Source organism: Bacillus sp. SORGH_AS_0510, assembly GCF_030818775.1.
Taxonomy (GTDB): domain Bacteria; phylum Bacillota; class Bacilli; order Bacillales; family Cytobacillaceae; genus Neobacillus.
In genome coordinates this window covers 2,733,435-2,791,105 of sequence record NZ_JAUTAU010000001.1, presented here as the reverse complement: position 1 = coordinate 2,791,105, position 57,671 = coordinate 2,733,435, and the positions used below count along the sequence as shown (strand labels likewise).

The 57,671-nt window shown below is 37.6% G+C and carries 57 protein-coding genes, 2 pseudogenes and 1 other annotated feature (2 of these 60 cut by a window edge); of the genes and pseudogenes, 37 read left to right on the top strand and 22 right to left on the bottom strand.

The annotated features are described in order from the left end of the window. Positions 1-169, top strand: partial view of an MFS transporter gene (locus QE429_RS14330; RefSeq protein WP_307290821.1) — the end only. 1,034 nt of this gene lie to the left of the window's left edge; 169 of the gene's 1,203 nt are visible here — the last part of the coding sequence; its start codon lies off the left edge, out of view; it ends in the stop codon at positions 167-169. Positions 170-205: 36 nt separating this feature from the next. On the opposite strand, the gene QE429_RS14325 is transcribed toward QE429_RS14330, so the two are convergent. Continuing rightward, positions 206-1,255 (bottom strand): ATP-binding protein, encoded by a 1,050-nt coding sequence (locus QE429_RS14325; protein ID WP_307287836.1) that lies wholly within the window; start codon positions 1,253-1,255, stop codon positions 206-208. 211 nt (positions 1,256-1,466) lie between these two features. Between QE429_RS14325 and QE429_RS14320 the strand changes: the two genes are divergently transcribed. Continuing rightward, on the top strand, positions 1,467-2,198 hold the full coding sequence (locus tag QE429_RS14320; protein ID WP_307287834.1) for a TerC family protein: 732 nt from the start codon (positions 1,467-1,469) through the stop codon (positions 2,196-2,198). Between the two features lie 57 nt (positions 2,199-2,255). Here the strand turns inward: QE429_RS14320 and QE429_RS14315 are convergent, their stop codons facing one another. Continuing rightward, positions 2,256-4,214, bottom strand: a complete 1,959-nt coding sequence (locus QE429_RS14315) for a GTP-binding protein (protein WP_307287832.1) — start codon at positions 4,212-4,214, stop codon at positions 2,256-2,258. A 138-nt stretch (positions 4,215-4,352) separates the two neighbouring features. On the opposite strand from QE429_RS14315, the gene QE429_RS14310 reads away from it, so the two are divergent. The 15 genes and pseudogenes from QE429_RS14310 (at position 4,353) to QE429_RS14245 (ending at position 18,969) form a co-directional block, all read left to right on the top strand. Continuing rightward, positions 4,353-5,348 carry a transglutaminase domain-containing protein gene (locus QE429_RS14310; RefSeq protein ID WP_307287831.1) on the top strand — a complete coding sequence of 332 codons (996 nt, stop codon included), beginning with the start codon at positions 4,353-4,355 and terminating at the stop codon, positions 5,346-5,348. A 106-nt stretch (positions 5,349-5,454) separates the two neighbouring features. Next, positions 5,455-6,291: a hypothetical protein gene (locus QE429_RS14305; RefSeq protein WP_307287830.1), complete on the top strand. Its 837-nt coding sequence runs from the start codon at positions 5,455-5,457 to the stop codon at positions 6,289-6,291. A gap of 185 nt (positions 6,292-6,476) precedes the next feature. After that, positions 6,477-7,601, top strand: a complete 1,125-nt coding sequence (locus tag QE429_RS14300; protein WP_307290819.1) for an NADH-dependent flavin oxidoreductase — start codon at positions 6,477-6,479, stop codon at positions 7,599-7,601. Positions 7,602-7,754: 153 nt separating this feature from the next. Next, positions 7,755-8,864 carry a sugar diacid recognition domain-containing protein gene (locus QE429_RS14295; RefSeq protein ID WP_307287829.1) on the top strand — a complete coding sequence of 370 codons (1,110 nt, stop codon included), beginning with the start codon at positions 7,755-7,757 and terminating at the stop codon, positions 8,862-8,864. 119 nt (positions 8,865-8,983) lie between these two features. After that, positions 8,984-10,258, top strand: a complete 1,275-nt coding sequence (locus tag QE429_RS14290; protein WP_307287828.1) for a GntP family permease — start codon at positions 8,984-8,986, stop codon at positions 10,256-10,258. 47 nt (positions 10,259-10,305) lie between these two features. After that, complete coding sequence (locus QE429_RS14285) at positions 10,306-11,439, top strand: glycerate kinase (RefSeq protein WP_307287826.1); 1,134 nt, start codon at positions 10,306-10,308, stop codon at positions 11,437-11,439. A gap of 137 nt (positions 11,440-11,576) precedes the next feature. Then, on the top strand, positions 11,577-11,912 hold the full coding sequence (locus QE429_RS14280; RefSeq protein WP_307287824.1) for a TetR/AcrR family transcriptional regulator: 336 nt from the start codon (positions 11,577-11,579) through the stop codon (positions 11,910-11,912). A 15-nt stretch (positions 11,913-11,927) separates the two neighbouring features. Next, entirely contained in the window at positions 11,928-12,200 is a 273-nt protein-coding gene (locus QE429_RS24465) for a hypothetical protein (RefSeq protein ID WP_373463256.1), read from the top strand. A gap of 10 nt (positions 12,201-12,210) precedes the next feature. Further along, entirely contained in the window at positions 12,211-12,915 is a 705-nt protein-coding gene (locus QE429_RS14275; protein WP_307287822.1) for a hypothetical protein, read from the top strand. Positions 12,916-12,926: 11 nt separating this feature from the next. Next, positions 12,927-13,806, top strand: a pseudogene (locus QE429_RS14270) (proline iminopeptidase-family hydrolase). A 246-nt stretch (positions 13,807-14,052) separates the two neighbouring features. Next, on the top strand, positions 14,053-15,621 hold the full coding sequence (locus QE429_RS14265) for a SpoIID/LytB domain-containing protein (protein ID WP_307287820.1): 1,569 nt from the start codon (positions 14,053-14,055) through the stop codon (positions 15,619-15,621). A 154-nt stretch (positions 15,622-15,775) separates the two neighbouring features. Next, positions 15,776-16,561, top strand: a complete 786-nt coding sequence (locus QE429_RS14260; protein WP_307287818.1) for an ABC transporter ATP-binding protein — start codon at positions 15,776-15,778, stop codon at positions 16,559-16,561. Continuing rightward, complete coding sequence (locus tag QE429_RS14255; RefSeq protein ID WP_307287816.1) at positions 16,545-17,306, top strand: ABC transporter permease; 762 nt, start codon at positions 16,545-16,547, stop codon at positions 17,304-17,306. Before QE429_RS14260 ends, QE429_RS14255 begins: the two co-directional genes overlap by 17 nt. Positions 17,307-17,321: 15 nt before the next feature. After that, positions 17,322-18,326, top strand: a complete 1,005-nt coding sequence (locus tag QE429_RS14250; protein WP_307287815.1) for an aliphatic sulfonate ABC transporter substrate-binding protein — start codon at positions 17,322-17,324, stop codon at positions 18,324-18,326. Positions 18,327-18,390: 64 nt separating this feature from the next. After that, positions 18,391-18,969, top strand: coding sequence for an SCO family protein (locus tag QE429_RS14245; RefSeq protein ID WP_307287814.1), 579 nt, complete (start codon positions 18,391-18,393; stop codon positions 18,967-18,969). 304 nt (positions 18,970-19,273) lie between these two features. Here QE429_RS14245 and QE429_RS14240 read toward each other — a convergent pair whose 3' ends face one another. Beyond that, the gene (locus QE429_RS14240) at positions 19,274-19,786 is read right to left on the bottom strand and encodes a gamma carbonic anhydrase family protein (RefSeq protein ID WP_307287812.1); all 513 of its coding nucleotides are present in this window, start codon (positions 19,784-19,786) and stop codon (positions 19,274-19,276) included. Positions 19,787-19,970: 184 nt separating this feature from the next. Then, positions 19,971-20,220 (top strand) — a binding site (T-box leader). Between the two features lie 73 nt (positions 20,221-20,293). Between QE429_RS14240 and ilvA the strand changes: the two genes are divergently transcribed. Both ilvA and QE429_RS14230 read left to right on the top strand, forming a co-directional pair. Next, positions 20,294-21,559 (top strand): threonine ammonia-lyase IlvA, encoded by a 1,266-nt coding sequence (gene ilvA / locus QE429_RS14235; RefSeq protein ID WP_307287810.1) that lies wholly within the window; start codon positions 20,294-20,296, stop codon positions 21,557-21,559. Between the two features lie 220 nt (positions 21,560-21,779). Beyond that, complete coding sequence (locus QE429_RS14230) at positions 21,780-22,499, top strand: YebC/PmpR family DNA-binding transcriptional regulator (RefSeq protein ID WP_307287808.1); 720 nt, start codon at positions 21,780-21,782, stop codon at positions 22,497-22,499. A gap of 290 nt (positions 22,500-22,789) precedes the next feature. Here QE429_RS14230 and QE429_RS14225 read toward each other — a convergent pair whose 3' ends face one another. Next, positions 22,790-23,710: a DMT family transporter gene (locus QE429_RS14225; RefSeq protein ID WP_307287806.1), complete on the bottom strand. Its 921-nt coding sequence runs from the start codon at positions 23,708-23,710 to the stop codon at positions 22,790-22,792. A 227-nt stretch (positions 23,711-23,937) separates the two neighbouring features. Between QE429_RS14225 and QE429_RS14220 the strand changes: the two genes are divergently transcribed. The 3 genes from QE429_RS14220 to QE429_RS14210 all read left to right on the top strand — a co-directional run bounded on the left by QE429_RS14220 (position 23,938) and on the right by QE429_RS14210 (position 26,917). Next, positions 23,938-24,918, top strand: a complete 981-nt coding sequence (locus QE429_RS14220; protein WP_307287804.1) for a quinone oxidoreductase family protein — start codon at positions 23,938-23,940, stop codon at positions 24,916-24,918. A 182-nt stretch (positions 24,919-25,100) separates the two neighbouring features. Then, positions 25,101-25,619, top strand: a complete 519-nt coding sequence (locus tag QE429_RS14215; RefSeq protein ID WP_307287803.1) for a YbaK/EbsC family protein — start codon at positions 25,101-25,103, stop codon at positions 25,617-25,619. A gap of 161 nt (positions 25,620-25,780) precedes the next feature. Further along, positions 25,781-26,917: an acyltransferase family protein gene (locus tag QE429_RS14210; protein ID WP_307287801.1), complete on the top strand. Its 1,137-nt coding sequence runs from the start codon at positions 25,781-25,783 to the stop codon at positions 26,915-26,917. A gap of 52 nt (positions 26,918-26,969) precedes the next feature. Here the strand turns inward: QE429_RS14210 and QE429_RS14205 are convergent, their stop codons facing one another. Both QE429_RS14205 and QE429_RS14200 read right to left on the bottom strand, forming a co-directional pair. Beyond that, positions 26,970-27,860 carry an alpha/beta hydrolase gene (locus tag QE429_RS14205; RefSeq protein WP_307287800.1) on the bottom strand — a complete coding sequence of 297 codons (891 nt, stop codon included), beginning with the start codon at positions 27,858-27,860 and terminating at the stop codon, positions 26,970-26,972. A gap of 298 nt (positions 27,861-28,158) precedes the next feature. Next, on the bottom strand, positions 28,159-28,563 hold the full coding sequence (locus QE429_RS14200; RefSeq protein ID WP_307287798.1) for a hypothetical protein: 405 nt from the start codon (positions 28,561-28,563) through the stop codon (positions 28,159-28,161). A gap of 188 nt (positions 28,564-28,751) precedes the next feature. On the opposite strand from QE429_RS14200, the gene QE429_RS14195 reads away from it, so the two are divergent. The 3 genes from QE429_RS14195 to QE429_RS14185 all read left to right on the top strand — a co-directional run bounded on the left by QE429_RS14195 (position 28,752) and on the right by QE429_RS14185 (position 30,066). Beyond that, a complete protein-coding gene (locus tag QE429_RS14195; RefSeq protein ID WP_307287797.1) occupies positions 28,752-29,141 on the top strand; it encodes an SET domain-containing protein in 390 nt (129 codons plus the stop codon). A gap of 126 nt (positions 29,142-29,267) precedes the next feature. After that, positions 29,268-29,546: a hypothetical protein gene (locus tag QE429_RS14190; protein ID WP_307287795.1), complete on the top strand. Its 279-nt coding sequence runs from the start codon at positions 29,268-29,270 to the stop codon at positions 29,544-29,546. A 127-nt stretch (positions 29,547-29,673) separates the two neighbouring features. Next, positions 29,674-30,066 carry a hypothetical protein gene (locus tag QE429_RS14185; protein WP_307287793.1) on the top strand — a complete coding sequence of 131 codons (393 nt, stop codon included), beginning with the start codon at positions 29,674-29,676 and terminating at the stop codon, positions 30,064-30,066. A gap of 185 nt (positions 30,067-30,251) precedes the next feature. Here the strand turns inward: QE429_RS14185 and yyaC are convergent, their stop codons facing one another. After that, a complete protein-coding gene (gene yyaC, locus QE429_RS14180; RefSeq protein ID WP_307287791.1) occupies positions 30,252-30,854 on the bottom strand; it encodes a spore protease YyaC in 603 nt (200 codons plus the stop codon). Between the two features lie 183 nt (positions 30,855-31,037). Between yyaC and QE429_RS14175 the strand changes: the two genes are divergently transcribed. The 3 genes from QE429_RS14175 (at position 31,038) to QE429_RS14165 (ending at position 32,503) form a co-directional block, all read left to right on the top strand. Continuing rightward, complete coding sequence (locus QE429_RS14175) at positions 31,038-31,475, top strand: GNAT family N-acetyltransferase (RefSeq protein WP_307287789.1); 438 nt, start codon at positions 31,038-31,040, stop codon at positions 31,473-31,475. Between the two features lie 86 nt (positions 31,476-31,561). Further along, complete coding sequence (locus QE429_RS14170; RefSeq protein ID WP_307287787.1) at positions 31,562-31,807, top strand: hypothetical protein; 246 nt, start codon at positions 31,562-31,564, stop codon at positions 31,805-31,807. Positions 31,808-32,104: 297 nt separating this feature from the next. Then, positions 32,105-32,503 carry a hypothetical protein gene (locus QE429_RS14165; RefSeq protein ID WP_307287786.1) on the top strand — a complete coding sequence of 133 codons (399 nt, stop codon included), beginning with the start codon at positions 32,105-32,107 and terminating at the stop codon, positions 32,501-32,503. 43 nt (positions 32,504-32,546) lie between these two features. Here the strand turns inward: QE429_RS14165 and QE429_RS14160 are convergent, their stop codons facing one another. The 5 genes from QE429_RS14160 to QE429_RS14140 all read right to left on the bottom strand — a co-directional run bounded on the left by QE429_RS14160 (position 32,547) and on the right by QE429_RS14140 (position 34,948). Beyond that, entirely contained in the window at positions 32,547-33,173 is a 627-nt protein-coding gene (locus QE429_RS14160; RefSeq protein ID WP_307290818.1) for an RraA family protein, read from the bottom strand. Between the two features lie 74 nt (positions 33,174-33,247). Continuing rightward, positions 33,248-33,466 carry a hypothetical protein gene (locus QE429_RS14155; protein WP_373463255.1) on the bottom strand — a complete coding sequence of 73 codons (219 nt, stop codon included), beginning with the start codon at positions 33,464-33,466 and terminating at the stop codon, positions 33,248-33,250. Between the two features lie 41 nt (positions 33,467-33,507). Then, positions 33,508-33,726, bottom strand: a complete 219-nt coding sequence (locus QE429_RS14150; RefSeq protein ID WP_373463254.1) for a hypothetical protein — start codon at positions 33,724-33,726, stop codon at positions 33,508-33,510. Between the two features lie 69 nt (positions 33,727-33,795). Beyond that, a complete protein-coding gene (locus QE429_RS14145; protein WP_307287781.1) occupies positions 33,796-34,026 on the bottom strand; it encodes a hypothetical protein in 231 nt (76 codons plus the stop codon). 244 nt (positions 34,027-34,270) lie between these two features. Then, complete coding sequence (locus tag QE429_RS14140) at positions 34,271-34,948, bottom strand: SOS response-associated peptidase (protein ID WP_307287779.1); 678 nt, start codon at positions 34,946-34,948, stop codon at positions 34,271-34,273. 173 nt (positions 34,949-35,121) lie between these two features. Here QE429_RS14140 and QE429_RS14135 point away from each other — a divergent pair, with 173 nt between their 5' ends. Beyond that, on the top strand, positions 35,122-36,663 hold the full coding sequence (locus QE429_RS14135) for an ATP-binding protein (RefSeq protein WP_307287777.1): 1,542 nt from the start codon (positions 35,122-35,124) through the stop codon (positions 36,661-36,663). A gap of 83 nt (positions 36,664-36,746) precedes the next feature. Here QE429_RS14135 and treR read toward each other — a convergent pair whose 3' ends face one another. The 5 genes and pseudogenes from treR to QE429_RS14110 all read right to left on the bottom strand — a co-directional run bounded on the left by treR (position 36,747) and on the right by QE429_RS14110 (position 43,122). After that, a complete protein-coding gene (gene treR, locus QE429_RS14130; protein WP_307287776.1) occupies positions 36,747-37,460 on the bottom strand; it encodes a trehalose operon repressor in 714 nt (237 codons plus the stop codon). A gap of 14 nt (positions 37,461-37,474) precedes the next feature. Next, positions 37,475-39,142 (bottom strand): alpha,alpha-phosphotrehalase, encoded by a 1,668-nt coding sequence (treC, locus tag QE429_RS14125; protein ID WP_307287774.1) that lies wholly within the window; start codon positions 39,140-39,142, stop codon positions 37,475-37,477. 77 nt (positions 39,143-39,219) lie between these two features. After that, the gene (gene treP / locus QE429_RS14120) at positions 39,220-40,644 is read right to left on the bottom strand and encodes a PTS system trehalose-specific EIIBC component (protein WP_307287773.1); all 1,425 of its coding nucleotides are present in this window, start codon (positions 40,642-40,644) and stop codon (positions 39,220-39,222) included. A gap of 916 nt (positions 40,645-41,560) precedes the next feature. Beyond that, a pseudogene (locus QE429_RS14115) lies at positions 41,561-42,588 on the bottom strand (M14 family metallopeptidase). A 141-nt stretch (positions 42,589-42,729) separates the two neighbouring features. Next, complete coding sequence (locus QE429_RS14110; RefSeq protein ID WP_307287772.1) at positions 42,730-43,122, bottom strand: thiol-disulfide oxidoreductase DCC family protein; 393 nt, start codon at positions 43,120-43,122, stop codon at positions 42,730-42,732. Positions 43,123-43,268: 146 nt separating this feature from the next. Here QE429_RS14110 and QE429_RS14105 point away from each other — a divergent pair, with 146 nt between their 5' ends. The 3 genes from QE429_RS14105 to QE429_RS14095 are packed head-to-tail and all read left to right on the top strand — an operon-like array spanning position 43,269 to position 45,374. Next, positions 43,269-43,637 carry a DUF2500 domain-containing protein gene (locus QE429_RS14105; protein WP_307287770.1) on the top strand — a complete coding sequence of 123 codons (369 nt, stop codon included), beginning with the start codon at positions 43,269-43,271 and terminating at the stop codon, positions 43,635-43,637. Positions 43,638-43,643: 6 nt separating this feature from the next. Beyond that, complete coding sequence (locus QE429_RS14100) at positions 43,644-44,711, top strand: NAD(P)H-dependent flavin oxidoreductase (RefSeq protein WP_307287768.1); 1,068 nt, start codon at positions 43,644-43,646, stop codon at positions 44,709-44,711. Between the two features lie 15 nt (positions 44,712-44,726). After that, complete coding sequence (locus QE429_RS14095; protein ID WP_307287767.1) at positions 44,727-45,374, top strand: phosphatase PAP2 family protein; 648 nt, start codon at positions 44,727-44,729, stop codon at positions 45,372-45,374. 86 nt (positions 45,375-45,460) lie between these two features. Here QE429_RS14095 and QE429_RS14090 read toward each other — a convergent pair whose 3' ends face one another. The 4 genes from QE429_RS14090 to QE429_RS14075 form a co-directional block, all read right to left on the bottom strand. Next, entirely contained in the window at positions 45,461-46,129 is a 669-nt protein-coding gene (locus tag QE429_RS14090) for a DUF2642 domain-containing protein (RefSeq protein ID WP_307287765.1), read from the bottom strand. A gap of 189 nt (positions 46,130-46,318) precedes the next feature. After that, complete coding sequence (locus tag QE429_RS14085; protein WP_307287764.1) at positions 46,319-47,572, bottom strand: hypothetical protein; 1,254 nt, start codon at positions 47,570-47,572, stop codon at positions 46,319-46,321. A gap of 66 nt (positions 47,573-47,638) precedes the next feature. Beyond that, positions 47,639-48,136 (bottom strand): LOTUS domain-containing protein, encoded by a 498-nt coding sequence (locus QE429_RS14080; RefSeq protein WP_307287761.1) that lies wholly within the window; start codon positions 48,134-48,136, stop codon positions 47,639-47,641. Positions 48,137-48,289: 153 nt separating this feature from the next. Further along, the gene (locus tag QE429_RS14075) at positions 48,290-49,360 is read right to left on the bottom strand and encodes a CotH kinase family protein (protein WP_307287759.1); all 1,071 of its coding nucleotides are present in this window, start codon (positions 49,358-49,360) and stop codon (positions 48,290-48,292) included. A 309-nt stretch (positions 49,361-49,669) separates the two neighbouring features. Between QE429_RS14075 and QE429_RS14070 the strand changes: the two genes are divergently transcribed. Together QE429_RS14070 and QE429_RS14065 are read left to right on the top strand one after the other, a co-directional pair. After that, complete coding sequence (locus QE429_RS14070) at positions 49,670-50,770, top strand: hypothetical protein (RefSeq protein ID WP_307287757.1); 1,101 nt, start codon at positions 49,670-49,672, stop codon at positions 50,768-50,770. Between the two features lie 178 nt (positions 50,771-50,948). Further along, entirely contained in the window at positions 50,949-52,307 is a 1,359-nt protein-coding gene (locus tag QE429_RS14065; protein WP_307287756.1) for an arsenic transporter, read from the top strand. A 20-nt stretch (positions 52,308-52,327) separates the two neighbouring features. Here the strand turns inward: QE429_RS14065 and QE429_RS14060 are convergent, their stop codons facing one another. Beyond that, positions 52,328-52,960: a VanZ family protein gene (locus QE429_RS14060; RefSeq protein ID WP_307287755.1), complete on the bottom strand. Its 633-nt coding sequence runs from the start codon at positions 52,958-52,960 to the stop codon at positions 52,328-52,330. 119 nt (positions 52,961-53,079) lie between these two features. Here QE429_RS14060 and QE429_RS14055 point away from each other — a divergent pair, with 119 nt between their 5' ends. The 3 genes from QE429_RS14055 to QE429_RS14045 all read left to right on the top strand — a co-directional run. Then, positions 53,080-54,534 carry a pyruvate kinase gene (locus tag QE429_RS14055; protein WP_307287754.1) on the top strand — a complete coding sequence of 485 codons (1,455 nt, stop codon included), beginning with the start codon at positions 53,080-53,082 and terminating at the stop codon, positions 54,532-54,534. 271 nt (positions 54,535-54,805) lie between these two features. Next, complete coding sequence (locus tag QE429_RS14050; protein WP_307287753.1) at positions 54,806-56,599, top strand: ABC transporter substrate-binding protein; 1,794 nt, start codon at positions 54,806-54,808, stop codon at positions 56,597-56,599. A gap of 312 nt (positions 56,600-56,911) precedes the next feature. Further along, positions 56,912-57,671, top strand: partial view of an MFS transporter gene (locus QE429_RS14045; RefSeq protein ID WP_307287752.1) — the 5' portion only. It continues 461 nt past the right edge of the window; the window shows 760 of its 1,221 coding nt (coding positions 1-760); it begins with the start codon at positions 56,912-56,914; its stop codon lies beyond the right edge, outside the window.

Below are 57,671 nucleotides of genomic sequence, written 5' to 3'. Positions count from 1 at the left end.
CCAGATTGGCGGAATGGTTGGTCCTATTCTCGGGGGCTTCATTGGCGGTATGTTCCCCGTCACGATTGTTTTTATTGTCACGGGTATCTTACTTTTAGGCGCAACAACTATGGCATATTGGAATACAACTTTACAGAAACATCCAGTAAAGAGAAAGGCTGTTTCTTAAATACAAAAAGGACCCATTTCATTAACGGGTCCTTGCTTATTTTTCTTCTGGCAGAGGCATAAAAATGGTCACAACGGTTCCTTCTCCTTGAGACGACTTGATGTCAATCGTGCCCTGGTGGTTTTCGACGATTCGCTTACACACCATTAACCCTAATCCTGTTCCTTTTTCCTTCGTCGTATAAAACGGTTCGAATAACCGTTTTTGTCGCTCTTCAGACATTCCAATCCCATAATCTTGTATTTTAATAGAAAAATATTTGTCATTTTCATTTTTTAGTGATATTTCAATGTTTTTATTCGTTGTCGTTGCCTCAATGGCATTTTGGAAAAGATTGATTAAAACCTGCTTGATTTGGTTTGGATCACAAAAAGCGTTTATGGAAGAGTCCAGGTTTAATGTAATATTAACGCTATTTAAATTAAATTGTGGATTCATGAAAAAAATAACACTCGAGATTAAGGAGCCGATATTGATTTCTTTACACTCCAAACCTTCTGTAGGTTTAGCAATAAACATAAATTCACTTACAATGGTATTGATACGGTCTAATTCATCTAACATGATTTCGAGATATCCTTTGAAGGAAGGATCTTGAATACTCTCATTTAGAATTTGAGTAAAACCCGTAATGGAGGTGAGAGGGTTACGGATTTCGTGAGCAATACCTGCAGCTAATTCACCAACGAGCGAAAGCTTCTCCATTTGCCGCAACTTCAACTCATTTTTCTTTTCAGTGGTTATATCAATGGCTGTCCCATTTACTTCAACGGTTTCTCCATTAATGACCATGGGATTTAACGAAGCAATATAAAAAGAACCGTTAATTTCTCCTTCATAATTGACAGGACCATTGTTCCAAGCCATTTCATAAAATTTTTCCTTCTGTTTTGCTATTTTTGGAGGTAAAAATTCAAAAAGTGTTTTACCAACTACACAGGAAGAGGAAATTCCTAATTTTTCTAGGAAGTCACCCTCACTAAATGTATGGATATATTGATTATCTTTTTTAATAAACTTAAAGACAAATCCATTCTGACGTGGTATCAGATTTCGGTAATCAATGTGGTTTTTGATTGTTTCCATAGACACACCCTTTTATGTTCTATTTTTCTACTTAATAGTTCTTGTTTCATAGTGGAAATTCCTTTATTTTTATCATTTCACCTTCATTGAATTTGTTCATATCTTCTCTTCGTCAACATACATATAAATTAGAGAAAGAAGCTATGTGAACATCAAGGACAAGCATCAATTTAGAAGCATGGAAAAATTTTTGATTGAAAAAGGAGACAAAATGGAATTCCTACAAGAACTGTTGCATAGCTACAGTACATTTTTTTCTTTTGAAGAATTACGAGAGGTCTTTTCTAATCCTGCCAGTTGGGGTGTAATCGGAACTCTGATTATTCTAGAAGGATTATTGTCCGCCGATAATGCCCTTGTACTAGCAGTTTTGGTGAAGCATTTGCCAAAAAAACAGCGTAAGAAAGCTCTGTTCTACGGGATTTTTGGTGCCTATTTGTTTAGAATCCTAGCCATTGGTCTAGGAGTCACATTAATTAATGTAGGATGGATCAAAATTGTTGGCGGCCACTACTTACTATGGATTGTTTTCCAAAACTTCTTAAAAAAGGATGACGAGGATGATGATGTTCAAAATAAGAAAATGAGTTTTTGGAAAACCGTGTTAACAGTTGAGTTACTGGACATCGCATTTAGTTTGGATAGTATCATTGCCGCGTTTGGGGTTTCTAACCAGGAATGGGTCTTGTTTTTAGGAGGGGTGTTAGGAATCTTATTGATGAGGGGTGTGGCAAATTTATTCCTAGCATTGATTGAGAAAGTTCCTGAGTTTGAGACTACAGCCTTTATTTTAATAGCTATAATTGCTGTTAAAATGATAGCATCGGCCTTCGGCTATCATTTAGATGAAATGCTTTTCTTTAGTATCTTAATCATTGTGTTTATGGGGACCTTTATCGTTCATATGCTAAGAGGGAATTCTGGTAAAGAAAGGACTATGTAAATATTTATAAAAGCGGTCGCGTAGCAGGTTATCTACGCGACCGCTTTTTTTTTAAAATCATCTCTTTAAACAATGCATTTCTTCTTCCGCTTGATCCCAAGGAACAGAATAGCCTTGGCCTTTTGAACAAAAGATGGAGGAAGAGGTATATTCCGGATCTGCATCTTTGTTGTAGTGTATTCTCTCCATTACTTCATTTGGATTATGGCAAGGGTAGTAACCGCCGAACACTAGGTTCAACGTCCCTTTTCCCTGGGTAATTGAAGCAAATTCTGAGCTATAGTTCATAAATGTGGCTACAGGAACTTTGCCAGTGATGACCGCTTTGTTGCCTTCCGTCATCGGTGCATCAAAACTGCCGTGGGCATTTTGTATATCAGTTAAAACCCTTCCCAGGTCATCTAAATCCATTTTCATTTTAAAATGATAGAATGGTTCAAGGAGAACATTATCTGCTTTTTCAAGACTTTGTCGTAATGCTCGGTAGGATGCCTCTCTAAAGTCACCACCAGATGTGTGTTTATTATGAGCTCTCCCTGTTAATAGCGTGATTTTTACATCTGTCAGTGGGGAACCAGTTAATAACCCGTGATGATTACGTTCAAAAAGGTGATGTCGAATCAAATTCTGTGTACTGACAGGTAAATCTTCTGTATGACACACGTTGTCGAAGGAAATACCACTATTTCTTGTAGCTGGCTCCATTTTAAGATGAACTTCTGCATAATGTCCTAACGGTTCAAAATGACCGTAGCCGATCACTTCCGTATTGATAGTTTCCTTATATAATATTTCTGGTTCGCCAAAAAGTACGTCCATGTGGAACCGTTCTTTAACAATCTGCTTTAATACTTCAAGCTGAATCGTTCCCATGACCCGAATATGAACTTCTTGAGAGCGTTCCTCCCAAGTTACATTCAACGCAGGATCTTCCGCGTCAAGGATAGTGAAAATTCGTAACACCTCTTTAACGTGAATGGAGGGGTCAAAGATTACCTTTGATTTTAGGGCAGAACTGATTTCATAGATTGCTTTTTCTTTTATTACCCCTAAACCATCTCCAGCAGAAGTAGCGGAAAGACCTGTTACAGCAAATAATTCACCTGCAGATACCTGGTCGGCAGTGCTAAACTTATTTCCATTATATATACGTATTTGAGTGATTTTTTCATTGAGCTGACTGTCAGAATCGCCATAGTTGATTTCATCTCGTACTTTAAGGGTCCCGCTTAGCGCTTTAATAAAAGTTAGTCTTGTCCCTTTTTCATCATAGCGAATCTTATAGACTCTGCCTGCAAATGGGAGATTACCATTATAACTAGTCGAAGTTAACAGGTCGATTTTTCTAAGAAAACTGTCTATACCGATGTCTTGGAGAGCTGAGCCTGAGGCACACGGGAACAATTGGTTATGATTAATAAGGCTTTGCATCGTTTTAAGCCAAACATTAGGCTCATAGCCTGAATCCATATACTGCTCCAAAAGTTCTTCATTTCGTTCGGCGATAAACTCAATTAATTCCTCATTCATGTCACCCTCGGTCAGTGTCTCGGTTATATCACAGACATCACGGGTGAGATTATTCCGTATTTCTTCCATAACTCTAGATACATCTGCACCCACGCGATCTATTTTATTAATAAAGAAAATAGTAGGTACTTGATGTTTTTGTAGAAGACTCCAAACTGTTTCAGTATGACCCTCGATACCCTCGACGGCACTAATAATAATTACGGCATAGTCCATTACCTGTATGGATCGCTCCATTTCAGGGGAAAAATCCACATGTCCCGGAGTGTCGATGAGAAAATACTCTGATTGATTAAATGTAAACGTGGCTTGATCTGCAAATACGGTAATCCCTCGTTGCTTTTCTATTTCATGCGTATCGAGAAAGGTATCCTGATGGTCAACACGCCCTCGTTGTCTAATCGCTTTCGTGTGGAAGAGCAGTTGTTCGGCTAAAGTGGTTTTTCCTGCATCCACATGCGCAAACATGCCAATCGTTTTTTTCATGATGCACCTCAATTTTTCCTAGTTCGTTTGTAAAGTATTATAACAAAATGAGGGATGCCTCTCCTAAAAAGTTGCTATTATCTTAAATATATAGAAAAATAGACTTATAGCTAGTAGAAAGTTGAGGTGTGTTATTTTTTGAGAAAACTCATCGTACTATTTCTAGGTGCCTATGCATTTTTTTATCTTGGACAAAGAGACCTTCTTCCTTCTATAGATCAAATTAAAAATTTCCTGGAGTATTTGGATTCTCCATTACAAGAACAGGCAGAGCCCGAGAATCAGGAGACACCTCCTCAGGTATCAAGTCAGGAGACAGTGGATGAACCAAATACGGAGACATCCATCCCAACCACTTCGGATGGGAAGTATAAACCGACTGAGATCCAAACCTACTTAGTAACCGTAAATCACGGAAAATTAGTTGTTACAGGCAAACCAACACCATATGGCAAATTTAATAAGGCAGATGGTGTTATTTTATTTATCCAAGAACAGCGTGCAGATAAGAAGACGACGATTAAGGTCCCTTTTACTAAAGGGAAGGTTCATTATGAATATCCGCTTACGTATTCAGTAGGGGATGTGATCATTAATGTGGATGAGTATTATAATGGAAAAGAAGATGATCCTAACCGGGTTCTTGGTTATGCAGAATATCATTTAACCGATGGAGATCCATATTTATTGCCAAGCTTTATGGTACAGAGTAATGACCCTGGTTTGGTGGCACTTGCACAAAACATCACAAATGGAAAAAAAACAGATGAAGAAAAATCTAAAGCCATTTTCTCTTGGGTGGCAAAAAATGTTTCCTATAATGCGCCATTGGTTAATTCGACCAATCCACCTATGTACACCGCGCTTCAAGCGTATCAAACTCGAAATGTTCTTTGTTCAGGATATGCTCATTTAAGTGCAGCTCTGCACCGTGCGGTAGGAATAAAAACGAAAGTATCTTATGGAGAAAACCATGCTTGGAATGAAGTGCTGCTGAATGGGGTTTGGCGCTCAGAAGACCCTACCTATGGTTCCGGATTTATCAACGCGAACACACAGCAATTCGTCCATCATTATCAACCCGCTTATTTTTCAAAAACGGATAAACACAAGGAAGGCGAATATCCGTGGTAGAAAAAGCTGAATCCAGAATTTAGGTGGATTCGGCTTTTTACATAATGAATGTTTTTATTAATTATAGTGTAACATGGATGAAAAAGAATCATTGAGAGGATGTAGGATGGATATGAATATCCTATTATCGTTTTTACAAATACTTTTCGTTAGTTTTTTGGAGTTGTTGTATCTCTTTGGTGTGATTATAGCGGTGGGTTTGGTATTAGGAGTTCTAGAAAGGTACTCAAATACCTATCTCATCAAAGCGTTCGGCTCAAGGGGAGTTATGTTAACAGCGTGGATCGGAACTCCCATCCATGAAATTGGTCACCTAATTCAGTGTTTTATCTGGGGACATCGAGTCACTAGAATGAAATTATTACAACTCAACAGTCCATCGGGTGTACTGGGATTTGTTGAACACCAATATAACCGGAATAGCTGGTATCAGCAGGCAGGGAATTTCTTCATTGGGCTTGGACCCATTTTTAGCGGGATTGGTTCCATAATCTTAAGTATGTACTTTCTGATGCCGGAAACATATCATGCTTTTGTTACCGAAATTCATCGGCATGTAACCATAGGAAATTTAGAATTTACATTTGTAAAGATCATTACAGGAGCAGTACTTATAATATATAAAACCCTATTTACAGTTGATAATTTGTTTAATCGGCTGTTTTGGATTTTTCTCATCATCGCAATTTGTATTTCTTCGCATATAGCATTAAGTAGAGCGGATATAGAGGGTGCGGCAAAAGGACTTATCACCATTTATTTTCTACTCCTATTATTTAATCTTATAGCTGCAGTTTTTCAAATGAACAGCTACGGATTGATTGTTAAAATTTCTCAAATGAATGCGTTTGTTTTAGCATTTTCTAGTGTCGCTTTATTTTTTTCTTTACTCACCCTCCTGATAAGTATCCTCGTTTATAGCATAATAAAGAAAATTCGATAGAAAGTGTAAGAGTAACAAGGCAAGCGGCCTTGTTAATTTTTTGTTTATGTAAATACAAGAATGAGTACAAATTAAAAACGACAAACTATAACGTGGTTTCTTAATCCAATAGAAGGATTTGATTATTAAGTCCTGAACAAGATATTTTAAAAGATGTCAATTCGTAAAAAGGTGGGATACCGGTGATGAATTCAAAGTATACGGGATTGTTTGAGCCGTTCTCGTTTAGAAGTGGCGTTTCATTGAAAAATCGGATAGTCATGGCTCCTATGACAAATTTTTCTTCTAATCCAGATGGCACGGTCACTGATGCAGAGGTAAATTATTATGCTAGGCGTTCTGGTGGAGTCGGAATGGTTATTACAGCCTGTACCTATGTAACAGCCAACGGGAAAGGGTTTCATGGCGAATTCGGTGGGGACCGCGATGATTTGATCCCTAGTTTAAGGCAATTAGCTCTGGGCATTAAAGAAAAAGGGGCAAAAACCATTCTACAAATTTTCCATGGTGGTCGTCAGGTGCCACCGGAATTAGTGCCGAATGGGGATGTTGTTAGTGCAAGTGCAATCCCAGCTGATGGTGCAGGAAAGCCTACACCAAGAGAACTCTCGGATCAGGAAATAGAATCCATCATTAAAGACTTTGGTGAGACCACCCGCCGAGCGATTGAAGCAGGTTACGATGGTGTAGAAATTCACGGAGCAAACGGATACTTAATACAGCAATTTTTCTCTCCACACTCCAACCGCCGTGAAGACCGTTGGGGTGGAAGTATTGAGAAACGGTTAACCTTTCCGTTGGCGGTTGTTGATGAAGTGAAAAGGGTTGCAAAAGAACATGCGAAAGGACCATTTGTCATTGGATATCGGTTCTCTCCTGAAGAGGCAGAAACTCCTGGAATTACCATGGCTGATACATTAGTTTTAATTGATGCCTTAGCTAAAAAGGACTTAGATTATCTGCATGTTTCCCTACAGGATTTCTGGTCTAAACCGAGACGGGGTGTTGATGACACGCGCTCTCGAATAGAAATTATTCAAGATCGGGTGGGCAGCCAAGTTCCGGTCATTGGCGTTGGTTCCATCTATACGGTAGACGATGCCGCGAAAGCCTTCCAAACTGGAGTGCCTTTACTTGCCTTAGGTCGTGAAATCATTATTGATCCTGATTGGGTACAAAAGGTGGCTGAAGGAAGGGAAAATGAAATAAATACGAAGATTGATAAAGATAAGCAACAGGAGCTAGTGATACCTGATCCCCTTTGGCAAGCGATTGTTCACACACCAGGTTGGTTTCCAGGAATTGAATAGTTTTCTAATCAGCGTCCCAGTATTGGGATGCTTTTTTTGCAAATAAATCGCCTTTAACTGTCGTTAGGATGACTGCCACTATACGAAATTTTGTCTTGTAATTAGGAAATAGTGGTAATATTTAAATGAATGGATGTAAGAAAGGAAATAACCATGAAATTTTTAAATAAATCATTGGCGCAGGAAATTGTTGATCGAACAATGCAAATTATCAAGCGGAATATCAATGTCATGAATGATAAGGGTGTAATTATTGGATCGGGTGATGCCTCTCGAATCGATTCAATCCACGAGGGAGCCCTTCGTGTCATTGAAACCCAGAAGGAATTTGAAATTGAGGAACAGGAAGCAAAAGGTCTACATGGGGTAAAAGCAGGTATTAATCTACCTATCAATTTTAATGGGACGGTTGTTGGAGTCATTGGTATTACAGGATATCCGAATGAAATCCGCAGCTACGGGGAACTCGTGAAAATGGCAGCGGAAATGATCCTCCAGCAGGCTGTGTTACTCGATCAAATGCAGTGGGATGAAAGGTTGAAGGAGGAATTAATCAGCCAGCTTTTGCATAGCCCTGAAAACCTCAATTCTCTTTATTTTGAGAGAGTTCGACGCTTAGGCATCGATTTGGAGATTCCGCGCATCGCAATCATCCTAGCAGCAAAGGATAGGGCAAAAGCTTTTAAGGCCTTGCGCGATCGGTTGGATAGAGATGATTTACTTGCCATGCATCCAAATTATCTAATCCTTTTAAAAAAAGTGACTAATCTAGATGTTGCTAGAAATAGAAAGGAACTGAAAAAATGGGCTGAATCTGTTACTAAGCATCTGGGACTAGATACAAAACTTAATATAGGGAACTATCACCCTTCTTTAACAGGAATAGCGGAATCTTATCGTGAAGCGGTCTTGACTTCCTTTGTAGGCGAAAGAATGAATCCAGAAAAGTTTATTCATTTTTATGACGAGTATAAAATCCCTGTTTTACTTGTTAAAGCAAAACAACTTGGTATTGGGGCGGATTTTGAAAATTATTATCAGCTATTAAAGGAGAATGACAAAAAAGGTGAATTAGTAGAAACTTTATTAGCATATATAGAGGAAAATGGTGATGGACATGCTGTTACAGAAAAATTGTTCATACATCGAAATACCTTAAGATATCGAATGGATAAAATAACAGAAATCACAGGCAAAGATCCAAGGAAGATAAAAGAGTTGCTTGAATTGTATTTATCCGTCATCCAAGAGATTATCAATTAATTGTGCAAATGCACAAAAGACCTGTTAGAATCAGGTCTTTTTTTTGATGAATCGCCCAATGAAAACGCCACCGCAAACGCTTACAATAAGTGTATATACAGACGAGGAGGGAATAGGGAATGGATGCACATATTCAAGTAAGCGCTTTAGGTGCCATTTGTGCACTTGTAATTGCCATTGTTTTAATCTTAAAAAAGGTCTCACCTGCATATGGGATGATTGCCGGAGCGTTAATTGGCGGACTCATAGGCGGAGTGGACATTACAAATACCGTAACTTTAATGATGGAAGGTGCCAAAGGGATTATTCCAGCTGTACTTCGAATTTTAGCTGCTGGTATTTTAGCAGGTGTCTTAATTGAATCAGGGGCGGCTGCGGTCATCGCTGAGACAATTGTTAAAAAACTAGGAGAAACAAGAGCCTTACTTGCACTTGCTGTAGCGACATTAATCTTAACAGCTGTTGGAGTATTCATTGATGTTGCCGTTATTACTGTTTCACCGATTGCTCTAGCCATTGCTAAAAGAGCTGGGATTTCTAAAACTGCTATCCTGCTTGCTATGATTGGCGGAGGTAAAGCGGGGAACATTATGTCACCAAACCCAAATGCGATTGCAGCTTCAGATGCCTTTAAAGTTCCATTGACTTCCATAATGGCTGCTGGTATTATTCCTGCCATTTTTGGACTGGCTGTGACTTATTTTATTGCCAAAAAGCTTGTGAAAAAAGGTTCTACTATCAAAGATGTTGAAATCCAAGCACACACTGGTGGAAAACTTCCGCTATTTTTACCTGCGATTGTTGCTCCACTAATAACCATTATATTATTAGCACTTAGACCATTGTTCGATATTAGTATTGACCCAATGATTGCCCTACCTGTGGGAGGAATCGTGGGTGCACTCGTTATGGGAAGAGGAAGAAAAATTAACGAGTATGCGGTATCCGGATTAGGAAAGATGTCAGGAGTCGCGATTATGTTATTAGGAACGGGAACACTTGCTGGAATTATTGCAAATTCTGGATTAAAAGATTTGTTAATTGAAGGGTTAAATACACTTGGCCTTCCTGGTTATGTCCTTGCTCCTGTTTCAGGTATCTTTATGTCAGCTGCAACGGCTTCAACGACTGCAGGAACAGCGGTAGCAAGCCAAGTATTCAGTGGCACAATCCTAGGAATGGGTGTATCGGCTATTGCGGGGGCTGCTATGATTCATGCAGGGGCTACTGTGTTAGACCACCTGCCACACGGAAGCTTTTTCCATGCAACTGGCGGTAGTGTGAACATGGAAATAAAAGAGCGCTTAAAAGTTATTCCGTATGAAACGCTTGTTGGTTTAACAATGGCCATTATATCAACCTTAATTTATGGAGTGTTTCACTTTTTTGGATAAACAAACGACCATTAGAGGTCCGCAAAATGGATAGGAGAGGAATCCAAATGAAGATTGTTATTGCACCTGATTCTTATAAAGAAAGTTTATCAGCTTTAGAGGTTGCAGAAGCAATTGAAAAAGGCTTTAAATATCATTTTCCTGATGCAGAATATGTAAAAATCCCGATGGCAGATGGTGGAGAAGGGACCGTTCAATCCCTTGTCGATGCAACGGATGGAGAAATTATTCGAAAAACAGTAACTGGTCCACTCGGTGACCCTGTAGAAGCGTTCTTCGGAATTCTTGGTAATCAGCGTACAGCCGTGATTGAAATGGCGGCAGCTTCTGGTTTACATTTAGTACCACAGGAGAAACGAAATCCTTTACAGACAACAACGAGAGGCACAGGAGAATTAATCTCCGCTGCTCTAGATTATGGTGTAGACCATATTATTATCGGTATTGGTGGAAGTGCCACGAATGATGGTGGTGCAGGGATGGCTAAAGCATTAGGGATAAGGTTGAACGATAGGAATGGTATGGAAATTGGTGAAGGCGGCGGTTCGCTTGGAGAATTGGCTTCCATTGACCACACTCATTTAGATCCACGTTTAGTAAATGTAAGTATTGAAGTAGCCTGTGATGTAGATAATCCACTAACAGGTGAAAGAGGAGCTTCCGCCATTTTTGGTCCGCAAAAAGGAGCGACTCCAACGATGGTTAAACAATTAGACCGGAATCTTGATCACTATGCAGACATTATTGCTCGTGAGCTAGGAAAAAATATTAAAGATGTAGCTGGAGCAGGAGCTGCTGGGGGACTTGGGGCTGGTTTGTTAGCCTTCTTGCCTTCTGTATTAAAACGGGGTGTCGATATCGTAATCGATGCAACAGGCTTAGCTGAAATGGTGGAAGATGCTGATTTAGTGATCACTGGGGAAGGGAAAATCGATCACCAAACCATATTTGGTAAGACACCAATCGGAGTGGCTAAGACGGCTAAGAAGTTTGAGGTGCCTGTAGTTGGCATTGCTGGAAACCTTGGAAAAGATAGTCAAGTTGTACATGACCATGGAATTGATGCCATTTTTAGTATTGTTCCAGGTGTCGTAGTATTAGATGATGCCTTTAAGCACGCGGCGGAATATGTAGAAAGAACGGCCGCTAATATCGCTGCTGTTTGGAAGATGAAAGGATAAGCATAATGCCTGACCCTATAACGGGGTTAGGTTTTTTATTTGGAAAAATTAATGGAATTTTTTAATCGTATTGATTAAAAATGTAAAACGAATTAATATAGAGTCATTAATGACTCTTAAAAAGGAGGCGGCCTTTGGTGGCTCCAATTGTATCAGATGAACACAAGGAAGAAAGAAAACTCCTTATTCTTCAAGCCGCAAAAGAAGTATTTATAAAAAAGGGATATAACGCAACCACGATACAAGATATCATCAATCATTCTGGTGTAAGCAGGGGTGGAGTATATACATATTTCCAAAATACCGAGGATATTTTTATTGAGATTTTAAGAAGAAGAGACTTGGAAGATAAATGGAATCTCGAAAGTATTTATACCTCAGGAAAGACAAACTGGGGAGCACTAACCTTCTTGCTTGAACAAATTGAAAAAAATATAGTAAGTCAAAGTAACCTTTTAATTCCAGCGATTTAGGAATACTATTTTACGATTGGCTGGCAAACCAAAAAACATCTTCCCTTATTAGAAGCACGGATTGAACAAGCTAGGAAAGGGTTTATTTCTATTATTCAAAAAGGAACGGAAGAACATGAATTTTCTCCTAGGCTGCCAATAGAAGGTATTGCAAGCACCATCATTACATTTTGTGATGGAATTTATATAAACTGTTTTCATTTGGGACCTGACAAGACGAATGTAAAAAAACAGTTTCAAGCCTTTCGTGCTTATCTAGCTTTTGCGTTAGAAAAAAATACTGAATAGGAAGTGCTTTATGAAAGAAACAAAACTTGGCGGGTTCGCCGCACTGATCGTAGGAGTATTATATCTTTTAACGGTTGTCATTGTCTTATTATCACCACCTGGTGAAAATGCAGTAGTAGACCATGTGACATACATGAATAGATTAGTAGCCGTTCACTATATTCTCGGGTTCGTAGGGGTTCTTGGAATTATGGTAGTATTGGCAATATCCAACTCACTCGAAAAACATACAATTGCAAGTGAGTGGTATTCATATACAAAAGTAATGGCTATCATAGGTTTTTCCTTACTTGCAATCAATAACTTTCGCCAGGTAGGTTTGGACCATGAATTAAGTCACGAAGCGATGATGAAGGGAGGAGTAGTGCTTGACACCATCGTAATGTCTTGGGCAGGGCTTGTTGAGTTGAGTCCGCAAGGTTGGTTAGACTTTGGGTTTGTCGGGTTATGGATCCTCACGGTAGGCTTTTTAACATATAAACATTTGAAAAAGAAGATTATTTCTATCTTTGGTATCGTTGGAGGCATTTGTTTTATTTTTACCGTCCTCGGAAATGTGACAGGAATTTCTGTTCTTGTCATGATTGGGATGGGCCTTGGAGGTTTAATCATTGTTCCCCTTTGGTTTATATCATTTGGTATACTGTTAATAAAGCAAGATCAAGCGCTCTCGACAATTCGTGTATCAAAAGAAGAAATGAAACCAATTAATTAAAGGGGAAACTAATGATGATTAAAGAGGGAATGATTGATGTAATTGGGGGAAAAGTCTGGTATCAAATGATTAATGAAGATGCACAAGGAACTCCGGTCATTATTTTACACGGTGGACCTGGATCATCATGTTATTCATTACAAAAAGGGCTGAAGGAACTTGGTGAAGAACGTCCAGTTGTTTTTTATGATCAATTGGGATGCGGCCCGGTCTGAAAGGCCAACAGACAACTCCCTTTGGCAGTTGGAACGCTTCGTGGAAGAATTAGGTCAAGTGAGAGAGGCGCTAAATCTGGATGACGTACATATTCTCGGTCACTCTTGGGGGACAACACTCGCTGCAGCCTATATGTTAACGAAACCAAGTGGTGTAAAAAGCGTGATATTTTCAAGCTCTTGCCTAAGTGCGCCATTGTGGGAGCAAGATCAAAAAAGAAACCTTCAAAAGCTTCCCATCGACATTCAAGAAACAATTAAACGGTGTGAAGAAAATGGGACGACCGACACAGAGGAATTTAAAGAGGCAACAGATGTATTTAACAAAAATTTTGTATGCCGCTTAGATCCTTTTCCTGAATGGTTAAAACAAGGGTCAAAGTATAAAAATCCTGAAGTATACAACATCATGTGGGGCCCTTCCGAATTCACGGTTCTCGGAAATCTAAAGGAATTTGATTGTACCTCTCAATTAAAAGAGATTGATTGTCCTACTCTATTTACATGTGGTCGTTTTGATGAAGCAACTCCAGAATCAACAGAGTACTTTAGCAGTTTGACACCAAATTCAAGTTTCCATGTGTTTGAAAAAAGTGCACATATGCCATATCTTGAAGAAACTGATGAGTATCTGAGGGTTGTAGGGAGCTTTTTAAGAAAAAATGATTCTAAATAAATCTATGGCGAGACGAATTGGTCTCGCTTTTTAGGCTTTTTGGAAATAATATTCCATTGTAACAAGTGAATCTATTACTATATGATTATCCTATCAGCTGGTACTAAATTACTAGTTTCGGAGGGATAATTTCTGTTTAATAAAACCATTTTATTTGTGGCTGTGTTTACTTTATTTCTATCTGTTTTCACATTTACTTACGACACCTCAGCCCAAGAGACAGAACCCATTGTTAAAGTAAAATTAATGAATTTTTTAGGCAACAAATCAGAACTAACCTTAAAACCTATAGGTGACTTTAATACGAGTAACCAAAATATCATTTTGAAATCAGGTAGTACTTATCTACTTAAACTGCAAAATGAGAAATTATATTTATATAAAGATAATAATCTCCTGGAATCATTTACATCTTTATCTACTACACCAATACAAGCGAGTTCACAACTCTCCATCAATGATCGTCCCTATTTAGGAAGCTTTGATTTTTTAATCGAAAACAATAAATACATTCGACCTCTAAACTCCATTTCAATGGAAAATTATTTAAAGGGTGTTGTCCCGATTGAAATGTACCCGTTTTGGAACATCGATGCATTAAAAACACAAGCGGTTGCAGCAAGAACGTATGCTATGAGTTATAACAAACGAGGAGTCATCGATGATACGATTTTATATCAAGTATACGGTGGATATATCTGGACGCCGAATACAACAAGAGCAGTGGATGAAACCAAAGGACAGGTTGCTGAGTATAATGGCCGTTTAATAGATGCCGTTTATTCTGCCAGTAATGGCGGAAGGACAGAAAGTAACGCGAATGCGTGGGGTACAAGCGCCGTGCCATATATGACAATTAAACTAGATCCATATGATCCGAAAACCAACTGGAAATTCTCATTTCACCAAACACAAATTGATATTACCTCATTAGATTTATCTAAACCATCTGATTGGTGGTCTTCTACAAAAGAAGTGGATTCAACAATCTCATCTAATATTAAAATGTGGCTAACTAATAATGGTTATGCAAACACAGAAATAAAAATTTTATCCATTCCTGAATTCTCACTTCATAGCGTAGGTTCTGGTGGGCGAGTGACAAAGGGAAACATAACGGTAGAGTTTTATGTAAAAGATAAGATAGATGCCGAAGGAAACTTAGAAAAGCAACACGTGTCATTCGCTAATATCAGTGCTTCAAAAGTTCGATCCATTATTGGTAACCGAATGATGCTTAGTTATTTAGTAAACGAAATGAAAACAGAAAATGGTTTGTTTAGTGTTTCCGGTACAGGTGACGGCCATGGTGTGGGAATGAGCCAATGGGGTGCTCAAAACATGGCAGGAGCAGGAAAAAGCTATCAAGAGATTTTAAAGTTTTATTATCCAGGAATCACTGTTGCTCAAATGTATGAAGGAAATGGCCAATCCATTTCGGCAGCTAAAAAGATTGGCTGGATGAAAGAGCAAGGAAAGTGGTACTTCATCCAGACAAATGGCATTAAAGCTACAGGATGGTTAAAGGATGCCAACAAGTGGTATTATCTTGACCAAAATGGCAAAATGTTAACCGGTTGGCAGAAAGTTAGTGGCAAATGGTACTTTTTAAAATTAGATGGAGCAATGGCAACCGGCTGGATAAAGGATCATAATAAGTGGTATTATCTAACCTCTTCAGGTGCCATGGCTACCGGCTGGATAAATGATCATGGAAAGAAGTATTATTTAACTCCAAACGGTGCAATGGTACAAAACAAACAATATATTAATGGCAAATGGTATACCTTTCATACAAGTGGATATTTACTATAAATTCTAAAGCGGTGCCTGACCCCAGCGAAATCTGTTGGGGTCAGGCACTTTTTTTGTAAAAAGATTGACATAAATTTGTCAGAGTATATAATTAATATTAATTTAATTAATCCGATAAAACTAATGTGATTTATGGGTAAAGTGGGTGAATGGAATGTTTCTTCATATAAATAATGTAAATAAAGAATTCGGAAATTCAAATTCGGTCAATACAGTCCTTTCTAATATTAACCTTGAAATTAAAGAGGGAGAATTTGTTTCTATTCTTGGACCATCTGGCTGTGGGAAATCTACCTTATTATCAATTGTTGCGGGTTTAACCAAGCCTTCAAATGGTGAGGTATTTCTGAACGGTGAGAAAATTACCAAGCCAGGGAGAGACCGAGGAATGGTATTCCAACAAGCTGCTTTATTTCCATGGATGACCGTAGAAGAGAATGTGATGTTCGCGCTTCGAAAGGAAATGAAAAAGAATGAGGCAAGAGAAGTTGCTCATCAATACTTAAAGATGGTACAGCTAAGTAACTATACCAAGCACTCTCCACATGAATTATCCGGTGGGATGCAGCAACGTGTATCTATCGCTAGAGCATTGTCAATGAATCCAAAGGTATTACTCATGGATGAACCGTTTGGTGCTCTTGATGAACAAACAAGATCAAGACTTCATATTGAATTAGAAAAAATTTGGATTGAAACAAGAAAAACAATTCTATTTGTTACACATAGTATTCGTGAATCAATTAAGTTATCTGACAGAATTATTGTCATGGGAACAAGGCCTGGTGTGGTTTTAGAAGACATTCAGGTAAAAATACCAAGGCCTCGTGAAAACCATACACAATTGGTTGCAAAATTAGAGGAAAAGATTATGAGTTTACTACAATCTGAGATTGATAAAGTTGTAAAAGAGGAACTAGCTTATGCAGCCAATAATTAAACGTATTATTTTCTTTGTATCCCTACTTGTGATTTGGCAGATAGGTGTAACAGTGAGCGGTGTTTCACCATCCGTTATGCCTGCACCAACTGATGTGCTAAATGCGTTAGAAAAGGGCTTTTCTGATAAAACCTTAATCTATGATATTTTGGCGAGTTTTCGTCGCTTATTTATTGGTTTAGGCATCTCCATCATTTTAGGACTAGGCTTAGGCATTCTTTTAGCTAAAAATAAAACGGCCGATGAGACCTTAGGAACATTGATTTTAGCTCTTCAGAGTGTTCCTAGTATTGTTTGGCTTCCTATTGCCATTATGTGGTTTGGTCTAAACGAAACATCCGTCATTTTTATCGTCATTTTAGGAGCTACACTCGTTATGACGATCAATATGAGAATTGGTATTAAAAATGTACCACCACTTTATATCCGTGCCGCTCAGACTATGGGATCTGGCGGGTTTGACCTTTTTAGAAGTGTTATATTTCCAGCCTCCATACCTTATGCAGTTACTGGAGCAAGACTTGGTTGGGCATTTGCCTGGAGAGCATTAATGGCTGGGGAAATTCTCAGCACGGGACCAGGGTTAGGGTATACACTGAAATATGCTTCGGATTTTGGAAACATGAGCATGGTTATTGCCATTATGATTATCATTGGTGTAATCGGCACTGTGGTTGATATTGCTTTCTTCCAACGAGTGGAACAAAATGTTATTCGCCGTTGGGGTCTAGAAACAACAAATTAAGGGGGAACTAGAGAGATGAAGAAACGTACTGCGATTATTAGCTTATTATTCCTACTCCTAATGGGGGCATTAGCTGGATGTGGGACAGACCAAGCAAGTTCAGGGTCAGGTAAAGAAGAGAAAAAGGTCGTTATAGGCTACTTCCCTAATATTGACCATGCACCTGCCATGATTGCACGTGAAAAAGGCTACTATGAAAAAGAATTAGGGAATGGCGTGAAAGTGGAATACAAGACTTTCCCTGATGGCGGTGCCTTTATGACAGCACTGAAAACGGGTGAAATTGATGCAGGCTTAGTGGGTCCAGGACCTGTAATGAATAACTTTACAAATGGGGCTGACGTAAAAATTATTGCTGGAGCATCTTCTGGTGGTACAGCGATTGTTGCCAGTAAGAAAAGCGGAGTCAATTCTGTTGAGGATTTTAAAGGGAAAACATTTATTACACCTGGTGTAGGGTGTACACATGATGTTCAAATGGAAACTTTCTTACAAGATTTCGGTATTTCATCTGCTCGAATTGGCGGCACATTAAAGCATGTAACTGGAAATCCAGCACAATATGCAGCTATGTTTGAATCTGGAAAAGTCGACATCGCGGCGGTTCCAGAGCCATGGGCTTCACAGTTAGTAAAAGAAGCAGGTGCTAAAATCATCGTTGACAGCAAAAAGATTTCTTTCGGAACAACTTTACCGAACACAATTTTAGTATCTAGCGGTAAGAAAATCAAATCTGATAAAGAAATTATTCAAAAGATCGTTGATGCTCAAAATGAGGCGATTGCTTTTATAAAGAAAAATCCTGAAGAAGCAAAAGAAATTACCATTAAGAGTATTAAAGAAAGTACAAAACAAGAGCTTGATAAAGATATTGTTGATGGTGCTTGGAAAAATATCCGTTTTACAACAGATGTAAATAAAGATGTCATTCAAGACTTCGCAAACTCTTCTGTTGAGCTAAAGTTCTTAAAGGAAAAGCCAGATTTTGCGGCATTGATTGATTCACAATTTATTAACTAATACGAATGAAAGGTGCTGGGTGTCAATTGACTCGGCACCTTTTTGTGAAAAAGGGTGGTTTTCGTTGAAACGATTAATAGTTCTCCTTTTGCTTATAACGCTTCTCTCTGCCTGTTCTGAGAAAGAAAAGAATGTGGAAAATGAATTTCCACTACACATGGAGGTAGGCAATTTCAAAGGTCTAAATCAAGATGGTGAGGCTGTTTCATTTTCAAAGCTAAAGGGAAAGGTCTGGGTAGCTGATTTCATGTTTACGAATTGCGATACAGTATGCTCCCCTATGACGGCAAACATGGCCGAACTTCAGCGAAAATTAGCCGATGAAGGGGTAGAAGTTCAGCTTGTATCTTTTAGCATCGATCCTGACAATGATCAACCAGGGGTATTAAAGGATTATGCCAGTGGAGTAGAGGCGGATTTTTCTAATTGGGACCTAGTAACCGGATATAAGCAGGAGTTCATAGAAAGTTTCGCCAATAAATCCTTTATGGCTGCAGCGGCTAAAATGGAAGGTTCGAATCAATTTGTTCACAGTACTTCCTTTTATTTAGTAGATGAAAAAGGGATTGTTGTACAAAAGTATGAAGGCGTATCGGAACCACCGTATGAGCAGATTGTTAAGGATATCAAGTTGTTACAATAAATTGGTTTTTTATAATAAAGTTATGTAAACTAAAGTGTGAAATTTCTTGGCCATCGTGTACGAACAACAACGATGGCCACTTGAGATTAGAGAAATTTTTTCAATTCGCTGATAAAGTTTCATATTCGCTGATAACTATATTATATCCGCTGATAAATCCTGAAATTCGCTGATAAGAGTAAAAAATCCGCTGATAAAAAATAATTTGGGCTTAAAATGGTGTACTTTTATACCTAAATATAATATCTAAGAGCTAAAAGGTGGTGTATCGTTCGAAAATTAGTTTAAGAAATCACCAAAATGTTTATTTAAGTATTTCCCTAAACTCTTTTCCCTTCTGTACATAGTGTTCACTGGACATTTGCAGCATCTGCAGGTCCTTTTCTGTCAGCTCTCGGACGACTTTACCTGGCGAACCAAGAACGAGGGAGCGTGGAGGTATTTTAATTCCTCCTGCGAGCAAGGTATTGGCCCCAATAATACATTCCTCGCCGACCTCAACATTGTCCAATAACGTAGAACCCATTCCGATAATAGACCTCTTACCAATTTTACATCCATGTAAAATGACGTTGTGTCCTACCGTCACATCATCTTCAATTATGACAGGAAATCCCTCATATAAATGAATCGTTGAGTTATCTTGAATACTACATCGTTCTCCAACGATAATAGTTCCATCATCGCCCCTTAGTACCGCATTAAACCAAACCGTTGATTCTTTCCCAATTTGAACATTCCCAATAATATAGGAGCCAGGTGCCATAAATACGGACTCATGAACTGAAGGTGAAACTCCCTTGTATGTAATCAACATACCAATCACTCCTTGCAGATTTCTGAATTATCTTTCATCTCCAAATTATACCATGATGGTCATGATAATCGTTCAAAAAACACTTCCTTACATTGTAAGCGCTTTATAATTTACAAAATAGTAAAAATAATCAAAAAATATTGACAGTCTTTTTCTAGGGTGGTAACCTTATAAAAAAATTAAACTTGAATCTATGAAGAGAAGAGTAGGATTGCTCCTTGTTTTACAGAGAGTCGGTGGTTGCTGGGAGCCGATAACAGGGCACTTTGAAGATCATCTCTGAGATGTATAGCTGAATTAGTAATGTAAGTTATACCGGTTAGTCCGCCGTTATATTGGAACACGTGCATGAATTTGTATGTTAATCGAGAGCCGCAGCTTCTTTTTGAAACTTGCGGAAGTAGGGTGGTATCGCGAGGTAACTCGTCCCTATATAAGGGGACGGGTTTTTTGTTGTTTAAAAACAATGAATAAAACAAACTACATAACTACGGAGGGAATGTGAAAATGAATCAACAGGTCGATAAAAAAGTGTTTAATGTGGAGGATATCATTATTGCCAACCATACCATCAAAGATGTGATTTCACCAACTCCATTGCAATATAATCATTTGCTTTCAGAACGCTATTGCTGCCATGTTTATTTAAAACGAGAGGATTTACAAAGTGTACGATCCTTCAAGATTCGGGGGGCTTATAACCGTATTAAAAAATTAAGTGGTGAAGACCTTCAAAATGGGATCATCTGCGCAAGTGCAGGAAATCATGCGCAGGGTGTTGCTTATTCCTGTCATTTGTTAAAAATCAATGGGAAAATCTTTATGCCGAGTACAACCCCTAAGCAGAAGGTGAATCAGGTTAAGTTTTGGGGTAAAGATAGTGTGGAAATTGTCCTTGTAGGGGATACCTTCGACGATGCTTATGAAAAAGCAATGGAATGCAGTCGGAATGAGAACCGTACATTTATTCACCCTTTTGATGATTATGATGTAATTGCAGGCCAGGGTACCGTTGCTGTCGAATTGTTAAATGATTGTCCTGATAAAATTGATTATCTGTTTGCGGCAATCGGCGGTGGTGGTCTCTTAGCGGGTGTAGGGACATACTTAAGACACTATTCTCCGCAAACACAATTAATTGGTGTTGAACCTCAAGGGGCACCAGGTATGAAGGAGTCCATTTTAAAAGGTGAAGTGACGAAACTTGTGGAAATCGACCCATTTGTGGATGGAGCCGCTGTTAAAACAGTTGGTTCAAAGACCTTTAACATTTGTAAAGAAATTGTGGATGATATTACCGTCGTTCCAGAAGGTAAGGTGTGCACGACTCTTTTATCGCTTTATAATGAAAATGCTATTGTCGTTGAACCGACCGGAGCACTTTCCGTTGCCGCTCTAGATACCTACGCAGAACAAATTAAGGGGAAAACGGTGGTTTGTATTGTCAGTGGTGGAAACAATGATATTGGACGGATGCAGGAGATTAAGGAACGCTCAAAGCTTTATGAAGGACTTCAGCATTATTTTATCGTTCAATTTCCACAGCGACCTGGTGCGTTGCGTGAATTCTTATTTGATGTTTTAGGACCGAATGATGATATTAGCCATTTTGAGTATACGAAAAAGAACAATCGGGAAACGGGACCTGCCTTAGTGGGAATTGAACTAAAGGATAAAGAGGATTACTTCCCATTAATTGAACGAATTAAAGCAAAGGGTTTCTTTTACAGAGAAGTTAATAAAGATAGTACATTGTTTCAGATGCTCGTTTAGACGTGAAAAGACCTTCCTACATGGAAAGGTCTTTTTTTTACAGTCATGATACTTAACAAATGTCATTTTTAAGGTATAATATTATCTGTGTATGAATCCGCATTTTGTGTGCTGGATTCGATAAATAGAAATTATCATGAACTGCTAATTATTATTCTGACACGGTACAAGTCAGGATGATAATTTTGTGTAGATTCAAAGTGGAAAGAGAGTGTTCATAATGGGTCGTAAGTGGAACAATATTAAAGAAAAGAAAGCGTCAAAAGATGCAAATACTAGTCGTATTTATGCAAAGTTTGGTGTAGAAATCTATGTAGCGGCGAAGCAAGGTGAGCCAAATCCAGAATCTAATCAAACATTACGATTTGTTCTTGAGCGTGCTAAAACTTACAATGTACCAAGACATATTATCGACCGTGCGATTGATAAAGCAAAAGGCGGTTCAGATGAAGCCTATACTGAACTACGCTACGAAGGCTTTGGTCCAAATGGATCGATGGTTATTGTCGATGCCTTAACAAATAACGTAAACCGTACGGCTTCTGACGTTCGTGCTGCTTTTGGTAAAAACGGCGGAAATATGGGTGTCAGCGGATCTGTTGCATATATGTTTGATGCTACAGCTGTAATTGGTATTGAAGGTAAAACTTCTGAAGAGGTTTTGGAACTTCTAATGGAAGCAGATGTTGATGTTCGTGACATTATTGAAGAAGAAGATTCTGTCATTGTTTATGCTGAACCAGATCAGTTCCATGCTGTTCAAGAAGCATTTAAAAATGCTGGCGTTACTGAATTTACAGTAGCTGAGCTTACCATGCTTGCACAAAACGAAGTAACCCTTCCGGAAGATGCACAAGCAAAGTTTGAAAAAATGATTGATACCCTGGAAGATTTAGACGATGTTCAGCAGGTATATCACAACGTGGACCTAGGAGAATAAAATGAAGAGGTTGACTAAATAAGTCGACCTCTATTTTTTATGATGTATAAATTTTCCTCGAAGATTAACAATAAGCACAGTGTTATCTTTTAACACTAATTTTCAATGTGGAGGGATACGCTTTGGATATTCTTTTTAGCTTACTCTCAACTTTACGTATTTTGGGCTATAGAGCGATGCACCTTATTAGGTATATGAATTACAGACTGCAATGGCTGTTCCATATTTACGCTCTAGCTTAGGAGTATTCAAGTATCAATTTTCGCATTGAAGAAAGAAAGGCAAGCATTTTATGATGCTTGCCTTTTTACTACTGATAAAATAAAAATCGTTGTGATGATTAAAAAGGAACCAATCCATTCTGCTGGCCCCAAGGAAACCTGCAACCAGGCAACCGCTAAAAAGGCAGCAGACAAAGGTTCAACACAGGCAAGAAGACTTGCTTCAGAGGCCTGTATGTATTTCAAACTTTCCATGTAGCAAAAGAAGGCAATTAATGTCCCAAAAATAACAACAAATACCACTGCTACGAAGGATGTAAGACTCCAAGCGCCCTGAAACACCCAAGGCGGATGTATAAAGCTAAAGCCAATTCCGCCGACTGTCATACCCCAGCCAACCGTGATTAGAGATCCCCATTTAGATAGCAAATCCTTTGGATAAAGTGTATAAAATGCAAGCGCAAAGGCGGAAAGAATTCCCCAAAAGAAAGCAGGAAGAGAAATGGCAAGTGAGTGAATATTTCCTTTGGTTACAAGAAGATAAGTCCCCAAAAGTGCAAACAGGATCGCAACCCCTTCATGCTTGGAGGGTAGTTTTTTCCCACGAATGCTTAAAAATCCTGCTATAATCACTGGTGCAAGATACTGTAAGACCGTTGCAGTGGCAGCATTTCCATGCTCTATAGCAGCAAAATAAGTATACTGCACCCCAAACATTCCCAAGACACCAAAAATGATCAGACGAAGAACATCTTGTTTATTTTTCCAAATGGACCAGATGTCTTGTTTTCCAACCGAATAAGAAAAGAAAAGTAATCCTACGCCTGAAAGAATCAACCGTGTTACAACAAGCCAGCTGGTACTGAAACCTTGTTGTTGAAATAAGTATTGAGCAACCGTTCCAGAAACTCCCCAAAGTGTAGCAGCAATCACGACTAGTATGATTCCTTTTGCTCTAGGGTAGGATATAATGGTGCCGCGCAAATTCATGAAATACCCCCAAAAGAACAAAGTTAATTAAATATAAATATAGCAAAAATTTAGCTAGGATGGTAGAAAAGTGGAATTGTCACTTTCTCTTATTTAGAGGAATTTGTGCTTCTATTAGAGAATATAGTCGATAGAACAATAGTTAATAGCTGCTATCATTAAAGTAGCGGAATGCTAGCAAGGTGAAAGTTGTGTGCAGTATGGAAAATAGATAAGGGGGAGTAACGTTGAAGGCTATTATTGTTCCTGAATTTGGCGGACCTGAGGTTATGCGATATACAGATACAGATATACCTAGAGTCAGTCCGAGTCAGGTTTTAATTAGAGTAGAAAAAACAAGTGTTAATTTTGCAGATGTAAAAGCGAGATACGGGAAAAAAGGTAAAGGAAACTTCCCTTTTATTCCAGGCTTGGATGCAACAGGTGTGATTGTGGAAGTTGGTTCGGAAGTGTCCCATTTACATCCCGGAAATAGAGTTATTGCTTTTCCAGCTAATGGTTCTTATGCAGAATATATTGTTGCAGAAGGTGTTCTTACATATGAAATCCCGGATTCGATTGATTTCACTATAGCAGCAGCATGCCCTACTGTTTCTTTTCTTTCCTATAAATTGCTTGCAGAGATAGCTAGAATGGAAAAGGGGGAGACCATTCTTATTCATTCCGCTGCTGGTGGAGTGGGAACTACCGCTATCCAGTTTGCCAAACTGCTCGGCGCTGGTACAATTATTGGTACTGTCGGCGACGAAAGTAAGGTATCTGTTGCCTTAAAGGCTGGTGCTGATCATGTCATATGTAATAAAAATGATGATTTTTCAAGAGTGGTAAATGAATTAACGGATGGAAAAGGAGTAGATATTGTTCTAGATTCTGTCGCAGGTGAGGTCACAGGTCAAAGCTTAACTTGTTTAGCTCCTTATGGCCGTTTGGTCCAGTTTGGCAATTCAAGTGGATTAGCAGGAAACTTTAAAACTAGTGATCTTCACGCTAGCTGCCGTTCGGTGCTTGGCTTTAGTTTAGGTACGACAAGGAAAAAGAGACCAGAAAGCTTACAGTCTACAGCTAAAGAAGTGCTAAAATATATTAAAGAAGGAAAGTTAAAGTTGGAAATTGGCCATCACTTCTCCTTAGAGAATGCTATTGAAGCCCATAAGCTTATAGAGAGTAGATTAAGTATTGGGAAAATTATTTTAGATGTAAGAGGTTAAACATAATACCCCTTAAACTTGCTGTTGAATAATCCCAATCTGGGCAACACTTGTTTTGGGGGATATTTTTTTATGTAAGGTAAGGTGAGTATTGTTAGAAAAAGAATGAAATAGATGAATTTACTTTACTCCTTTAAAGTGTGTTATTATTTAAATGTGAACATTGGGAAAGGATGGATAAAATGTCTATAGAAAGTGTAAAAAATCATTTTAAACAATGGAATCGCGATGTCGATATAATGGAATTTGAGTCCCTTAGTGCTACGGTAGAACAAGCAGCTGAGACAATAGGTGTAATCCCTGCCCGTATAGCCAAAACTTTATCATTTAGAGGTGCAGAGGAAAAGGCCATCCTAATTGTTGCTGCTGGTGATGCCAAGGTTGATAATAAAAAGTTTCGTCAGAAGTTTGGCCTCAAACCCCGAATGCTCTCGCCAGAAGAAGTTCTTGAGCAAACAGGGCATGCCGTTGGAGGGGTCTGCCCGTTTGGTTTAGCAAAAGAGCTGGATGTTTACCTAGATGTTTCAATGAAACGCTTTGACACCCTTTTTCCAGCATGCGGAAGTACTAATTCAGCAATTGAATTAACGAAAGAGGAATTATACAGTTATTCATTTGCTATGGAATGGGTAGATGTTTGTAAGGGCTGGGAAGAAGCACAAGACAATGTAAATGAAAGTGTCACAAGCGATGTCCTATAAAATGAAAAATACATAGGATTGAAACAGAAAAGGACAAAACATGTCCTTTTTTTATTATATTAATGATATTTTTTACACTCTCCTTACTGAATTTGTCGTATGATAGATATAGTTGGTAAAAAATACATATTTTACAATTTAAGGGGAGAATGTTTTTTTATATGAAAAGACAATTTGATATCGATTGGATTCGTGTTCTCGCGACACTTGCAGTTTTTATTTATCATTGTTTGATGTTTTTTAATCCTTGGGCATGGCATGTAAAGAATAATATAACGGACCCAACTTATATTACTTCGGTTTCCTTGTTTATGAGTTCCTGGCTGATGCCGATTTTCTTTGTAATGTCAGGTATGAGTTCCTATTATGCACTTAAAAAAAGAACGGGTAAGGTGTTTATAAAGGAAAGGTTAGCTCGATTAGGGATTCCACTTTTGTTTGGTGTTATGATCCTAACTCCACCCCAAGTGTATATGGAACGCATAAGTCATGGTCAATATTCTGGTTCTTTTTTCCAATGGTACCCACACTATTTTGATGGCGTTTACCTAGATATTGGCGGTACAGGCAATTTTGCGTTTGTTGGCCTACATTTATGGTATTTATTGGTTCTCCTTGTTTTCAGTATAGCGACCCTGCCACTTTTTCTGAAGAAAAAACCAGCCATAACAAGAGCAATGAAACCATACCAGTTTTATCTGTTAGCTATCCCTTTAATGGTTTTATCTGCATTGGTGGATGTGGTCCGCCTAGGTGGATGGGACATTAGTTATTATTTAATCATTTTCTTATACGGTTATTTTATTTGTACGAAAGAATCCTTTAGAAAAATGACTCAAAAACTACTTCCTATTAATCTAGGCATTTCAATCTTTACTACTGTTTTTTTTATTTACGGCTTTTTCTCAGGAATGTCATCCGAACATTCTATAGTCGGTGTGTTATTTGCCGCAGTTAAAGCCCTAAACTGTTGGACTTGGGTGCTTGTCATTTTTACTCTAGCGGATCGATATCTTTCTTTTTCAAATAAGTGGTTGACCTATGGATCACAAGCAGCTATGCCCTTTTATGTTCTCCATCAGCCTGTCATTGTTACGTTAGGATTTTTTGTTGCTGATTTGGAGTGGTCCATTCCAGTTAAACTTCTTTTGTTATTAGTAGTTTCATTTGTTATTATTATGTGCATTTACCATTTTATAATTTCTAAACTTTCCATTTTGCGTGTTTTATTTGGGATTAAAGGAAGTCACACCCATAGGGAACGTAGGGCTAATCCGGATATTAGAATAAATGGATAATAAAAATAGTGAAGAGAGCTTGGTAGCCAAGCTCTCTTTTTCTGGATGAGATCTATTCAAAATGTTTGGTCACAAATTCACCTATTTCATCAATTGCCTGCAGGCCTTCAGGGATGGCAAAGGTTTGAAAAACATGCCACATATCTTCCCATATCTTAAAGTCAACTTCTACACCTGCGGCGCGTGCCCGGTCTACAAGACGCGCTGCATCGCTTAACAGGATTTCATCATTTCCAACATGCACTAACATCGGAGGAAGTCCGGTTAAGTCAGCATAAATTGGTGAAACGAGTGGGTGACGAGGGTCTAGATCGCGAATATATAATTTAGGTGATAGACGTGTTGCATCCGGCGATAACCATGGATCTGATTCAGCCCGAGTTACCATGGATTCACCCGTTCCTTCCATGTCTGTCCAAGGTGATAGGAGTACGGCCAATGCAGGTAGTGGATCATTTGCGTCTTTAAGTGAGAGAAGGGTTGCTAATGTGAGACCGCCACCTGCCGAGTCACCGCCAATAACTATATTTTTCGGAGAAACGCCTGATGTGAGAAGCGAGCGATAGACACGGATTGCGTCTTCAATTGCAGCCGGATATGGGTTTTCAGGAGCAAGTCGGTATTCAGGTACGAGTACACGTGCGGCAGTAGAACGAGAAAGTTTTGAAGCTAAATATCGATGTGTATTGCAGCTACCCATTATGTAGGCACCACCGTGAAGATAGAGGAAAACACGGTCGTCCACCGCATTTGGTGCCGTTACCCATTCAGCAGGAATGCCTTCAATGTCTACTTTTTCAACGGAAATATCCTGTGCAATAGGGGTTAAAGAAGATAAGGACTCTAAACCTTTTCTTGCTGTTTCAATATTAGCACCAGGAGATTGTTTTGCCTTTGACATTTGTAAAAATTGTCTTACCAACAGACTTTCTTGACTAGCCATTACCATTTCTCCTTTCAAATAGAGAGAGTATACGCATACCCTTAACTAATTCTCTAAGGCTCAGAAAATCACCTCCATATTTTTACAAAAATAATAGGTAAGACTATTATGTTGGAAGCTACATTACCTTAAATGGTTTGTGGACTGGTTAAGGGAAGCGTAGAAGGACTCTACGTGCCCGAACCCAGCGGTAAAAAACAAAATTGGTAACATAGAAGGATTTTACGTTACCGATTCCAGACAAAGAAAATAAAAACGGTCACATAACGACTGTGACCGTTTCATAAATTATTCTTATTTAACGAGGAATCAGCGGTTTAACCGAAATAGCAGGAGAGAAGGTGGTAACAATGCATCCGTCTAATTGATTTGGGCTCAACAACCCTAGACTTAACGCCGATTTAATTTTATTATCATCTGGCTTCTTCACCACCTGAATCAGATCATTCATCTGTAATTCCTCTAGTCTTTTAACAGTGTCTACTTCAATATATTTTTCAGTCTTACGTATTTGTCGTTGAAGCTTGAACCCATTAATGGTAATTTCCCCTTTGTGGTTGGATCCTACAAGATTATTAAAATAAGTTTGAAAAACTTCCTTCAAAGTATTCATTTCCATTTCAATTTCTTTTTTCTTTTTATTCAGTTCGTAATACTTGTTTAACATCTCACCTGTAATCAAGGATTCATTGTTTTTTACCAATTCCCTCGCCTCCCTACGAACGTATATTCTATCTTATGTTTCACCTGCCAAAAACATTACTGCAAAATGAATAGAATGATAAACGGTGTCAGGCACCCGAAAAGAAAAATTATTTGCATTCTTGGCTAATAACTGGCAATCTTATGTAGGTAGTACTAAATCTTCTTGGAAAGACAATAGGTGATTAAATGATTGAGGTAAAAACATCAAAGCTAAGTGATGGAGAATTAAATAGAGGGGTATTTGCAACCCGTGATATAGCAAAAGGTGAACTGATTCATGAAGCACCGGTTCTTCCCTATCCGAATAGGGAGCATGTTCATATCGAGAAAACCTTGCTTGCAGATTATGCATTTGAGTATGGTATTAACCATTCCTGCTTATTGCTGGGATACGGTATGCTGTTTAACCATTCCTATCAGCCCAATGCCGATTATGAAATTAACTTCCCTAACCACACATTTGATTTCTATGCTTATCGGGATATTAAAGCGGGAGAAGAAATTCTCATCAACTATAATGGCGATGTGGATGACAATGAACCACTTTGGTTCGATAAGGAAAAAGCAGATAGTTAACCATTAGTAATAAAGTAAGGGGCTGACCAAATGAGTCAGCCTCTTTTTCATGTTTTGTAATAAGGAAGTTAGTCAAAGCTAGTAAGACCAATAAATTTATGGATTATTTTTAAAGGAGAAAGAGCTTTGACAAAGGAAGAAGTATTTAAACTGTTGGTCCTGATAGAATCAGTCTATCCAAATTGTGTAATAAAGAATGACATGGTTCTTCATTGGTTTAAGCTAGCTCCATTTCTTGATTATCAGACTCTGATAGGTCGTCTTCATAGTCATATTAGAAAATGCCCATATCCGCCATCTCTACAGGATTTGTCGGAGGCCCGAAAAAAGTTGATGCATGATGCAAATCACGGATTCATGCAAAAGTCTATCTCGTCGTGGATGCAAGAGTATTCCATAAGATAAATTTCGAGTGGCTAAGATTTATTTAAGTAAGACTGGGTGTTGATTTTAAAATCAGGTTACCCGCCCATGCCTTTTTGTCATTTCAACATAGTCTAGACTGTAACCTATACAAAGGAGAGATGTTCTAATGAATGGAATGACACAAAATATGTATGAAATTAGAACAATGGGAGGTTTCCCAGGCATGGGTGGAGCAGGAACAATGGGAGGTTTCCCAGGCATGGGTGGAGCAGGAACAATGGGAGGTTTCCCGGGCATGGGTGGAGCAGGAACAATGGGAGGTTTCCCAGGCATGGGTGGAGCAGGAGCAATGGGAGGCTTTCCAGGCATGGGTGGAGCAGGAGTAATGGGAGGCTTTCCAGGTATGGGCATGGGTATGGGAGGTTTTCCAGGCCATGGATGGCATAGTGGAGGTTGGTTTCCAGGTCATGGATGGCATGGCGGCTGGGGAGGATATCATGACCATGGATGGCATGGAGGTTGGGGACATCATGGACATGGAGGATATGGCGGCTGGTGAGGTTCTTCAGTTAATGATTGACATGGAAGCTTGTGATGAGCCTCAATTCACCAATGAAAATTGATACTTGTTTTATTGGAAAATAAAAATGGATCACATAATTGATAGATAAATATAATAGGTATGCCCCTAAAACAATGAAAAAGCCTTGATTTATCAGGGCTTTTTCACATGAATAGCATTTTTTAGCTCATAGCTAAAACAGGATGACTCGATGGATATTTAAAATATAGTCTAACTGCAAGTGAGATTCCTTTCGCAATATTTGTAGCCATTTTATAGATAATATGGAGATTTGAATAGGTTAAGGATGTTTCTATAGGTCTGTCTTTATCAACGGTTACTCCCATTATGCTGCAGTCTCCTATTGGTGAAAGTGAGTTACCAAGTCCTACCCCGGGCAGTAATGAACCTTCACGAACTACAATTGTATTTATCAAATCCACTGAGCCTACTACACTATCAACGGCAATGACAAAGCTATTTTGAGGAATAGAGATGCACGAAAGCTCAGGACCCAGTGTTTCAGCATCTAGAGGATATTGAAGATTACCTAATACGGTTAAATGATTAGGATAGGAATGCTGCAACAATGTACCAACAAATGGACCAAGACTATCTCCACTTATCCGGCTCGATCCTATGCCTAGCACAAAAATATGCTTTGTACCTTCTGGAATGATTGTATGAATGGTATCGCGGATAAACAAAGGTGCAAGGCTGTGATTATATGGAGTGGTTTTTTCTACTAGTAGCTTCTTTTTAGTAAATGTTTGTTGTAGGGTCATGCTTGGTTCACCTCACAGTATAAATTTTTTTTAGGTATATACATAATAGTTGCTACAATATTCTCCATCCCTCCTTAACAATCCTTCTTTGGTTATAAAATATAAGTGTGAAAAATAGTATAGTAATTTCTGAGAATTCCAATTAATATATAATTATTCTGGGAAAAATAGGAGGAATAAAACATGTTAATTCAACAGGCTACATTAAATGAACTAGAATCGGTAAGTGAACTTTTTGATTTGTATAGAGTATTTTATGAACAAGCATCAGATGTGGAGAGTGCAAAAGATTTTATTAAGGAACGAATAATTAATGAAGAGTCTGTCATCTTTGTTGCTATCGAAGATCAAGCTGCATTAGGCTTTGTACAGCTTTATCCATCTTTTTCATCAGTAAGCATGAAGCGTTCTTGGGTATTAAATGATTTATATGTGAAGAAAGAAGCCCGGGGGAAGGGTGTGGGAGAAACTCTAATCAAAACGGCACTCCATTTTGCAAAAGGGACAGGTGCAAAGGGTGTATTGCTTGAGACAGGCAAGGAAAACCATAATGCTCAAAGATTATATGAAAAAATAGGATTTATGAAAGAAACAAATTATTTTTATTATTATACTATTTAATATCCATGAAATTTTTAAGACTCCTACACTATTAGTAACCATAAAACTGCTAAATTGAAAATATAGTATTCTGAGGTGATGTTTTTATGAAAAATTTAGCTGTGATGGGTGAGGTTCAAAGTGGGAGTGTCTATATGGTTGAGATGCATGATGGTGAAATTAGCTCATTTCGTGTTTTAAGTGAAACACCCTCCCATTTTATTCTTTCATACTCAACAACCGAAACGGTAGAAGTATTTGAAAAGGCAAAAAATGAAATTAGTGGTATTTACGAGGTCCGTGAGTGGTGGGATGCGAAAGGGAAGAATGGTGATTCCGTAGTAAACGGTTAATCTAGTTATAAAGAAAAAGGCTCAATGTTTTCAAATATGTTAAAATAATACATATTTAGAAAATAATCTGTCAGCTAGGGGAGAGTTCTGTGCTTTTTCATTATCATTTTTGGACACCAAATTTAGAGGAAATGGAAAACTTTTATTTAAACCAAGGGTTCAGGGTAAGTCAAAGATTAGGGAAATACAAAGGAGAATTTCAATCATTTAATCCACCATTATCGTGGGATGAGTTCAGAGAACAAGGGGTTCTTTTCCGAATTATTGAAATGAAGAAGGGGAATGTGAACATAAGTTTTGGATTTGGAAAACGGTGTGATGTTCGATCATATCGGTTTTCTCGTGACAGAGGAAGAGAAAAGAAAGATTTGTGAGAATGCAGATTCTTTAAAGTGGAAAGTGGAAGTTGGAGATCGAAGAACCTTTATTTCCACACCATATCAATTTTTAATTGAACTGCAAACTCATTTGGATGCAGTTGATGGAGACGGTCAGAATGCTGATATCCAACAAATGATTATTGCAACATCAGATGATGGACTAGAACAGGACCTCACGATATTATTTGGAAAAAAAGTGCCTGAAGTTCAAGCCATCATTGAAGATACAGTGATGCTAAAAGAAGTTATACTGCCAACTATTAGCCAAAAAGAAATAAAAGACCCAAATGGGGTTCTTATTCATAATGGTTCATAAAAACGTTAAATACCCCCTAAAATGGAAAAGGGGGTATTTTTTATTATTTTTTAGAGTTACCTAGAATAGTATCTAAATAGTGCCTAATAGCTTCAGCATTTCCAGAAATTTTTGTTTCTCTTTGTTGATCCATTCTCCATTTCTCAAGAGATTTTACCAATACCTCTTGCTCCATTGCTTGTGGGATTACAACAACCCCGTCAGCGTCACCAATAATTAAATCACCTGGGTGTATAGAAATTCCTCCACAGGAGATGGGGACGTTCACTTCGCCAATTCCCGCTTTTCCGCTAGCCGCAACAGTGGTTCCTCTGCAAAAGACAGGGAAATTCAATACTTTTACTCCGACAATGTCTCTAATGACACCATCAACAACCAATCCGGTGATACCCAAGGTTTGGGCCATTCCAACAACAAAATCTCCAGCTATTGCCCGATATTGATCACCTTTTGCATCAACAACCAATACTTCGCCATTTTTTGCTTCTCGAATGGCTTTTAGAACGGCCAGGTTGTCACCAACAGGGATTTTGACTGTACACGCCCTTCCTACAAGTTTATATTCTACCTTTAGTGGCTTTATTGAAGGATGTAAATTATTTAACCCATCCATTGCATCAGAAATGCAAGTTGTAGGAATATTGCGAAATATTTCGACGATTGAATCCATACTCATACTCCTTTCCACCAATATCTCACATTCATTATAGTGCAAAATGGAAAAAGAGGGCATTTACAGGCCCTCTAAAGGATACTATTTTTAACAGCATTACTATCGTTCAAGTCAGAATCTAAGATATAGGAAATAGGGATAATCATTGGTACAAAATCACCATTTTGTTCACCATATCCTTGATTTCTTTTATAGGAGATAAAATGATCTAAAAACTGATTTGGCCCCGTGTTAAGCAAAGAACCATGATCCAATACGTTTACTTTTAAACCTCCAACATTTACGATCATTGGTGCAAATATCAAACTTTCCACCCCTTTGAGGCATGTCGTTAAATTATACTGTTCTTAGCAGTATTACTATCGTTTACATCAGGGTCCGCTATCCAGGATATCGGAATATTAACAGGGGAGATATCCCCGTTTTGTTCACCTACTCCTTGGTTTCTTTTATAACTAACCAATTGATCAATTAACTGGTATGGTCCTAGGTTAACAAATGACCCGTTATCCACTGTATTGACTTTAAAACCTAAGAAGTTGATGGCCATTGGGGCAATGTTCAAAAAAATCACTCCTAACCTTTTTATAAGTGAGCACTAAGATGTGGTATGCACAAGTCATTTATTATTTTTAAAAGAGGGTGAATCCACTAGATCATCATCTAAAACCACATGGATGGGGATTGCGGTAATGGAGAAGTCAGCACATTGTTGGCCGAACCCCTGATTTTTTCTCCCACCGACATGATTACCTACAATAAAATTTGACCCTAAGGAAACGGGACTTGAGTGGTCTGCACTGTTAATCTTCAAATCGCCAATGTTTATTTTTGTTGGGATAAAGTACATCGGGTCCTCCTGCTAGTGAAAGAAGTTGAGTCTCTGTTTAGAATATATTCGCAATTTGTATGTATAAGACCATGTTGTTGGAACTGAGCATTTGCTCGTGGTTGTCTCCATAAAAAAAAGAAAGTGGGGGTAAACCACTTTCAAATGAAGGAAAACTTTTATGGGTTAATACAGAATATGTTGATGCTTGTACGTGCATGTAGTGAACATGTCCATTCTAAAAAAATTTTAATAAAAAAGGGCGTTAACAAATTTCTTGAATCAGCTCTATGGAATTATTTTTAGGTGAATTAACTAAAGTGGAAACTTGGTAAGCATCCATGAATCTTTCATCCATCGGGATCAGGAATTGTTGCAGGTATTTAGGATCTGTTATCGATGGATCTAACCATATTTTTTCATCCTCAGGTTTTAAAATAACTGGCATCCGATCATGAATATCTTTCATTAATTCATTGGGGTTTGTAGTTATAACCGAACAAGTATGGATCCGCTTTCCTTCTGGTGACTTCCATCCCTCCCAAATACCGGCCATTGCAAATAAATCATTTGATTTAAGTTTGATTCGCATAGGAGTTTTTGTCTTATCTGCGTTCCTTTTCCATTCATAAAAGCTATCTGCAATAATGAGGCAACGTTTTTTCTTAAAAGCATTTCTAAAGCTAGGCTTCTCATTTAGTGTCTCTGCCCGTGCATTAATCATTTTATGATTAAGGGTAGGGTCCTTTGCCCATGAAGGAATCAAGCCCCAATGTAAGAAACCCATTCTATTAACTTTTCCATCATTTATTACCGCTAGTACGGACTGAGAAGGGGCAATATTGTAGCTAGGTAAGAAAGTTTCATATTCAAGAAATGATTCAATCATAAACCGATCCATAATCTCTTCAATATTCACAGTTAGTGTGAATCGACCACACATGACAAGTCACCTCTTTCCTTAGAAAACCCATAAAATGGGTAATAAAGTTCTATTAATATTCAGAATAGCATGGTAATATTAGTGTTCAGGGTGTGGAAATATTGGAACGAAAGGATATAGTTCATTATAATCGGTGGGTTTTATAAAATAAAGCAAAAGGGGAAGAAAGAAAAGTGAAGGAAAAGATTCATGATCAAGTTGTGAGTGATAATCATTTGAGTCAATTAGCATCGGTAGGGCAAATAGCTGCTGGAATTGCTCACGAGGTACGAAACCCCTTAACAGCGGTAAAAGGTTTTTTACAGCTCCTTGAACAGGATCAAAAAGAAGACTACATACGTATTGCTCAATCAGAATTAGAAAATGCCTTAACTACTTTAAATAATCTACTTCAAGTATCCAAACCGGACCAAGAAGAAGAGGAGATGCAATCATTTTCTGTCGTGATTGAATTGGAATCCATCCTAAATTTATTTCAAAATCAATTCTATAATGTTGAGATCATGACAAATTTTAGGGATGCTGATGCCAAATTCCATGGAAAAAAGAGTCAGTTTAAAAAGGCGTTTTTCAACTTAATTAAGAATGCTTTTGAATCAATGGAATCGAAAGGAACCTTAATCATTAGTCATTATGCTTCTTCTGAGGAATTAGTTGTCACTATTGAAGACACAGGCGTAGGCATTCCAGATGAGAAGTTAAACTTACTTGGTACCCCCTTTTTTACTACAAAGGATCATGGTACAGGAATGGGTTTAACACAGGTTTTTTCTGTAATCTACCAGCATGGTGGGAAAGTGGTGGTTAAGAGTAAAGAAAAGATAGGTACAAAGTTTACAATCCGATTACCAAAGCAGTTTGTACCAACAAAAAGAGGGGTGAAAAGATTGGAACTTAATATTAAGGACAATTGCAGCGTAAAAGATTTTTTCATTTTAAATAGAGATCAATTTGAAGTGAATTTACTTGGCGAGGCTATTAATGTAAAAGATAAGATAGAAGAAATACGGACTATTGGAAATACAGACCTTTTAAATAATGCACATAGACTAGTGATGTATGTTGTTGAAGAACGAGAGCATGAACTGATTTTATTTGCCAAGCAAGAAGGGGTATCATGGGCAAAACATTCATTAACGATTGCCTTTAAGCTAGAATGGGTACAAGCTATTAGAAGAACATTGTGGGATTTTTTATACAATTATGAAACATTAACTAATTTAAACAGTAGTCGGGAGAATTTCTATACACTTGAAAAAAATACAAATCAGCTGATCGATCAATTCCTCAACTATTTTTTCATCAGTTACACAAAGTATAGGGATGAACTTCTGGATACACAAAGAAAACTGGTAGAGAACCTGTCTGTTCCCATTATTCCTCTTTCCAAAGAAGTGTGTATACTTCCGTTAATTGGAAATATAGACATGGTCAGAATGAACACCATTGAAGATAAAGTGTTAAATAATATTGAAAGAACACATATACAAACACTCATTATCGATTTTTCTGGTGTGGCCCAAATGGATGAAGATGTCATTAATTATTTAATAAAAATAATAAATGGTATTAACATGATGGGTTGTAAATCAGTTCTTACCGGATTACGTGCTGAAAATGTAAAGTTGATGATCCGTTTAGGGTTAAGCATCGATCAAATGGTTGAGTACAAAGGAACTCTACAAATTGCTTTAAAAGACTTTGTGTCAGTTTAACAATTTTTGATATTCATATAAACCAAAAAGGAGACCATTCTCATAAGATGGTCTCCTTGGAGCATGTCCATTTGGATAACGGATTAATTTGTTCTACGTGCAAAGTCAACAAAACGGAATTTATCAGGCCTATGTCTTGATTCTGTATATTGAAAAAGGGTAGCATCATCTAAATATACATGATTCTTAATAACCACCACATTATGAAATCCTTCAAGATCTAAAAGTGTACTGTCTTCAATGGTCGGCTCTTCCACAACAATTTCCTTTTTTGCAAAACTGATCGTTAGATTTAATTCGTTTTCAATATAGTGATATATCGAGTCCGAACAAATCTCTTCTGATAAGGTAGGAATGAATTTTTTATTTAAAAAATCCTTATCTAGAATTATTTTTTCCCCGTTCATTTCCCTCGTCCGAACAACTTTCCAAACCAAATCTTTAGTGCCTAATTGAAGCTGCTGTCTTACAAAAGCCTCAGGCTTAATTAGAGAAAATTCATTTACAATCGTTCTCGGTTTGTTCCCCATTTTATTGGCCAGCTCTTTAAAGCTGACCAAACCCGAAACAGGGAAATCAAATTTGCTGATGTCTATGACGATTGAACCTTTTCCCCTAACTTTTTGAATATATCCATTTTGAGAGAGCAGATTTAACGCTTTTCTGATGGTTTCTCTTGATGTCTCGAACTCGTCTTTTAATTCGTTTTCAGAGGGGAGAAGCGTTTGGGGCGGAATCTCTCCACTTTTAATCTGCTCTACAATGCTGTTATAAATTGTTAGGTATTTGTTTGTCATAGTGACATCTCCGTTCATTTTTTCAGATGGTACACAAGTGATTCGTATGGTCGTAACGGAATCTCTCTACCAAAAGGACCTGAATCTCTATAATTAGAGAGTAACATCTCACTCGTAAACTCTTCAAGATGTAAATGAGAAGGGAGGTATAAGGTTTTATCTCTTCCATAAAAATTATTGATAACCACTAGCTTTTCAGACCCACTTGTCCTGATATAAGAGAAGATATCCTTATCGTTATCTAAAATTAATTCAAAATCTCCGTCTGTAATCACATTATATTGTTTTCTTAATTGGATTAACTTTTGATAGTGATAGAAGATAGAATCTTTTTCTTTCACTGCTAGTTCAGCATTTAATTCTTTATAGTTTTTTGCTGTATCAATCCAAGGCGTTCCAGAAGTAAATCCTGCATGCTTACTGGCATTCCACTGAACTGGGGTTCTAGAATTATCACGAGATTTCTGTTTAAGGATTTCTAGTATTTCTTCTTCTGTTAATCCTTCTTTTTTCTTAATGTCAAAGATATTTAATGATTCAACATCACGATAATCTTCAATGCTAGAAAAGTTCGGATTGGTCATGCCAAATTCCTCACCTTGGTAAATATAAGGGGTTCCTTGCATCATATGCAAAGCAGTTGCTAGCATTTTACCCGATTCCTTGTGGTAGTTTTGGTCATCACCGAAGCGGGATACCACACGAGGCTGATCGTGATTACACCAGAAAAGAGCATTCCAACCGCCGCCTTGGTTCATTTCCACTTGCCATTTAGTTAAAATTTGCTTTAGGGACAGAAAATCAAAATGTGCTTTTGTCCACTTATCTCCATTTGGGTAATCCACTTTGAGATGATGGAAACTAAAAGTCATATTCAGTTCTTCCTGCGCTGGATTTGTATAACGGATACAATTGTCAATGGATGTAGAAGACATCTCACCGACTGTCATGATATTGTACTTCGAAAAAACTTCCTGATTCATTTCATGTAAAAATTCATGTATTCTTGGTCCGTCAGTATAGAACTTTCGTCCGTCAGTATCATCTTGAGGGAATTGCTGGTCTTTGGAGATTAAATTGATAACATCTAATCTGAAGCCATCTACCCCTTTTTTTAGCCAAAAGTGCATCATTTCATAAAGAGCTTCTCGTACTTTTTTATTCTCCCAATTAAGATCAGCTTGAGTTACATCGAATAAGTGAAGATAATATTGACCGGTTGCTTCATCATATTCCCAGGCAGAACCACCAAATTTGGATTCCCAGTTGGTCGGCGGTTCTCCATTTTTTCCATCCTTCCAAATATAAAAGTCCCTGAAAGGGTTCTCCTTTGAAGACTTGGCTTGTTTAAACCATTCATGTTCAGTAGAGGTATGATTGATGACGATATCCATAATAATTTTCATTCCTCGTTGATGTGCTTCTGTCAGTAGCTTATCAAAGTCTTCCATTGTTCCATACTCTTCATGAATACCGTAGTAGTCACTAATATCATAGCCATTATCACGCTGTGGAGATTTATAAATAGGGGTCAGCCATAAAACGTCTACGCCTAAGTTTTTAAGATAATCTAGCTTTTCGATAATTCCTTGTATATCACCGGTCCCATTTCCTGTCGTATCATAAAAGCTTTTTGGATAAATTTGATAAACAACTGCCTTTTTCCACCATGTTGTTGACATTATCTACACCTACCTAAAATTATGAGAATTCTAATGTGGAAAAGGAGGGAGAATGTCGAATGTCTCCCTCCAAAGTATTATTTTTTAAGAGTTAATTTTTTTACGCCGGTTTTTGCAAAGATAGTTGTTAACACAAATGGTACAACTATGGCGATTACCATACATACTGCAAACATCGCCATGTGCTTTGGTTGAATGGAGAGAATTCCAGGAAGTCCACCAACACCAATGGAGTTAGCCATGACACCGCTTGCCACTGAAACCACACCCGCAATCATGGAACCGATCATGGCTGCTAAGAATGGGAAGCCATATTTTAAGTTAATACCGAACATCGCTGGTTCTGTAACTCCTAAATAACAAGAAATTGTGGCAGGAATCGAAACCTGCTTTTCTTCTTCGTTTTTTCTGTTGATAAAAATCATCGCAAGTACGGCAGAACCTTGAGCAATGTTAGATAATGCGATCATTGGCCAAAGGTTTGTCCCACCAAGCTCACTCATTAATTGGAGGTCAATTGCATTAGTCATATGGTGTAAACCAGTAATAACAAGTGGTGCGTAAGCGAAACCAAAGATAGCAGCGAATAACCAACCGAATGCAGAAGTTAAGCATGAGTAAACTACATGAGAGATTCCTGAGCCAATTGACCAGCCAATTGGACCTAAAATAGTATGTGCAATTAATACGGTTGGAACTAAGGCTAAAAACGGTACTACAATCATTGAGATTGAGTTTGGAACGATTTTACGAAGTCTTGTTTCCAGGAATCCTAATACTATTCCAGCTAAAATTGCAGGGATAACTTGTGCTTGATAACCAATCATTTTAATATGGGCAAATCCGAAGTCCCAAGTAGGAATTTCCTTGGCACCTGCGACTGCGTAAGCATTTAATAATTGTGGAGATACTAGGGTAATACCAAGAACGATTCCAAGTATTTGAGACGCACCCATCTTCTTTGCCACAGACCATGTAATACCAACAGGTAGGAAATGGAATATCGCTTCACCGATTAACCAGAGGAAAGAGTGAACACCAGCCCAAAATTGAGAAACCTCTACAATTGTCTTTGTCCCATCATCAAGTAATTTAATGTCACCGATTACATTTCTGAAGCCTAGAATTAAACCACCAACGACGAGGGCGGGAATTAAAGGTGTAAAGATTTCAGCTAAATGCCCCATCATCCTTTGGATCCAGTTCTGATTTTGCTTTGCAGCTATTTTTGCCTCTTCCTTAGAAGTGCCTTCAACGCCTGCGAATTTTACAAACTCATTATAAAAACTTGCCACTTCATTTCCAATAATTACTTGGAATTGTCCAGCTTGGGTGAAAGTACCTTTTACAAGCTGAATACCCTCAATCTTTTCAATATCCGCTTTTGAAGGATCATTTAAAACAAAGCGCATTCTTGTTACACAATGGGTAACGGCGGCAATGTTCTCTTTTCCGCCAATGTGTTGTAATAAATCCTTTGATGGATCTGTGTATTTAGACATTTGTCTTTCCCCCTAGTAATGGGAATATCCCATTCTTATCTATTTTTGTGTTCCTTATATACAAGTAATGTGTGCGTTTACATGGATGGTTATCCGCTTGTATATACAAGTTTTGATTGCGATTTCATTCTAACTTGTATATACATGTATGTCAACAAATTAATTTTTATATATTTTAATTGGTAAACACGGCTTACTTATCATCTATAAAAATGGCTATAGTTATATTTTAATATGTCTTTTGAATTACTTTTCGTCTTTACAGCATTAAACCGTTGAATGAATATTGCGAAAATGGTAATATAAAGATGTTTAAATTCTTCTGAGTTTAGACCTCCTAATTGTTGGGAACTTAGCCTAGACCTCTAAGTTCTCGTTTGAACCTTTGAACTGTGTTCAAGGGTTCTTTTTTTACAAAGGCTCTTTTCGTATAATTGTTGCTCTCTACTACACTCCAAGCTTGATTCATAAGCACTTCTGATTATGTTGGGTTAAAGGAAGGTCCAATAATAGAAGTCATTGGCCTTTTTGGACAATAATAGAAGAAAAAAAGGTTCATGGTCAGAAGCCAGAGCAACTTCTGACAGTGTTGGCAGAAAAAGAAGATACATAGTCAGAAGCCAGGTCAACTTCTGACAGTATTGGCAGAAAAAGAAGGTACATAGTCAGAAGACAGGTAAACTTCTGACAGTGTTGGCAGAAAAAGAAGATACATAGTCAGAAGCCAGGTCAACTTCTGACAGTGTTGGCAGAAGAAAAGAAGATACATAGTTGGAAGTCTGATCATCATGGGACAAAAGGTAAGATTTCAAAGAGTGCCCGTGTCAGTAGGTTAGGTGTATTTGACAGTATGGATGAAATAGATAAAATTCAAGAAAACAGAAAAGAGATAGGAGCAATCCCACCTCAATTTGTGTTACATATAAATTCCTGCCAAAAAGATGCCTAAGGTTTTTTGAAATATTTCATCAAACTGTGAAAGGGGTAGAGGGTAAATCCCATTACCGATTTCTATAGTAAATCCTGGTCTTCTCCAATCTTGAAAGAACCAGTCTTTGTATCCTGCGTAGCTTTCAATTGATTTAACAGGCTCATAACCACTGACTCTGCTAAATTCATTCACAAGTACCTCTGATTCTGGTGGTTCAAGATTTTCAAATCTCCAGTACATTACTTCACCCTGTGTATGAAAAGCTAAAACCCTTGTAAAATCTCTACTCTTCGTGAGCTCAGCCATGGCAATGGCTTCAGGTTCGGAGAGTGGTTTTTCCCCGCCGTAATCTCTTGGACCAGGCTGATCAGGATTTCTTGCTTTTTCTAACTCCCATCTTGCAGGAAACTGGTCGTTAAGATCAACTCCTCTGATATTTGCCTTCCATCCTGAAAAATCTTTACCGCCTTTATTATATTCAATCACTCGAGTGTTCCAGGGCTCGCTTGCAGAAGGCCCATGTAAAACAAGATCCACTCCGTCAGGGTTAACCTTTTTATTTCCGGTACCAATTCGCATTTCAGGTATGCTTTTCCCTAGCACAGTTTTTCCGATTGAAGATGTCTGTAAAAATGGATATACACTTTTAAGCGATCAATATCAGTCATCATTGTTTTGTAATCGTATTTTTGAGCACCATGTACCTATCTCCCGGTAATCCTTAATGGAACTTTAATGATCTGGCCCACCTTAATATTTTTTGGATTAACGTTTGGATTAACCAATTGCAAAGAATCTAATGGAAGATGACGGTTCTATGCAATTTTCCATAAGGTTTCGCCTTGACGTATTTGATAATCTTGAAGGACAAAGCCTGGAATCTTAACCTTTTGTCCGACGGAAAGACTGTTTGGTTGAATAGTAGGGTTTGAAGCATAAATTAATGACAAATTTATTTTAAACAACTGGCTGTAGTGCCATTGAGAATCACCTTGCCTAACAACTATTTCCATAAAGCACCTCCAGTAGACAGAAATCGTATTACTAAAATGTATGCATTATAGATTAATTATTAGTGTTTGTGGTGATATCCATGAATTGGCATAGGCTCCATTCCATTGTAAAATAATAGATGGTGTTTTTTACTTCTTTCCTTAATCAAGGAATCTGTTTTTCCATTCTGGCTGTGGAAGCATACAGTGGTTTCTTTTTCCAAACCATTTATATCGGCGATTAGCAATAAATTCATAAATAGCATCCCGAATAAAAGGCGGGATGATCCGGAAGCAAGCAAACATCTTCCAAAAACCATTCAATTGGCTGCAGACCCGTAAAGCAGCAGTTGATTTTATATATACTTTTCCATTTTCAATTAGGACAAAACTATTTATTTCTTTAGGTAAATCATACGAATGTAAGAATTTTTGTCCGATTTCACTTTGTAGGGAAGCAAACTTAAATAATCCAGCAGGGTCTCTTTTAATTATAAATTGTACGCTGTTGTTGCACAGATTACAGTCTCCATCGAAAAAAACAATTCGTTCCATGAGTTCACCTACTTCACATGTGTTCTTCATTTATTAGAATAGCATAAAGAAATGCAGATCATTTAAAAGTTATTGAAACGTAAGCTTAAGTTTTTACGTATTTATATATATAAGAATAAATATAAAAACAGAAAGGGGCTCGAGGTGTGGATATTTACAATGGTTTTGATATGTTTTCAATCATGCAAACTATTTTTCCAATATTCTTTATCCTTGTAGCTGGAATTATTCTTTTTTCCATCTTAAGGGGTATTAGGGAATGGAGTAATAATAATAAGCAACCACGCTTAAACGTTGATGCAGTTGTCATTTCCAAGAGGACTCAAGTTCGTCATGGAGGAAATGACCATCACTCTACTACTTGGTATTATGTAACATTTCAAGTAGAGAGTGGTGATCGGATGGAATTCGGAGTAAACGGTAGGGAATATGGGCAATTGGTTGAAGGTGATCAAGGTGAACTAGTCTTTCAAGGTTCGCGTTATCATGGTTTTACCAGAAGACAATGGGGGTAATCAAATATGCAGAAAAATATCCTTTGTGAATTATTAAACATCACCTATCCCATTATTCAAGCTCCAATGGCTGGAGGAATTACATCTGCAAAGTTGGTTGCTGCTGTTTCAGATGCAGGTGGCCTTGGGATGGTGGGGGCAGGATATATGAGTCCCAACCAATTACTAGCCCAAATTAAAGAGATAAAAAGATTAACAGACACGCCGTTTGGAGTTAATTTATTTGTTCCATCGTCCTATTCAATTGATGAGAAACAAGTTCAGAGGGCTCTGTCCTTACTTAAACCTTTTAATGAACAATTCGATATAAGCGAGTGCCTTTCTCTTCCTACATTCGACCAAGACAAACAAATCTTTCAAGAACAAGTGAGTATCATAATAGAAGAACATGTCCCAATCTGTTCTTTTACATTTGGTTTACCTTCACATGAAATTATAACAAGACTTAAATCTAGATCGATTACATTGCTTGGCACCGCTACAACGGTTCAAGAAGCTATGATGAATGAACAATCTGGGATGGATGCAGTGGTAGTCCAGGGTGCGGAAGCAGGGGGGCATCGAGGAACCTTTCAACATGATGAACAGAGAGGCTTAGTTGGTTTGATGTCGCTGATCCCTCAAGCTGCTGATTCTTTACATATTCCAATTATTGCAGCTGGAGGAATCATGGATGGGAGAGGAATCACGGCTGCGAAAATACTTGGAGCAGCGGGGGTGCAGATGGGAACTGCATTCCTTGTGTGTGAAGAAAGTGGTGCACACCCACTACATAAAGATGCGGTTATAGGTGCAACAGAAGACCAAATTGTACTAACGAAATCCTTTTCTGGTAAAATCGCAAGAGGAATCAACAATAGTTTTATAGAAACGCTCAAACCCTATGAAGATCATCTTCCAGAATATCCATTGCAAAATGAACTGACAAAAGCAATAAGGAAAGCCGCTTCGACTAGAGGAAAAACTGCATGCATGTCTCTTTGGTCCGGGCAAAGCCCACGTTTAGCAAAAAAAGTTACTGTTCAAGAACTTATGGGTAGATTAATATTAGAAATGGATCGTCTAAATATATAAAAGGGAGGGACATAGATGAAAAAAAAGATACAAAAAGCGCCCTACCTATTGTTATTGTTAGTGTTTCCGGTCTTGGCCAGTCTTTACAGCTTTTTAAATGATCGCTCCCATAAGGCTTTTGATATTTCAACATCAGTGGATGAAGTAATCCCATTTATGTCGGTTTTTATTATTCCGTATATTCTTTGGTATGTCTACATGTTCCTTTTTTTAGTCTATCTTTGGTTTAAAAATACGAAAGTTTATGTAAAAACCATATTTATGATTGTGATTGGTGAGTTGATTTGCTTTATTATTTATTTCTATTTCCAAACCACAGTCTCAAGACCGGACATTCAAGGAGACAGTCCTCTAACAGTGCTAGTTCAGTGGATTTATAAAAATGATCGTCCATATAATTGCTTTCCAAGCATACATGTGCTTACTACATTTGCTGTTATGCTCGCTTCTCTGCATATAAAAAATAAACATTTACTCACTAACATATGTATACATGTTTTAGGTACATTAATTATTATCTCAACACTTTTTGTTAAGCAACATGTCATTCTTGATATGGTTGGTTCAATGTTTCTAGTTACCTTTCTTTATGGTATTACATTTGAGCTGTTAATTTTTCGTTTGGGTGAAAAGCCCGTTCAAGTTCCTTTAAAAAACAAATAGTTTCGTATAAAAAGAGTGTCAGGTAGACACTCTATTTTTATGAGTAAAAAGCTTGTTTACAATTCAACTGTAAATGTACGAAAAGACTAAGTCATATGGACTGTTTTTATATGCTGGAGATTTACATATACAGGATCTTCTTTCGCGCTGATTAATTCAACAAAATTATTCTTTATCCCTTGGACTTTACCAATCACATTCTCATTTTCACCAATATTAAAGACGATTAGTTCACCCACACATTTCTCAATTTGTACTTCAAATGATCGTGCAAATGTAAGATTGCTTGGGTTTACAGGAAGACTTGCGTTACTAAGGCCGTATGGGCGTTGGTTGCTAGTGTATGGTATTAACCACTTAAGATGATGAAGGGAGATAAACATCGTTTTATAAATCGGGGAATAGAATACAAAGTAATTATTCATGATACTGATAATATAACCATGTAATGCTTGTTTACTTGTTACATAGATTTCGGTAAAGATTCCCTTTGCAGCTGTCAAAGTTTTTCTCAATGATATTTCTTCATTGTGGTTATAAATTGGTGTCGGTTCATCATTAAAACTTATTTCAGCTATTTCATCTCGCTTTAAAAACTGCCAGTTTTGAATATGAATGATTGGAATATATAGATAGTCGTTACCATTAAAAACAACCCATAAGTCACTGCCAACATCAACTAATAATCCACTTATTTCTTTCTTCCCTGAGATTTCTAGTTTGATGTACTTTCCAATCTTATCCTTCAAGCTCATTTACTCACTTCCTTTCCTTGGATTTTCCGTTTACAAATAGAGAAGGGCTGAAAGCGAAAAAAGTATTTTTTATATCCCATATTTGAGTATTGCCCAGCTCTTATTTGTAATAGGACTTGAGAGTTGATTATGGTTAATAAATATTGATTGATGAATGGAACCCATTATAATACAAGTGAGGATCCAGAATTACAATCTAAATGTTCTTTTACTTCTATTAGGCCAACCAGCAAATGGGAAAGCTTTAATCTCATCGCGACGAACCGGTTCACCTGCAAAGCGGAATGCCTGCGTTTCCTTATCTCTTTGTTTCCATACACTCTTGGTATCGTTTGTATTCATCTCACTTGTAGAGTGCTCAGCTTTTTTATTGGAAGTATTATGTGACATGTTAAGTTTTGGTGTAGGTGAAGTTTCTTGGGATTTTACTGGCTTTACTTCCTTCTTAGGCATTTGTAGAAGTGGGGCAGGTTCCATTTTAAAAAGTGGGGCAACTTCTTTTTCATGTTTCTTCTCTTTTACTGGCTCCGTATTATGATGTTTATGTTTTTCCTCATTCTTCTCTTTTACTGGCTCCGTATTATGATGTTTATGTTTTTCCTCATTCTTCTCGTTAATAGCCAGTTCGTTAGGGGACTTTTTAGGTTCAACAGCCATTTTTGGTGTCTTTTCTTCAGAATGTGATTTTTTTGACTTGTTAGTAGCTTCTTTAACTGGAGTAACCACCGATTCACCTTTTATCGGTTGCGACCAGACTACCTTTTCTTCTGTAGCAACTACTTCGTGCATTTTTTCAGCTGTTTTCTCTTTCTTGTCAGCACCTTTGTTTGATGAAGATTTTGACTTTTGTTGAGATTTGTTTTCAGTTTCCTCGCAAGTGAAACAGTCGTTGTCATTTTTTTCTTCTTTGTTATCATTCTCATTCTTATGAGATTCGTTACTATTCTTGTTGTTATCCTTGTTGTTATCCTTGTTGTTATCCTTATTGTTTTCCTTATTGTTTTCTTGCTTGGCATCCTCTTCTTTGAGAACACCCTTTAGTATGTTAGAAACATGTTCTACCTTGATTAGAATTCGCTCTTCACCATTAATAACAGTAACAAAGTCTTCATCAATTTCACTTAAGACACCAGTAAATTTTTGCTTATTAAATGCTAAAATGGTTACCCAGGTATTTTGGAATGAATGAAGAAGTTCTTTTAAACTCTGAGTCTTTTGAAATTTTACATCTGTGACATCTGGCTTGAACTGTCTTGTATTTTTTGTGATAGCCTGAATTTTTTCAATATTGTAATAGAATATATAGTTATTGTCGGTTTCTAAAACGACGTGATCTGCTTCAACACCGATTAATTTTCCTTTATAAACATTCTCACCTACATATAGATTTACTTGAAACCCTTTCAGTACATCCAATGCAGCTGAAAACTTTTCTAACCCCATGAAAGAATCCTCCTTTAGATAGTATAGGTCGCTTCTCTTAAGGAGAAGCGACAAAAGGGTTATTCGTTAATCTTCGTGTTCGTCGTTCTTTTTCTGATCGTTGTCATTGTCGGATTTACCGGAATCATCTTTTTTTCTTTCAACCATTAAGCCGTAGCTTATGTTGCGGATGTGCTTCATGGAGAAGCGCACAACTTCTTCTTTAACAATCAGTGAAGCATAGTGTTTGTTGGCGTCACTTAGTACACCTTCTAATGATTCAGAGCCGCCGCGATTGATTTTTACCCATTGGAATCTAATACTTTCTAAAAGCTTATGAAAATTTTCAGCAGTTTTATAATCTAATTTGTCTGGAATATGAATTCCCAATTTCATATCGTCTTTTGAGCTTTCTGTAACGCTTCTGACATGGTTAGTTTTATAATAAACGACCCCATCAGTTTCTGTTAAAAGGACAAAATAATCTTCAAAAACAGCAAGAAGCTTCCCTTTTCTAGATTCTGGACCTCCCCGGTCAACCCTGATTGTTTTACCCACAAATAAATTCATTAATTCTCTATCCATAAAAGTTTTTTCCTCCTTTTATTAAATAAACATTTACACTGCATCTATATGTATCACGGGGTGATGTTGTACTAATAAAGTAGCCTTTTTTTCATAGTCCAAGCAAAAAATAGGCAAAAAAAGGTATATGATACATGACCATATACCTGAGAATTATAAAAGTGTTGATAAATTTTTTTTAATGTAGTCACTTCGATTTTTAATAAAATCGAAAAATACAAGTTTTTCATTTTCTAAGGTTTCAGCAGTTGAAGTAATATATGGATCTTGTTGAAGATAAGGGGATAATTCGGCAAATAGACCATTAATAACAGGTTCCTGTACAGTAAGGGTAAAGTCTTTTTCTAAAATTTTTGAAAGAATATCTTTATACATGTGTTTGAACTCAGGGAAGTGAAGCAAGCGACCTGTTAACGTGTTATAGCCAGTAATTGGGACATAGTCATAATCGAGGAGACGGCCGTGTAGGTTCCTACCCCATGTACCGTCATAGTCCCAAGGGGTGATTTCATATACATTTGTCTTACTATTTTTATATAAAGCGTAATTATGAATAAAGCCATCATAATTTTGTGTACAAACAACCCCTGCCACCCATTTTAAATATTTTTCTACGTCCAAAAATTGATGGATCTCATTTTTAAAATCTTCATTTTTGCAGGTATTAATCATCGCAATAAAATGTCCCAATTCCACTAAATCTTCTTTTTTTCCGTATTTTAAAGTGTAACCCTGATCTAAGCGAGTTTTCAGCTCATTTTTTTTTGTAAGTAGAGAAAAATTTGCACGATTATTAGTTGCATATATTATGGACCCTTTAGGTAAATTTCTTTTTTTTAGGAGATATTGATCAAAGGATTCTAATTCTAGATAAAGACCTTTACAGAATCCGTTAATAAAAAGTAATACATGTTTCGAGTGGGGAGAAATAACCCCAATACGGTCAAAAAAATCAAGTGAAAGTTTGTTTCGAGATAAGGAAATGTCTGAAAACTCTGCATTAAGATGACATTCATGAGCTCCATTAAATGTGTTTGGTTTTTGAAATATAATTCTGTACGATCTTTTTTTCTTATCTCTAATTACGTTCCCCCTATATGAAAGCTTAATTTTGAGACTGATTCCACCAATTTTTAATACTGCTGGTACCAATTCATCCTCCCAAATGTCACTTTCCAATTTCCTTAACCATTTTGGATTAATTAGAATTTCATATTTTTGCACAGAAATACCCCTTAACAGTATTTTTTCTAGATATATGTGTAAAAGACAGTGGATGTGTATATCCCCAAAAATATTAAGGGACTAAAAAATATATGTTTGTCTATGGCAAATACGCTAAATTTTCATAAATTGGAATAGAAAAGAAAAATTTTTTAGAAAGTGGTGGAAAAATGGTTTTAAAGCTTAATATTGAACAATTACTTTCAGAAGCTAAGGAAAACGGGCTTGATGGGTTTTTAGATAATAATCCGGTTGGTAAGAAAAAAGGAGATAAGTCTGGTTCTGGTAGCGCTGGAAAAAGTGGTACACATGGAAGTAGCAGCAGCCATGGAAGCAGCGGAAGCCATGGTGGAAGTGGAAGCCATGGTGGAAGTGGCAGTGGTGGAAGTGGCAGTCACGGAGGCAGTGGAGGCAAAGGCGGAGCAGAAAGTAGCGGCAGTGAAGGCAAAAGTGGAAGCCATGGAAATAAAGGCAAAAAAGGGCCTAAAGGGAAAAAAGGTAATAGTAGTCATGGAGGCAGCGGATCATCTGGAAGCGGAGGCAGTCACGGAGGCAGCGGCTCGGGCGGAAGTGGTGGCAGTCACGGAGGCAGCGGCTCGGGCGGAAGTGGTGGCAGTCACGGAAGCAGCGGTTCATCTGGAAGCGGAGGTAGTCACGGAGGCAGCGGATCGAGCGGAAGCGGAGGCAGTCACGGAAGCAGCGGTTCATGTGGAAGCGGAGGCAGTCACGGAAACAGCGGTTCATGTGGAAGCGGAGGCAGTCACGGAGGCAGCGGTTCATGTGGAAGCGGAGGTAGTCACGGAGGCAGCGGCTCGGGCGGAAGCGGAGGCAGTCACGGAAGCAGCGGCTCGGGCGGAAGTGGAGGCAGCAGCTCAGGTAGCCAAGGAAGTGGCGGTAGCCAAGGTAAAAAAGGAAAGAAAGGTCCAAAAGGCAAAAAAGGACCAAAGGGCAAAAAAGGGCATGGTAGTAGCGGCAGTCACGGAAGCCACGGAAGTAGTGGAAGCCAAGGAAGCAGTGGCAGTCACGGCAGTAGTGGAAGCCAAGGAAGCAGCGGCAGTCACGGAAGCAGCGGCAGTCACGGAAGCAGCGGCAGTCACGGAAGCAGCGGCAGTCACGGAAGCAGTGGAAGTCATGGAAGCAGCGGCAGTCACGGAAGCAGTGGAAGTCATGGAAGCAGCGGCAGTCACGGAAGCAGCGGCAGTCACGGAAGCAGTGGAAGTCATGGAAGCAGCGGCAGTCATGGAAGTAGAGGGAAGAAGCATAAAAAAGGTAAAAAAGGACCTAAGGGTAAAAAAGGACACTAACCCTGTATATAAGACCGATACTCAAACAGTATCGGTCTATTTTTTATTAATTCTGTACATAGGCCTAGTACAAACCACTAAGGATATTCGTCTATCCCCAAAATAATAGGCAAAAATCTAGTAAGCTTTTAAAAAATATATCTAGATTTCCGCTGATTTGTTCATTTACGAGATATTCGTTTAGAACAAGCCTTCCATTGTGGACGTACTATAAAGCAAAGGACAAGAAATATAAAAACGGAGATTAAAGAAGGAAACTTAATGAAGGGAGTAAATAAATTTTTATGTATCATCTTTCGACGGTGATTATCACCATACTAGCTTTCGTGCTTACGATGGTCCTAATCTTTATCCGTCCCAAAAATATGAATGAGGCCATCCCAGCTACAATAGGAGCGATCCTTGTATTTCTAAGCGGGAGTGTATCAATAGGTGATTTATTTGATATTAGCTCCAAAGTAACAGGTGCAGCGATTACCATAATTGCCACCATTGTAATGGCTATCGTACTAGAGAGTTTTGGTTTTTTTAGCTGGACCGCTGCTCTTATGTTAAAAATATCAAAAGGATCAGGTGTCCGATTATTTTGGAATACGTTACTGCTTTGCTTTTTAATGACACTATTTTTCAATAATGACGGAAGTATCTTGATCACTACACCGATTCTGATCCTTATTTTAAATAATCTTAAGTTAAAAAACCGGCAGAAAATACCTTTTCTCCTAAGCGGTGCTCTAATTGCTACCGCCTCTAGTGCACCCATTGGTGTTAGTAATATTGTTAATCTAATAGCCTTAAAAATTATTGGCATGGATCTATATCTTCAAACAGAAATGATGTTTGTCCCAGGGGTCCTTGGACTGTTATTTCTATCCTATTTATTGTTCCTTGTTTTTAAAAAGGACATTCCAAGAGAAATACGCTTCCATTCCTACACCATTCCACTACAAAAAAACCGTCTATACCACCCCCTGCAAAAAAACGCTGAAAGCCTTTTTAATCAACAAAAGAAACTTATGATTAACATGCTTCTATTCGTATTCATTGTAAGAATCAGCCTCTTTGTTGCCTCATTTATTGGAATTTCTGTTACGTTGGTAGCGGTATCCGGATCGGTTATTTTATTGATTTGGAGATGGGTTTATCTAAAAGTAAATCCAAAAGATGTGTTAGGGAAAATTCCATGGCATATATTAATCTTTGCTTTTAGTATGTATGTCATAATCTACGGACTTCACAATATAGGATTAACGAATTTCCTAGTAAATCATCTTCAATCACTAGTTAGTGATAGCTTGTTACATGCAAGTATTACAATGGGAGTCATCACGGCTCTTTTGTCAAATATATTTAATAACCATCCAGCTTTGATGATATCAACCTTGGCTTTAACAGAAATGGGACTAGACCCACTAATTATGAAAACCGTTTACCTTGCCAATATTATTGGGAGTGATATGGGGTCCTTAATCCTTCCAATCGGAACACTGGCAACATTAATTTGGATGCATATTTTAAAGAAAAATAAAATTCAAATAAGCTGGTTCGAATACATGAAGGTAACCATTATAGTCATTCCTTTAACGTTGATTTTTACGCTAATAAGTTTATACTTATGGCTATTACTTGTATTCGTTCCCTAATACTAAAAAAATCCCTAACCTCAATAGTTAGGGATTTTTACTATTTTTTTAAAGATAGGATATAGGATACAGCCAAGGTATATACCTAATACATTTAATATTAAATCATCTATATCCATGCTCCCGCGGTGAGTAAAAAATTGTAGAAGTTCAATTACTGTTATGGATATGATTGGAGCAATCAGCACCCTCGCGATGGAAGCATGTTTTATTCTGAGTAAAATTCCATAGGGTAGAAATAATCCTATATTTGCAGCCAGGTTATAAAATGAAATTAACCCATCCACTTTGCCTGATAAATAAAAGGAAATAGTAGTAAAGGGCTCTAGATTAACAGATTCATAACTTTGATCGTTTGGTCGAAAAAATAATAAAATCAATAGTCCAATTGAATATATAATGATGAAAGTTAATAAAAGAGAATAGGAAATACGGATGGACTCTTTTCTAATCAATAAAAGTAAACCTAACCAGGTCAAATAGATGCATGATAAGACAACGAGTAGTACTACTGGATGCAGGTAGTTTATTAATCTGAAAAATATCGGTGACAAAACAAGAAAGGTCACGACTGAAAGGAATAACGCTAAAGTGTATGTATTTTTCACAATTACACCGCCAGTACTATTTTTGGATGATGACAGTCTATCCACTTTATTTTATCCTACTACATGAATGAAAGGAAGTTTCAAAAGATAACGGGGTCACACATTCGTTGTTATTGCATATATGGTTAATGGATAACTTTTTGCTCAACAAGGATGTGAATGCTGTGGTTAATTCTCCAATTAACCCACAAGAATTTTCCAAACGATTAGGGAGTTTGTATCAGCAAATTATTAAAGAAGTTGAGCAGGTTCGAGAGGATTTTCCGGTATCTGGTGCCGAATTTAATCGTGACAACTTACTTGCATATCTTGCACTTCGAGAACAAAATGTTTTTGATCTAGGGCTACCATTAATGGAGGAGGGTCTTACAGCACTAGATCAATCTTATAATCATGTTTTATACACATTGGAAAAAATCATGAACCGTATACAGGGTGGAGTCGTTTCATCTAATTCTCTTTCTATAGCAAGTCCAAGTGATTCACGAACGATTTTAAACAAACGGACTGAGGAGCTTTTTGGAATGACTAATACACAGCTTCATTCCGCCATTATGGTGACTTTGGATGTAAAAATGGCAGAAAATCCTCCATTAATAGAGGAACTTTTACTACGGGGTATGAATATAGCTCGAATCAATTGTGCACACGGTGATCATAAACAATGGAGACAATTAATCGAAACTGTTAGGAAAGCGGAAGAGCGGCTACTGGAAAAAGGGTATGATCAGGAGAGAATATGTAAAATTTATATGGATTTAGCTGGTCCTAAGGTGCGTATTGGAAAACTTTCATCGATTGATATTTTTGTCAAGAAAGGGGATTTCTTACGCTTATACTTAGACTCAGAAAAAATTGGCCATCCTGCCACTGAAGATGGGCCTGCAGGTATACCAATTACTCTCGGCAAAGCTTTTCGGAATGTCCATAACAAAGATCGGATTTTTATCGATGATGGAAAGATTTTTGGAATCGTTCACCAAGTGACAAACGAATACGTTGAAATTGAAATACAATCACCTGTAGTAAGGGGGTTGCGAATAAAAGAAGGAAAAGGATTAAATTTACCTGATTCACTAATTAGCTTAACTGTTCCCGCATTAACAGAAAAGGATATTCATGATTTGCCTTTTATATCAAGATACGCAGATATCGTGGGTGTGTCCTTTGTGCACTCACCACTTGATCTAAAAAAACTAAGAGATGAATTAAGGAAGTTCGATGTCTCACACTTAGGTGTTATAGCAAAAATTGAAACAAAGGATGCTGTGCATCATGTAGCAAGAATTATACTCGAGGGATTAAAGTTTGAACGGTTTGGCCTTATGATAGCTAGAGGTGATCTTGCTGTAGAGGTGGGTCCGGCGAATCTTTCCTTTGTTCAAGATGACATATTAACGATTTGCTCAGCTGCATATATCCCTGTTATTTGGGCAACTGGTGTTCTGGAACGGTTAACAAAAAAGGGGATACCCTCACGCTCTGAAATTACAGATGTATTCTACGGAAAAAGGGCCAATTGTATTATGTTAAATAAGGGACCATATATTCTTGAAGCTTTAAAGTTGCTTACGAAACTACTTCATAAAGAAGGTAAAGATTTCTTTCAAACACGCTGATCCAATTACAGCGTGTTTTTGTTTCTTCTTCACATTTTAAAGGATAGGCTCTGTTAAACTTGCCTGTTGATTTCCGCTCCAGACGCGAGCGGTCCGTGGGTGTTTCGGCGAGCCTCCTCGACGCAAGCGTCTGCGGGGTCTCCCCTGAACCATACTCCCACAGGAGTCTTCGCGTATTCCGCTCCAGTCAACAGAGTGTATAAATCATCATTGTTCTTTAATACAGCTAAAGGATAAAATAGAAATATATAGAAATCGAGCGGAGGTTCCTATGAATTCACAGTATATTTACTATTTTCTATTGTTAAGAAAAGCCTATCAATCATATGAAAACAACGTGAACATACGTATCACTATGAATGAATTAGTCCAAATCTTATATTGCACACAAAGAAACGTCAAACTAATCTTAAATAAACTAATGGAAGAAGATTTAATAGAATTTATATCAGGCAAAGGAAGGGGCATTCACTCAACCATTGTATTCTTAGAAAATCTGGAGCATATGTTGCAACTTCAAACTCAAGCATTATTAGATAAAAATGAAATAATGAAAGCATTAAAGTTAGTTAAAGAATTTGGTGAAGGCACCAATTTAGAGTCCTTTGTTATTGAATGGGTCTCTACCTATTTTGGCTATAAACATATAAATGTAAAAGACAATGATGAAATCGAGATTTTAAGATTTCCTATTTATAGACCGATTACCAACGTCGATCCTGTTCAAATCTTTTTTGATTTAGACGCTCATTTAGTGATGCAGGTGTTTAACACATTGGTAGAATATGATTTTATTAATAGAAGGTTCAGTCAAAGTCTGGCACATGATTGGGAGTGCACTCCTGATCAGAAAAATTGGGTCTTTTATTTGCGTAAGGGAGTTCGATTTCATAATGGCCGTGAGTTACTAGCCGAAGATGTGAAACAAGCCATTTCGAGGCTGTGGCAATCGCCACATAAATGGTTAGTCAATGACATAGTTGAGATAAAAGTTTTGTCCAAATACTCTATTCTCTTTCGCTTAAAAGAACCAAACACGTTATTTCTGCATTTTGTATCGTTTGCTCCAATGGCTATCGTAGACACATCCACTTCTGCTTTAGGAATTGTTCCATATCCAATAGGGACAGGTCCCTTTAAACTGGAATCCATTGATTCTGACCATTGCGTATTAGCAGTGTTTGATTCTTATTTTGAAGCTCGTGCACATTTAGATAAAATAGAAATAATTAGAATACCACAAGATTTAAGTGATGATATGAAAGATTTTAAGAAATTAATTTTTGATACAGGCGAAAATAAACGGACACATAATTCCTGGGATGAAAGGGAAAGCACATTTTCAGGAACAAATATACTTACAATGAATCTATCAAAAAAAGGGCCATTGCAAAGTTTAGATTTAAGAAGGTACATTGATTCCTGTATAGATAGGAGAAAACTAGCTGATTTAGGAAAGCCGAGGTTAGGTATTGCTAATGGGTTTATGTTATCAGATGAGACTCTTCCTGAACTAGTAAACACGCTACCTTCTATATCGAATTTGCCATTGATAGGGTATAAAGGGGAACCTTTAACACTAGTTACCTATAGCAGACATGAACAAGATGCCTATTGTGTTCAACAAAATTTAAAGGACAGAGGTATTAATGTATTAGTAAACATTGTTGAATGGAACGAAATTCAAAGTGATTCCATGTTAAATGAGGCTGATATGATTCTATTTGAGGCTACACCCTATGGAAACTTTATCACCTTATTTGAATTATTTTTATTTGAAAGAGGTTTTGTCTATCCATTTTTAACTAGTGAGTTAAGAGGGGAAATTGATGAATGTATTTCAAAAATTAAACAAGAGGCAAATCCATCAGTAAGAATTAACAAATATCTTGAATTGGAAAGGTTCTTAGTAAATCAAGGAGTGTTGACTTTTCTAGTTCATAAACAAGTCGAAGTATTTTATGAGCCAAGCCTAGAAGGTGTTTCCTTTAATTCGAGAATGTGGATTGACTTTAAAAAATTGTGGTTCAAACACAGTCGAAACGATCAATTTCAAGAAAATTAAGAAGTCCTTTGGGGCTTTTTTTTTTTGAAAGGCTCTGTTAAACTTGCCTGTTGATTTCCGCTCCAGGCACGAGCGGTTCGTGGGTGTTTCGGCGAGCCTCCTCGACGCAAGCGTCTGCGGGGTCTCTCCTGAACCATACTCCCACAGGAGTCTTCGTGCCTTCCGCTCCAATTAACAGGATGTATAAATCAACACTGTACTTTAACACAGCCTTTTGAAAAGGTGAAAAATAAGAATGAGGTTTACGATTTTTAGCTGATGATTGCCAACGTACAATGAAATTACAAATTTAAGTGTAAAGGAGTAATTACCATGGCAATTAGTCAGTCTTATCAAAAGGTGAGTATTTGGCAGTATAAGGAGTTTACTTTTCTTCTCTTCGCAAGCTTGCTATTAAGCATTGGGAATAAAATCTACGAACTACTATTACCGTTAATTATGTATGACTTGTCTGGCGGCTCTTCAATCGTTATGACATCAATGAGGACCGCAGAATTATTACCAAACTTGTTTTTTGGCATTATTGTTGGCATTATTGTTGACCGAGTAAATAAAAAGAAATGGGCGATGTGGATGATTATCATTCAAGCCGTTGTTTTACTATGTATGTATGGGATGTTCGGCGTCCACTTATACGCACCAATTATCTTTTATTTATTCGGGTTTATTTTAATGACATTGAATTATGGGTTTTTTAATACCCAGGTTAGCTTAATTAAATTTAGCGTTCCTCTTCCTTTATTGACAAGTGCAAACGCAAAATTTTCATTTATTGAGACATTTGTCGGCATTATGGGTCCTGTCTTCTTGGGGGGTGTCCTATTATTTGCCAATAAGACACAGGGTTTGCTCATAACAGTCTTTTTATACTTTTTAGCCTATCTACTATTAATGAATCTCTCGGTAACTGAACCAGTGAAAAAGGGAAGTAAAGCCTCATTTTGGTTTGATTTTAAAGAAGGATGGGATGTTTTCAAGAAAAATAAAGCACTCAAAACCATGACTATTTTTATCGTATTCATCAATTGTACAATGATTGTTGTAAGTAATACGGTTTTGATTTTCGGTACAG

Excerpts from the sequence above, each read along its gene's own strand:
- QE429_RS14325 (WP_307287836.1), bottom strand. The coding sequence starts at position 1,255 with ATGGAAACAATCAAAAACCACATTGATTACCGAAATCTGATACCACGT.
- treC (WP_307287774.1), bottom strand. The coding sequence starts at position 39,142 with ATGTCAACAACATGGTGGAAAAAGGCAGTTGTTTATCAAATTTATCCA.
- QE429_RS14065 (WP_307287756.1), top strand. The coding sequence starts at position 50,949 with ATGTATCATCTTTCGACGGTGATTATCACCATACTAGCTTTCGTGCTT.
- QE429_RS14150 (WP_373463254.1), bottom strand. The coding sequence starts at position 33,726 with ATGGCCATCAACTTCTTAGGTTTTAAAGTCAATACAGTGGATAACGGG.
- QE429_RS14230 (WP_307287808.1), top strand. The coding sequence starts at position 21,780 with ATGGGTCGTAAGTGGAACAATATTAAAGAAAAGAAAGCGTCAAAAGAT.
- QE429_RS14085 (WP_307287764.1), bottom strand. The coding sequence starts at position 47,572 with ATGGGGTTAGAAAAGTTTTCAGCTGCATTGGATGTACTGAAAGGGTTT.
- QE429_RS14265 (WP_307287820.1), top strand. The coding sequence starts at position 14,053 with ATGAATTTTTTAGGCAACAAATCAGAACTAACCTTAAAACCTATAGGT.
- QE429_RS14110 (WP_307287772.1), bottom strand. The coding sequence starts at position 43,122 with ATGGAACGAATTGTTTTTTTCGATGGAGACTGTAATCTGTGCAACAAC.
- ilvA (WP_307287810.1), top strand. The coding sequence starts at position 20,294 with ATGAATCAACAGGTCGATAAAAAAGTGTTTAATGTGGAGGATATCATT.
- QE429_RS14100 (WP_307287768.1), top strand. The coding sequence starts at position 43,644 with ATGCAGAAAAATATCCTTTGTGAATTATTAAACATCACCTATCCCATT.
- QE429_RS14090 (WP_307287765.1), bottom strand. The coding sequence starts at position 46,129 with ATGAGCTTGAAGGATAAGATTGGAAAGTACATCAAACTAGAAATCTCA.
- QE429_RS14295 (WP_307287829.1), top strand. The coding sequence starts at position 7,755 with ATGAAATTTTTAAATAAATCATTGGCGCAGGAAATTGTTGATCGAACA.
- QE429_RS14285 (WP_307287826.1), top strand. The coding sequence starts at position 10,306 with ATGAAGATTGTTATTGCACCTGATTCTTATAAAGAAAGTTTATCAGCT.
- treP (WP_307287773.1), bottom strand. The coding sequence starts at position 40,644 with ATGTCTAAATACACAGATCCATCAAAGGATTTATTACAACACATTGGC.
- QE429_RS14215 (WP_307287803.1), top strand. The coding sequence starts at position 25,101 with ATGTCTATAGAAAGTGTAAAAAATCATTTTAAACAATGGAATCGCGAT.
- QE429_RS14080 (WP_307287761.1), bottom strand. The coding sequence starts at position 48,136 with ATGGATAGAGAATTAATGAATTTATTTGTGGGTAAAACAATCAGGGTT.
- QE429_RS14320 (WP_307287834.1), top strand. The coding sequence starts at position 1,467 with ATGGAATTCCTACAAGAACTGTTGCATAGCTACAGTACATTTTTTTCT.
- QE429_RS14290 (WP_307287828.1), top strand. The coding sequence starts at position 8,984 with ATGGATGCACATATTCAAGTAAGCGCTTTAGGTGCCATTTGTGCACTT.
- QE429_RS14185 (WP_307287793.1), top strand. The coding sequence starts at position 29,674 with ATGAATGGAATGACACAAAATATGTATGAAATTAGAACAATGGGAGGT.
- QE429_RS14140 (WP_307287779.1), bottom strand. The coding sequence starts at position 34,948 with ATGTGTGGTCGATTCACACTAACTGTGAATATTGAAGAGATTATGGAT.
- QE429_RS14260 (WP_307287818.1), top strand. The coding sequence starts at position 15,776 with ATGTTTCTTCATATAAATAATGTAAATAAAGAATTCGGAAATTCAAAT.
- QE429_RS14170 (WP_307287787.1), top strand. The coding sequence starts at position 31,562 with ATGAAAAATTTAGCTGTGATGGGTGAGGTTCAAAGTGGGAGTGTCTAT.
- QE429_RS14275 (WP_307287822.1), top strand. The coding sequence starts at position 12,211 with ATGAAAGAAACAAAACTTGGCGGGTTCGCCGCACTGATCGTAGGAGTA.
- QE429_RS14095 (WP_307287767.1), top strand. The coding sequence starts at position 44,727 with ATGAAAAAAAAGATACAAAAAGCGCCCTACCTATTGTTATTGTTAGTG.
- QE429_RS14175 (WP_307287789.1), top strand. The coding sequence starts at position 31,038 with ATGTTAATTCAACAGGCTACATTAAATGAACTAGAATCGGTAAGTGAA.
- QE429_RS14255 (WP_307287816.1), top strand. The coding sequence starts at position 16,545 with ATGCAGCCAATAATTAAACGTATTATTTTCTTTGTATCCCTACTTGTG.
- QE429_RS14315 (WP_307287832.1), bottom strand. The coding sequence starts at position 4,214 with ATGAAAAAAACGATTGGCATGTTTGCGCATGTGGATGCAGGAAAAACC.
- QE429_RS14300 (WP_307290819.1), top strand. The coding sequence starts at position 6,477 with ATGAATTCAAAGTATACGGGATTGTTTGAGCCGTTCTCGTTTAGAAGT.
- QE429_RS14225 (WP_307287806.1), bottom strand. The coding sequence starts at position 23,710 with ATGAATTTGCGCGGCACCATTATATCCTACCCTAGAGCAAAAGGAATC.
- QE429_RS14070 (WP_307287757.1), top strand. The coding sequence starts at position 49,670 with ATGGAAGTAGCAGCAGCCATGGAAGCAGCGGAAGCCATGGTGGAAGTG.
- QE429_RS14305 (WP_307287830.1), top strand. The coding sequence starts at position 5,455 with ATGGATATGAATATCCTATTATCGTTTTTACAAATACTTTTCGTTAGT.
- treR (WP_307287776.1), bottom strand. The coding sequence starts at position 37,460 with ATGACAAACAAATACCTAACAATTTATAACAGCATTGTAGAGCAGATT.
- QE429_RS14195 (WP_307287797.1), top strand. The coding sequence starts at position 28,752 with ATGATTGAGGTAAAAACATCAAAGCTAAGTGATGGAGAATTAAATAGA.
- QE429_RS14250 (WP_307287815.1), top strand. The coding sequence starts at position 17,322 with ATGAAGAAACGTACTGCGATTATTAGCTTATTATTCCTACTCCTAATG.
- QE429_RS14210 (WP_307287801.1), top strand. The coding sequence starts at position 25,781 with ATGAAAAGACAATTTGATATCGATTGGATTCGTGTTCTCGCGACACTT.
- QE429_RS14145 (WP_307287781.1), bottom strand. The coding sequence starts at position 34,026 with ATGTACTTTATCCCAACAAAAATAAACATTGGCGATTTGAAGATTAAC.
- QE429_RS14240 (WP_307287812.1), bottom strand. The coding sequence starts at position 19,786 with ATGTTGATTACATACAAGGGAGTTTCACCTTCAGTTCATGAGTCCGTA.
- QE429_RS14155 (WP_373463255.1), bottom strand. The coding sequence starts at position 33,466 with ATGATCGTAAATGTTGGAGGTTTAAAAGTAAACGTATTGGATCATGGT.
- QE429_RS14050 (WP_307287753.1), top strand. The coding sequence starts at position 54,806 with ATGAATTCACAGTATATTTACTATTTTCTATTGTTAAGAAAAGCCTAT.
- yyaC (WP_307287791.1), bottom strand. The coding sequence starts at position 30,854 with ATGACCCTACAACAAACATTTACTAAAAAGAAGCTACTAGTAGAAAAA.
- QE429_RS14205 (WP_307287800.1), bottom strand. The coding sequence starts at position 27,860 with ATGGCTAGTCAAGAAAGTCTGTTGGTAAGACAATTTTTACAAATGTCA.
- QE429_RS14160 (WP_307290818.1), bottom strand. The coding sequence starts at position 33,173 with ATGGATTCAATCGTCGAAATATTTCGCAATATTCCTACAACTTGCATT.